Annotated in this window: 53 protein-coding genes, 1 other RNA gene and 1 pseudogene; 24 read left to right on the top strand and 31 right to left on the bottom strand. The window is 65.7% G+C overall.

Going from position 1 to position 56,585, the window contains the following annotated elements:
• Positions 1-30: 30 nt before the first annotated feature.
• The 4 genes and pseudogenes from AX724_RS08730 to AX724_RS08715 all read right to left on the bottom strand — a co-directional run bounded on the left by AX724_RS08730 (position 31) and on the right by AX724_RS08715 (position 7,963).
• Positions 31-426 (bottom strand): hypothetical protein, encoded by a 396-nt coding sequence (locus AX724_RS08730; protein WP_066765447.1) that lies wholly within the window; start codon positions 424-426, stop codon positions 31-33.
• Between the two features lie 125 nt (positions 427-551).
• Positions 552-4,853: a strawberry notch family protein gene (locus tag AX724_RS08725; RefSeq protein WP_066765444.1), complete on the bottom strand. Its 4,302-nt coding sequence runs from the start codon at positions 4,851-4,853 to the stop codon at positions 552-554.
• A gap of 139 nt (positions 4,854-4,992) precedes the next feature.
• Positions 4,993-7,004, bottom strand: a pseudogene (locus AX724_RS24920) (ParB/RepB/Spo0J family partition protein).
• A gap of 32 nt (positions 7,005-7,036) precedes the next feature.
• Positions 7,037-7,963, bottom strand: a complete 927-nt coding sequence (locus tag AX724_RS08715; protein ID WP_066765442.1) for a DUF7146 domain-containing protein — start codon at positions 7,961-7,963, stop codon at positions 7,037-7,039.
• Positions 7,964-8,190: 227 nt separating this feature from the next.
• Between AX724_RS08715 and chrA the strand changes: the two genes are divergently transcribed.
• Genes chrA through AX724_RS08700 form a run of 3 tightly spaced genes read left to right on the top strand, consistent with a single transcriptional unit; the run spans position 8,191 to position 10,726 of the window.
• Positions 8,191-9,522, top strand: coding sequence for a chromate efflux transporter (gene chrA, locus AX724_RS08710; protein WP_156448030.1), 1,332 nt, complete (start codon positions 8,191-8,193; stop codon positions 9,520-9,522).
• Between the two features lie 13 nt (positions 9,523-9,535).
• Positions 9,536-10,270: a superoxide dismutase gene (locus AX724_RS08705; RefSeq protein ID WP_082733459.1), complete on the top strand. Its 735-nt coding sequence runs from the start codon at positions 9,536-9,538 to the stop codon at positions 10,268-10,270.
• A gap of 6 nt (positions 10,271-10,276) precedes the next feature.
• Positions 10,277-10,726 (top strand): chromate resistance protein ChrB domain-containing protein, encoded by a 450-nt coding sequence (locus tag AX724_RS08700; protein WP_066765438.1) that lies wholly within the window; start codon positions 10,277-10,279, stop codon positions 10,724-10,726.
• Between the two features lie 2 nt (positions 10,727-10,728).
• On the opposite strand, the gene AX724_RS08695 is transcribed toward AX724_RS08700, so the two are convergent.
• On the bottom strand, positions 10,729-11,634 hold the full coding sequence (locus AX724_RS08695) for a DUF4238 domain-containing protein (protein ID WP_066765436.1): 906 nt from the start codon (positions 11,632-11,634) through the stop codon (positions 10,729-10,731).
• Complete coding sequence (locus AX724_RS08690; protein WP_066765435.1) at positions 11,631-12,170, bottom strand: hypothetical protein; 540 nt, start codon at positions 12,168-12,170, stop codon at positions 11,631-11,633. The genes AX724_RS08695 and AX724_RS08690 overlap by 4 nt, the downstream gene beginning before the upstream one ends.
• Before the next feature lie 94 nt (positions 12,171-12,264).
• Here AX724_RS08690 and AX724_RS08685 point away from each other — a divergent pair, with 94 nt between their 5' ends.
• Both AX724_RS08685 and AX724_RS08680 read left to right on the top strand, forming a co-directional pair.
• Positions 12,265-12,900, top strand: coding sequence for a hypothetical protein (locus AX724_RS08685; RefSeq protein WP_066765433.1), 636 nt, complete (start codon positions 12,265-12,267; stop codon positions 12,898-12,900).
• Positions 12,901-12,903: 3 nt separating this feature from the next.
• Positions 12,904-13,683, top strand: a complete 780-nt coding sequence (locus AX724_RS08680) for a hypothetical protein (RefSeq protein ID WP_066765431.1) — start codon at positions 12,904-12,906, stop codon at positions 13,681-13,683.
• Between the two features lie 30 nt (positions 13,684-13,713).
• Here AX724_RS08680 and AX724_RS08675 read toward each other — a convergent pair whose 3' ends face one another.
• The 14 genes from AX724_RS08675 to AX724_RS08610 form a co-directional block, all read right to left on the bottom strand.
• Complete coding sequence (locus tag AX724_RS08675) at positions 13,714-14,643, bottom strand: AbiJ-NTD4 domain-containing protein (RefSeq protein ID WP_066765429.1); 930 nt, start codon at positions 14,641-14,643, stop codon at positions 13,714-13,716.
• 131 nt (positions 14,644-14,774) lie between these two features.
• Positions 14,775-15,518, bottom strand: coding sequence for a prepilin peptidase (locus AX724_RS08670; protein ID WP_066765428.1), 744 nt, complete (start codon positions 15,516-15,518; stop codon positions 14,775-14,777).
• A complete protein-coding gene (gene gspN, locus AX724_RS08665) occupies positions 15,515-16,237 on the bottom strand; it encodes a type II secretion system protein N (protein WP_066765426.1) in 723 nt (240 codons plus the stop codon). Before gspN ends, AX724_RS08670 begins: the two co-directional genes overlap by 4 nt.
• Complete coding sequence (gene gspM / locus AX724_RS08660; RefSeq protein WP_066765424.1) at positions 16,234-16,722, bottom strand: type II secretion system protein GspM; 489 nt, start codon at positions 16,720-16,722, stop codon at positions 16,234-16,236. The genes gspN and gspM overlap by 4 nt, the downstream gene beginning before the upstream one ends.
• Entirely contained in the window at positions 16,719-17,837 is a 1,119-nt protein-coding gene (gene gspL / locus AX724_RS08655) for a type II secretion system protein GspL (RefSeq protein WP_066765419.1), read from the bottom strand. Before gspL ends, gspM begins: the two co-directional genes overlap by 4 nt.
• Positions 17,834-18,823, bottom strand: coding sequence for a type II secretion system minor pseudopilin GspK (gspK, locus tag AX724_RS08650; RefSeq protein WP_066765417.1), 990 nt, complete (start codon positions 18,821-18,823; stop codon positions 17,834-17,836). The genes gspL and gspK overlap by 4 nt, the downstream gene beginning before the upstream one ends.
• Positions 18,816-19,469, bottom strand: coding sequence for a type II secretion system minor pseudopilin GspJ (gene gspJ / locus AX724_RS08645; RefSeq protein ID WP_156448029.1), 654 nt, complete (start codon positions 19,467-19,469; stop codon positions 18,816-18,818). The genes gspK and gspJ overlap by 8 nt, the downstream gene beginning before the upstream one ends.
• Entirely contained in the window at positions 19,466-19,837 is a 372-nt protein-coding gene (gene gspI / locus AX724_RS08640; protein WP_269454137.1) for a type II secretion system minor pseudopilin GspI, read from the bottom strand. Before gspI ends, gspJ begins: the two co-directional genes overlap by 4 nt.
• Positions 19,830-20,279, bottom strand: a complete 450-nt coding sequence (locus AX724_RS08635; protein ID WP_269454136.1) for a GspH/FimT family pseudopilin — start codon at positions 20,277-20,279, stop codon at positions 19,830-19,832. Before AX724_RS08635 ends, gspI begins: the two co-directional genes overlap by 8 nt.
• A gap of 25 nt (positions 20,280-20,304) precedes the next feature.
• Positions 20,305-20,760 (bottom strand): type II secretion system major pseudopilin GspG, encoded by a 456-nt coding sequence (gspG, locus tag AX724_RS08630; RefSeq protein ID WP_066765415.1) that lies wholly within the window; start codon positions 20,758-20,760, stop codon positions 20,305-20,307.
• Positions 20,761-20,770: 10 nt separating this feature from the next.
• Positions 20,771-21,988, bottom strand: coding sequence for a type II secretion system inner membrane protein GspF (gspF, locus tag AX724_RS08625; RefSeq protein WP_066765414.1), 1,218 nt, complete (start codon positions 21,986-21,988; stop codon positions 20,771-20,773).
• The gene (gspE, locus tag AX724_RS08620) at positions 21,981-23,522 is read right to left on the bottom strand and encodes a type II secretion system ATPase GspE (protein ID WP_066765413.1); all 1,542 of its coding nucleotides are present in this window, start codon (positions 23,520-23,522) and stop codon (positions 21,981-21,983) included. Before gspE ends, gspF begins: the two co-directional genes overlap by 8 nt.
• A gap of 118 nt (positions 23,523-23,640) precedes the next feature.
• Positions 23,641-25,848, bottom strand: coding sequence for a type II secretion system secretin GspD (gene gspD / locus AX724_RS08615; protein WP_066765412.1), 2,208 nt, complete (start codon positions 25,846-25,848; stop codon positions 23,641-23,643).
• Positions 25,845-26,696 (bottom strand): type II secretion system protein N, encoded by an 852-nt coding sequence (locus AX724_RS08610; RefSeq protein ID WP_066765409.1) that lies wholly within the window; start codon positions 26,694-26,696, stop codon positions 25,845-25,847. Before AX724_RS08610 ends, gspD begins: the two co-directional genes overlap by 4 nt.
• Before the next feature lie 155 nt (positions 26,697-26,851).
• Between AX724_RS08610 and AX724_RS08605 the strand changes: the two genes are divergently transcribed.
• From AX724_RS08605 to AX724_RS08595, 3 genes are all read left to right on the top strand, one after another.
• Positions 26,852-27,502 carry a prolyl hydroxylase family protein gene (locus tag AX724_RS08605; RefSeq protein WP_231736589.1) on the top strand — a complete coding sequence of 217 codons (651 nt, stop codon included), beginning with the start codon at positions 26,852-26,854 and terminating at the stop codon, positions 27,500-27,502.
• A 204-nt stretch (positions 27,503-27,706) separates the two neighbouring features.
• Entirely contained in the window at positions 27,707-29,299 is a 1,593-nt protein-coding gene (locus tag AX724_RS08600; protein ID WP_066765405.1) for a hypothetical protein, read from the top strand.
• An 89-nt stretch (positions 29,300-29,388) separates the two neighbouring features.
• Positions 29,389-32,115: a TonB-dependent receptor domain-containing protein gene (locus AX724_RS08595; protein WP_066765401.1), complete on the top strand. Its 2,727-nt coding sequence runs from the start codon at positions 29,389-29,391 to the stop codon at positions 32,113-32,115.
• Positions 32,116-32,248: 133 nt separating this feature from the next.
• On the opposite strand, the gene AX724_RS08590 is transcribed toward AX724_RS08595, so the two are convergent.
• The 3 genes from AX724_RS08590 to AX724_RS08580 form a co-directional block, all read right to left on the bottom strand.
• On the bottom strand, positions 32,249-32,635 hold the full coding sequence (locus AX724_RS08590; RefSeq protein ID WP_066765399.1) for a hypothetical protein: 387 nt from the start codon (positions 32,633-32,635) through the stop codon (positions 32,249-32,251).
• Between the two features lie 290 nt (positions 32,636-32,925).
• Positions 32,926-33,270: a transfer-messenger RNA gene (gene ssrA, locus AX724_RS08585) on the bottom strand.
• Positions 33,271-33,287: 17 nt separating this feature from the next.
• On the bottom strand, positions 33,288-33,800 hold the full coding sequence (locus AX724_RS08580; RefSeq protein WP_066765553.1) for a hemerythrin domain-containing protein: 513 nt from the start codon (positions 33,798-33,800) through the stop codon (positions 33,288-33,290).
• Positions 33,801-33,939: 139 nt separating this feature from the next.
• Here AX724_RS08580 and AX724_RS08575 point away from each other — a divergent pair, with 139 nt between their 5' ends.
• The 7 genes from AX724_RS08575 (at position 33,940) to lexA (ending at position 39,494) form a co-directional block, all read left to right on the top strand.
• Positions 33,940-34,467: a hypothetical protein gene (locus tag AX724_RS08575; protein WP_066765397.1), complete on the top strand. Its 528-nt coding sequence runs from the start codon at positions 33,940-33,942 to the stop codon at positions 34,465-34,467.
• Positions 34,468-34,560: 93 nt separating this feature from the next.
• The gene (locus AX724_RS08570) at positions 34,561-35,151 is read left to right on the top strand and encodes an anthranilate synthase component II (protein ID WP_066765393.1); all 591 of its coding nucleotides are present in this window, start codon (positions 34,561-34,563) and stop codon (positions 35,149-35,151) included.
• Positions 35,152-35,309: 158 nt separating this feature from the next.
• Positions 35,310-36,302 (top strand): anthranilate phosphoribosyltransferase, encoded by a 993-nt coding sequence (gene trpD / locus AX724_RS08565; RefSeq protein WP_066765392.1) that lies wholly within the window; start codon positions 35,310-35,312, stop codon positions 36,300-36,302.
• Positions 36,299-37,090 (top strand): indole-3-glycerol phosphate synthase TrpC, encoded by a 792-nt coding sequence (trpC, locus tag AX724_RS08560; protein ID WP_066765391.1) that lies wholly within the window; start codon positions 36,299-36,301, stop codon positions 37,088-37,090. Before trpD ends, trpC begins: the two co-directional genes overlap by 4 nt.
• Positions 37,087-37,560, top strand: a complete 474-nt coding sequence (gene moaC / locus AX724_RS08555; RefSeq protein WP_066765387.1) for a cyclic pyranopterin monophosphate synthase MoaC — start codon at positions 37,087-37,089, stop codon at positions 37,558-37,560. The genes trpC and moaC overlap by 4 nt, the downstream gene beginning before the upstream one ends.
• The gene (locus AX724_RS08550; protein WP_066765384.1) at positions 37,557-38,738 is read left to right on the top strand and encodes a molybdopterin molybdotransferase MoeA; all 1,182 of its coding nucleotides are present in this window, start codon (positions 37,557-37,559) and stop codon (positions 38,736-38,738) included. The genes moaC and AX724_RS08550 overlap by 4 nt, the downstream gene beginning before the upstream one ends.
• Positions 38,739-38,822: 84 nt before the next feature.
• Positions 38,823-39,494, top strand: a complete 672-nt coding sequence (gene lexA / locus AX724_RS08545; protein WP_066765382.1) for a transcriptional repressor LexA — start codon at positions 38,823-38,825, stop codon at positions 39,492-39,494.
• On the opposite strand, the gene AX724_RS08540 is transcribed toward lexA, so the two are convergent.
• On the bottom strand, positions 39,455-41,614 hold the full coding sequence (locus tag AX724_RS08540; RefSeq protein ID WP_082733457.1) for a ComEC/Rec2 family competence protein: 2,160 nt from the start codon (positions 41,612-41,614) through the stop codon (positions 39,455-39,457). The genes lexA and AX724_RS08540 overlap by 40 nt on opposite strands.
• Before the next feature lie 69 nt (positions 41,615-41,683).
• Between AX724_RS08540 and gltX the strand changes: the two genes are divergently transcribed.
• Together gltX and AX724_RS08530 are read left to right on the top strand one after the other, a co-directional pair.
• Positions 41,684-43,105: a glutamate--tRNA ligase gene (gene gltX / locus AX724_RS08535; RefSeq protein ID WP_066765380.1), complete on the top strand. Its 1,422-nt coding sequence runs from the start codon at positions 41,684-41,686 to the stop codon at positions 43,103-43,105.
• Between the two features lie 20 nt (positions 43,106-43,125).
• Positions 43,126-44,412 (top strand): citrate synthase, encoded by a 1,287-nt coding sequence (locus tag AX724_RS08530; protein ID WP_066765549.1) that lies wholly within the window; start codon positions 43,126-43,128, stop codon positions 44,410-44,412.
• A 61-nt stretch (positions 44,413-44,473) separates the two neighbouring features.
• On the opposite strand, the gene AX724_RS08525 is transcribed toward AX724_RS08530, so the two are convergent.
• From AX724_RS08525 to AX724_RS08510, 4 genes are all read right to left on the bottom strand, one after another.
• Entirely contained in the window at positions 44,474-45,232 is a 759-nt protein-coding gene (locus AX724_RS08525; RefSeq protein ID WP_066765378.1) for an alpha/beta hydrolase family protein, read from the bottom strand.
• Positions 45,229-46,344 carry a DUF3182 family protein gene (locus tag AX724_RS08520; RefSeq protein ID WP_066765372.1) on the bottom strand — a complete coding sequence of 372 codons (1,116 nt, stop codon included), beginning with the start codon at positions 46,342-46,344 and terminating at the stop codon, positions 45,229-45,231. Before AX724_RS08520 ends, AX724_RS08525 begins: the two co-directional genes overlap by 4 nt.
• A 94-nt stretch (positions 46,345-46,438) precedes the next feature.
• Positions 46,439-47,194 (bottom strand): competence/damage-inducible protein A, encoded by a 756-nt coding sequence (locus tag AX724_RS08515; protein ID WP_066765371.1) that lies wholly within the window; start codon positions 47,192-47,194, stop codon positions 46,439-46,441.
• A complete protein-coding gene (locus AX724_RS08510; protein ID WP_066765370.1) occupies positions 47,191-47,673 on the bottom strand; it encodes a GFA family protein in 483 nt (160 codons plus the stop codon). The genes AX724_RS08515 and AX724_RS08510 overlap by 4 nt, the downstream gene beginning before the upstream one ends.
• A gap of 97 nt (positions 47,674-47,770) precedes the next feature.
• Here AX724_RS08510 and map point away from each other — a divergent pair, with 97 nt between their 5' ends.
• The 3 genes from map (at position 47,771) to glnA (ending at position 50,688) form a co-directional block, all read left to right on the top strand.
• Positions 47,771-48,601 (top strand): type I methionyl aminopeptidase, encoded by an 831-nt coding sequence (map, locus tag AX724_RS08505; RefSeq protein WP_066765548.1) that lies wholly within the window; start codon positions 47,771-47,773, stop codon positions 48,599-48,601.
• Between the two features lie 242 nt (positions 48,602-48,843).
• On the top strand, positions 48,844-49,182 hold the full coding sequence (locus AX724_RS08500; RefSeq protein ID WP_066765366.1) for a P-II family nitrogen regulator: 339 nt from the start codon (positions 48,844-48,846) through the stop codon (positions 49,180-49,182).
• A 93-nt stretch (positions 49,183-49,275) separates the two neighbouring features.
• Positions 49,276-50,688: a type I glutamate--ammonia ligase gene (glnA, locus tag AX724_RS08495; RefSeq protein WP_066765364.1), complete on the top strand. Its 1,413-nt coding sequence runs from the start codon at positions 49,276-49,278 to the stop codon at positions 50,686-50,688.
• Between the two features lie 203 nt (positions 50,689-50,891).
• Here glnA and AX724_RS08490 read toward each other — a convergent pair whose 3' ends face one another.
• Entirely contained in the window at positions 50,892-51,545 is a 654-nt protein-coding gene (locus AX724_RS08490; protein WP_066765361.1) for a histidine phosphotransferase family protein, read from the bottom strand.
• Positions 51,546-51,642: 97 nt separating this feature from the next.
• The gene (locus tag AX724_RS08485; RefSeq protein ID WP_066765358.1) at positions 51,643-52,044 is read right to left on the bottom strand and encodes a M67 family metallopeptidase; all 402 of its coding nucleotides are present in this window, start codon (positions 52,042-52,044) and stop codon (positions 51,643-51,645) included.
• Positions 52,045-52,061: 17 nt separating this feature from the next.
• On the opposite strand from AX724_RS08485, the gene AX724_RS08480 reads away from it, so the two are divergent.
• Together AX724_RS08480 and rpoH are read left to right on the top strand one after the other, a co-directional pair.
• Positions 52,062-53,015: an RluA family pseudouridine synthase gene (locus AX724_RS08480; RefSeq protein ID WP_066765354.1), complete on the top strand. Its 954-nt coding sequence runs from the start codon at positions 52,062-52,064 to the stop codon at positions 53,013-53,015.
• A gap of 74 nt (positions 53,016-53,089) precedes the next feature.
• Positions 53,090-54,001 carry an RNA polymerase sigma factor RpoH gene (gene rpoH, locus AX724_RS08475; RefSeq protein ID WP_066765352.1) on the top strand — a complete coding sequence of 304 codons (912 nt, stop codon included), beginning with the start codon at positions 53,090-53,092 and terminating at the stop codon, positions 53,999-54,001.
• Between the two features lie 93 nt (positions 54,002-54,094).
• Here rpoH and AX724_RS08470 read toward each other — a convergent pair whose 3' ends face one another.
• A complete protein-coding gene (locus tag AX724_RS08470) occupies positions 54,095-54,637 on the bottom strand; it encodes a TetR/AcrR family transcriptional regulator (RefSeq protein WP_066765547.1) in 543 nt (180 codons plus the stop codon).
• Positions 54,638-54,722: 85 nt separating this feature from the next.
• Here AX724_RS08470 and AX724_RS08465 point away from each other — a divergent pair, with 85 nt between their 5' ends.
• Both AX724_RS08465 and AX724_RS08460 read left to right on the top strand, forming a co-directional pair.
• Positions 54,723-56,012, top strand: coding sequence for an MFS transporter (locus tag AX724_RS08465; RefSeq protein WP_066765350.1), 1,290 nt, complete (start codon positions 54,723-54,725; stop codon positions 56,010-56,012).
• A 45-nt stretch (positions 56,013-56,057) separates the two neighbouring features.
• Complete coding sequence (locus AX724_RS08460) at positions 56,058-56,570, top strand: transglycosylase domain-containing protein (RefSeq protein ID WP_269454133.1); 513 nt, start codon at positions 56,058-56,060, stop codon at positions 56,568-56,570.
• Positions 56,571-56,585: the final 15 nt, after the last annotated feature.

Genomic DNA, 56,585 nt, shown 5'->3' with positions numbered 1-56,585 from the left:
CTGAGCTTGATTGCCATGCCGCCACACCGCTCAGTAGGCGGCCGGAATCGGAAAGGCCTTGCGCAGCATGATCCGGGTAGACAGCAGTGCCGTCTCGAACGTGCGGCCCATGGCACCGGTGTTCCCGAAGGAGTCCCGGCTCTGCTTCGTGCCTGTGAGGAGATCGAGCAGCAGATCCTCGTCCTGGGAAGCGCCCCCGCCGCGGCCCACGCGCATTGGGCGGCGCAAGACGACCTCATAGAGGTGCATCAGGCTATCGAGCACCGGCGCCATGATGTCGAAACCTTCGAACGCGAGCTCGCTGAACAAGTGAGGCTGGACTGCGAGCCCCGTATCGCGGGCCTCGCGCCAGCGCCGGGCGGAGGACAGAATGAGACCCAGAACGGAGATCGCGCCATGTTCAATGGGCGCTGATAGAGTGGTCATCGGGCGCTCTCCGGGCGACTCATCCACTATTGCGAATGGCTCGCAATTATTGCCAAGTGGCCCGGAGGAAGGCAAGCGATTTGAGCTGGACAGCGACGTATCAGCGGCAGCGGGTTCCGCAAGCCTCACGCTCGCCCCTCCACCAAAGCTGACGATATGGCCGCGAGAACAATTTCAGCCCGGTCCATCGGCACAAACGTTCGCGTCGAATAGGCGATGACCTCGGTAAAGCAGCCCCGCGCCTTCAGCCATTCGCGGTCCAGCGGGTTCTGCCCGCGCAGTTCAAGGCGGCGACTGTTGTTAACGAAGACCGACACCAGGCGCACGCCCTCCAGGCCCGGCACGGACACGCCCTCGTCGTTACGCGCCGCCACGATCAGTTCGGACGGGGTCAAGCGGACAGAAGCGGCGAGCCCGAACTCGGCTTCGAGGTTTTCGACGGCGGCGGGCATGACGATACGGCCGAGCAGAGCCTCCCCCGACGCATCGCCGATCCGCCAGACCCGCACATCGTCAGCGGGGAGTTTGTGCCACACGGGCAGCAGCAGGCCGGTCGCCACGCTGATCGTTTCGACGTCGAGCCTCGCGGAAGCTTCGGCCACTTCGGTTTCCCAAGCTTTGCGAAAATCCTCGCGCTCGATCGGCTTCCAATGGCTGGTCCAGAGCGTGCCCATCGACATGCGGTCGGTGCCGGTCGGACGGACGAGCTGGCACATCGGCACCGGCTTGCCCTCATCATCGGTGACCGACCAGGACGGCACACGCAGTGCCACCCGGCCCGAACGGCCATTGCGCAGGAAGGCGATGTCGTCGGTGCCCTCCCAGATATGCACCAACCGGTTCCACGAGGTCGTCCAGGGGCGCATATGCAGTTCGAGGCGAAGCAGCCGGGTCTCGGCGCCTGTCAGGGGATCGGTGCGCAAGACCTGGTCGGACAGCGGCACGATCCGCTCGGCCCGGATGGTCTCGACGCCGAGATCGAGCGTGCCCGCCTCGCGCGCGGCATCGACGCGGGCCTGGATCAGGCCGATATATTCCTCGAAGATCGCATTTTGCGTCGCGATCCGAAGCGCCAGGATACGATTGAGCCAGCGCTGGATTGGCGGCAGCCGCTCGAGCAGGCCGCCGCCCTGATCCTCGACCAGCTTTAGCCCTGTCATCGCCTGGAAATAATCGAGGTTCGTGCTGGATAGCTTGCCGGCGTGGAGCAGGTGATACCACTGCGTCAGCGCCTCGCGGGCATAGTCGCTTTCCAGATTGTCGGCGGGGTCAAACAGGTTTTGCCCGCCAGTCTGGCGTTGACCGCGGGTCAGGGCGCCGAGGCTGTCGAGCCGCCGCGCGATGGTGCTGATGAAGCGGCGCTCTCCCTTGCAGTCGGTGGTGACCGGGCGGAACACTGGCGGGCTCGCCTGATTGGTACGATGGGTGCGGCCCAGCCCCTGGATCGCGGTTGCCGCCTTCCAGCCCGGTTCGAGCAGGAAGTGGATGCGACGGCGGTCGGCGCTGCCGCAGTTCAGATCCGCATGGTAGGAACGCCCGGTCCCGCCCGCATCGGAGAAGGCGAGAATCGTCTTGCGCCCCGCCATGAAATCGTCGCTGTCGGCCTTGCGGGCACCCACGCTGCGGGATTCGAGCTTCTGGTTGCCGCGTGGATCGAGCACGAGGCGCTTGGTCCGCCCGGTGACTTCGGCGACCGCATCGCTGCCGAAATGCGCAATCAGCGCGTCGAGCGCGGCGGGGATCGGCGGCATGCCGCAGAGCTGTTCGACGAGGGCATCGCGCGCGGCGAGCGCCTCCTGGCAATGAACCGGCTTACCGTCATCGCCCATCATCATTTCCGAGCGCATCGTCCCGTCGCTCGCCCGAAAGGCACGCATCTGCCGCGTGGGAAAGGCGTTCTTGAGGTAATCGATGAGTCCGTCGAGAGGCGAGGTGTCCACGAGCAGTTGCGCCCGCTCCTGAGGGGAAAGAGCGGCAAGCCTGCGACCGAGGACCGCTTCGCCAGTACTGACCAGTTGCACGACTGCCGCGTGGCCCGCCGCCAGTTCCGCTTCGATCGCGCGGATCAGGCTCGGCATCTTCATCGATAGAAGGACGCCTGAATAGAAGCGCTGTTTCGAGCTCTCGAACCGAGACAGCGCCGATCCTTTCGCCTGCGCGTTGAGCGTCTCGCCCGACATGCGATCGACGATGTTCGCCGCTTTCAGCGCCTCCTCGAGCCGCCCGTGTATAATGCTCCACGCATCGCTATAGGTGTCATAGATGGTGATCTGGTCCGGGGTCAGCCGATGTTCGAGCGCCTCATATTCAACGCCGGCGAAGCTCAGGGCCCGGGCGGTGTAAAGTCCCATGGCCTTGAGATCGCGGGCGACGATTTCCATCGCGGCGATACCGCCATTGTCCATCGCCGCCATGAACGCCGCGCGGTCGCGGAACGCCGTGCCCGGTCCCCATAGCCCCAGGCGCGCGGCATAACAGAGGTTGGCAGGATCGGTGGCGCCCGTCGCCGAGACATAGAGCACCCGCGCTCGTGGCAGGGCATGTTGCAGACGCACGCCTGCCAGGCCCTGTTCGGAACCCCTGGCTGCGCCGAATTCGGTCTCGGTGCCGGCGGCGTTGGCGAGCGCATGGGCCTCGTCGAACACCAGCATGCCATCGAAATCCTCACCCAGCCAGGCGCGGATCTGCTGGAGCCGCGAGGCCTCGTCGTGCCGAGACGAGCGCAGCGTCGCATAGGTCAGGAACAGGATGCCGCTGTCCATGCTGATGGGGCTGCCCAGCGGGAAAGCGTCGAGCGGTTGGATGTCGATGGGAAGGCCGCCGAGTGCCGCCCAGTCGCGCCGCGCGTCCTCGACGAGGCCAGAGGCGACCGAGATCCACACCGCCTTGCGGCGGCCCCGGTTCCACTGGTCGAGGATGCAGGCGGCGACCTCGCGCCCCTTGCCGACGCCGGTGCCGTCGCCGATGAAATAGCCGGTGCGGTAGACATGACCGCCCGGCGTCTCACCCAGTTGGTCGCCAGCATCGTTGGGGAGGAAGGTTCCGGGAAGATCGCGCTCGAAGGCCTCGCCAGCATGGATCACTGTTTCGAGCTGGGCATCGGATAGGGCCGCAATTGCGCGCTGCTGCAACAAGGGGTGATAGCTCGGCGCCGGCGGCAAGACCGAGGCCATCGCGACCGATTCAACCAGTTGGTCGGGATGGGGCTTGGCGCCGGAAATTTCGATACGTGAAAGCCGCCAGGGGACATAGATGCCGACGGGATCGCCTGCGGGCAGCGGCATGTCGCGGACGCTATAGTCGAGCGGACACGGCACATCGTCGACGCGCGGTTCGCGCTTGGGCGTAACCAGGCGCGAACCTGCCAGACCCGCGAACAGTGCCGATGGCGAGGGCTTGGGAGCAAGCCGCACATGCGGCTGCGCCATAGCAGGCGCGGGCGGCGGCGATTGTGAGGGATCGAGGCGATCCGGCAGGCCGAGCACAATCGGCAATGCCGCCTCGATGCTGTCGACCGTATGGCGCGCCGTCTGGCCCGCCCAGCCCTTGTCGTAGACGATCAGCCGCACCGCAATGCTGGTGCCGTGCTTGGCGTAGGGATTGCCGAGGATGGTGATTTCGGCGCGCGGCGGCACCACCTCGGCAACCGCCGTGTATCCGGTCGCCGCACTGCCGTCGGAGGCGAAGCCCGGCGACATGATCGCGACGCAGCGGCCGCCATGGGCGAGCCGGAGCAGCGCCGAGCGCAGATGGCGCGCACCGGCATGACGATCCCGGCCCCGCCCCTCGCTGCGGCTGAAGGGCGGGTTGATCAGGACCACGCTCGGGGCGACGCCAGTTGCCAGCTTGTCGTGGATGAACTCGGCGTCATGAGTGGTGACGTCATGACGCAGTGCGAGTGCGAGCAGCGCGGCACGCTGATTGTCGCGTTCGTTGAGCAGCAGGCGCGCTCCCGCCCTCGCGGCATGGGCTGCCAGCATCCCGGTCCCGGCCGAGGGTTCAAGGATGCTATCAGATGCTGCGATCATGGCGGCCCGCGCAGCAAGCCAGGCGAGCGCCAGCGGCGTGCTGAACTGCTGGAGATCGACCTGCCGTTCGGAGCGGTAGGTCTGGGTCGGTAGGCTATTCTGGAAGGCGACCAGCCCCGCGAAGGTGGTCTGTGGATGCTCGCCCTGCCAGTCGGCGCGGCCGAGCAGCAACACCTGCGCCGTCTCCAGCGCGTCATAGGCGTCGCGCAACGACCAGGCCCCATTGGCATCGGACGCGCCGAATGTCTCCGTCATCAGCCGAGTGAGAAACTGGCGGGTAATGGTGTTGGAACGGACGAGCGCCTCCGCGACGATCGTGGCCACCGAAAACAGCTTTTCGGCCTTGGTGGCGCCAGCGTCGAAGAGCGGCTCGGCGAGTTTGAGAAGCGGCATGTTCATAGCAGGTGATCCTCGCGAAATCGGGCGGCCTTCCGCCCCGTCGCCAATCGCCCTCCCCCTTGCTCCCCGTTGGGCGAGCACAAGGAAACGGGGCCACGGCAGGCGCGCCGCGGCCCCGTCGGGAGGATTGGCTTGTCGGTCAGGCTGCGGCGGCGAGCGATCCTGTGCCGTTATCATCCAAAGGTTCGGCCACCGGATCGGCATCAAGATCGACGACGATGTCGGACTCGTCCGCCGCCTCGCCGTCCGGCTCGATCATCGGGCTCGCGGCGTCATCGAGCGGTACGAACCGCATGGCATCGGGCAGCCAGCTCAGCGCCCGTTCCTTGGTCTCGGCCTCGACGAGGATGTCGCCCGCGAAGAGCTTCTCCGCCGACGCGGCGAGATCGTGCTTCTTCGACGCGCCGTAGCGGTGCCGCAGTTCGACGCCGCCGACCGTCTCGAACAGGTCGAGAATCGCGGGCTTGGTGATCCGGTCGAAGTAGTTCTTCGCGCTCGGCCGCCACCAGACCGCAACATCGATCGCAAGCTTGTCGCCCAGATGATCGATGAAGGCGCTGCCCGTCTTGCCGGCAGGCACGGCATCGAAGGTTCTTGCGACCGCCCAGCCCAGCCAGGCGGCGCGCGCTTCGTCGGACAGCGCACAGAACGCATCGTAACGGTCTCGCACATCGTCGTGGTCGATCCAGCTGCGGTCGAGCCCGCCGTCGAGCTTGGCCCATTCCTCCGCCGCCAGCGTGCCGCTCTCGAAATTGGCGACACGCGGACTGGGCGAACGGGCGCGGAGGTCACTGGCGAGATCCATGCTGCCATAATGCCGGGTCGCCGCGTCCGCCATGATGAAGGTCCCGACATCGAGCGCAAAACGCGGATCGCTGGCGACATGGACCGCGAGGAGCTCGGTCTTCATCATCGCCAGTTCGTCGGCCAGACGCTGACTGACGACGGGCTTGGCCGGACCATCGGTCTCGTCGGTCTGGTCGAACCCATTGTCGCCATCCTCACCATCGCCGTCTTCATCATTGTCGTCAGGCGTCTCGACCGGTGCGACATAGAGCTGCTCGTGGATGCGGGGCTGGCCGTCACGGCCGATCACGAGATAGGCAAGCGCGGAGGCCTTCTGTTCGTCGGTAAGCACGGGCGTGCGCGACTGGATCGCATCGTATTCGGCCTCGAGCGCCTGGACCCGGGCTTCGTCGTCTTCGGTGTAGCCCTCGCCGGTCTCTTCGATCGCTTCGAGCTCGTCCTGGATGGCGGAAGATCGCCCTGCACCTGCCGCAGGCCATAGGTCTCGGTGTAGGGGATGTGGGACGCAACAACCGTGCGGATCTGGGCATAGCCCTCGCGCTCGCGGATCGCTTCGGCGGCGGCGGCGAGCTGTTCCTCGGCGAGGTGATCGAGAATGTCGCCGTCGATCCACATCTCACTGGCATCGTCGGAGAACAGATCGGCATCGATCCGGCCGCCGGCGGCGACATAGGCGTCACGCCCGACCAACAGTGCCTTCGGGTCGCTGCCGCGATAACCTCCGGAAGCGAGCTGGCGACGGATCTCGCCGACGTTCGCGCGATAGTAGCCCTGACCGAGCTGCTCGAACACCGAAGCCTGGCGCGCGGTGTCGGATGTGCTGGCATAGGCCATGGCTATGTCGAGCGTGATCGCGCCTTCGCGCAGCGCCTCGAACACCGGTTCGGCGAGATTGGCGAGCCGCAGGCGACCGAGCACGAAGCGCTCGGTGAGCCCGAACCGCTTGGCGATGTCGGCGGGCGTCTTGTTCTCGGTGTCGATGATGTCCTGGAATGCCCGGCAGGCATCAGCCGGATTCATCGCCAATTTGAAAAAATTCTCCGACAGGCTGATCTCAACCGCATCGTTGGCGTCGGCGAGGACCTTGACCGGCAGCTCGTAGTCGGCGGGCAGTTCGCCCTTCTCGATCGCGCGATGGACGGCATCGAGGCGGCGACCGCCGGCGGTGATGCGATACTGCCCCTTCTTGCGCGCGACCGGCAGCCCGATGAGATTCTGGAGCACGCCGTGCGCGACGATGCTTGCTTCGAGCTGGGCATCGGCCTCGGCGTCGCTGGTCTTGCGTACATTGCTCGGCGACTTGGCGAGCTTGCCGGCCGGTACAAGGATGATAGGCTGGGACATGGATATTCTCCGCGCGGACGAGGCCCGACCATTCAGGCCGCTTGCCGCATCCAGTCCCCCACCCCCTTTCCTTCCCCACGCAGGACGTCGTTCCAGTCGTTGAAGCCCCGGGGCGGCCAGAGCACATCGATCGTCCGGCCCGGCATCGCATAGGCGTCCATGGCCTTGGCGGCGCCGATCCGCCCGCCGCGGTCGTCGTCGGGAAGCAGGATCAGGCGGGAGACGGTGTCGGGAATGGCAATATGGGCGAGGCGTTCGTTGCCGAGCGTCGCCCAGACCGGGATGTCGAGCAGGAGGATCGCCGAGAGGGCGGTTTCGATGCCTTCGGCAAGGCCCAACGTCTCGGTTGCCGGCGCGAGCATGACCGCGCCTTGACCGGGACGCCCCAGCATTCGCCGGGGGTTGGCGAGGTCGCGCGCGCGGCGCGGTTGATGCGGATCCAGGAATGTCCGCTGGAGCGCGACAAGGTGCTGTCGTTCATGCAGCGCCGCGATCATTGCTGGCCGGAACACAGCTAGTTTGCCTCGGCCCAGAGGTGCGCGCGAATGATAGCGCAAGGTCGGAGGCAATAGAGCAATGGCGCGTCGCTGCAAGTAGTGTTCGGCAGGTGTTCCAACCAGCGAGCGCGCGTCGTCCCAAAGATCTACTGCCCGTTGCCGCAACCATGCGGGGCTGAGCGTAGCGTTGAGCGAACGTGCTTCTGACGGACCGCTCAGAGCGGTGTTGTGATCAAGCCGATGGATCGCGCGGATCACGTCGATCGTCTCGCAGCCCGCAAAACATTTGAAGAGCAATGCCTTCTCGCCCACGCGAACTGAGAGGCTGGGCGTATGATCGTCATGCGCGGGACAGTGGCACATCGCGCCGTTTGGCGACCACAAGCCGCCGAGGCGTTTGACCAGATCGGATGCCTGGGCTTCGAGATCGATATTGCGATGTAAGCAGGGGGGTGCAGGCATGATGCCTCCTTGGAAACACCACCCAGTGCCACCTCCCCTTCGCGCCGTGGCGATCTGCGTTCCCATTTTCGAGAATGTGCACCGAACTGCTTCGGCAGGCGTTGCGATTTCAGGGACGGCCGTCTAATCTGGCAGCGCCGGGGCAATGCAACCTCCCGGTCAGGCGTCACCGCCCAAGCGTTGCCTTGTTTGTCCGCGCTCGCGCGGATGGAAAGGCATGGGGACGAGTGACTGAATTTTCCGGATCGACTGTTTCGACCAACCGGCCTGATTTCGGCGAGTTGCTCCGCGTGTTCACGCGCATCGGGTTCCTGAGCTTCGGGGGGCCTGCCGGCCAGATCGCGCTCATGCACCGCGAACTGGTGGATGAGCGCCAATGGGTCAGCGAGGACCAATATCTCCATGCCCTGAACTTCTGCCACCTGCTTCCCGGCCCTGAGGCACAGCAGCTTGCCACCTGGATCGGCTGGAAACTGCACGGACTACGCGGTGGGCTCGCCGCCGGGCTGCTATTCGTCGTTCCCGGCGCGCTGGTGATGCTGGCCCTGTCGATGCTCTATGCATTCGCTGCGAACCTTGACTGGTTTGCGGCTCTGTTCCTCGGAATCAAGGCCGCTGTCCTGGCGATCGTCGTGCAGGCGCTTCTGCGCATAGCAGGACGATCGCTCAATACCGGCTTCAAGAAGGCGCTGGCAGTAGTCGCCTTCGCCGCCCTCTTCTTCCTCGACCTGCCTTTTCCGTTGGTCGTCCTTGGAGCGGGAGGGATCGGTATGCTGGTCGCCGCGTCTAGACCCGATTGGCTGGGAATCAAGCTTGGCGGCGCAACACCGGTTTCCGGGCCTCGCCCGTGGGGCCTGACCATGCGGACGATCGCGATCTGGGGCGCCATCTGGGCGGCGCCGATGGCTGTGGTCCTTGTAACGCTTGGGCGCGGCCATGTGCTGTGGGAGATCGGCAGCTTTTTCTCCCAACTCGCTGTCGTCACCTTCGGCGGAGCCTATGCGGTCCTTGCCTACATGGCGCAGCAAGCCGTGCAGAGTTACGGCTGGCTCTCGCCGGGTGAAATGGCCGACGGCCTCGGGCTTGCCGAGACCACCCCAGGACCGCTCATCATGGTGACGCAGTTCGTCGGCTACCTTGCCGCTTTCCGCGCCCCGGAACCGTTCACTCCGCTGGTCGCGGGCCTGCTCGGCGCGGCACTGACCACCTGGGTGACGTTCGCTCCCTGCTTTCTGTGGATTTTCACCTTCGCCCCCTGGATCGAGCGGATGGAGAACGCAAAGCGCCTAAAGGGCGGTCTCGCGGCACTAACCGCCGCCGTCGTCGGGGTTATCGCCAACCTCACGGTCTGGTTCTTCATCCATGTCCTGTTCGCCCGCGTCAGCGAAGTCGAGACCGGCCCCTTTCGGCTCTACGTTCCGGACTGGACGAGCCTCGACTGGCGGGCAGGCCTGCTTGCGGCCTTGTCCGCCGTCCTCCTCTTTCGGTTCAAATGGAATGTCATCAAAGTGCTTGGCATCACCGCCATTGGCGGACTGCTGCTTGGCCGAATCGCCTGAAAGGAAATGCCCGATGAGTGAAGTTTCACGCCGCACGGCGATGGGAAGTCTTGCCGCTGGAGCGGCCGGTCTTGCCATCGCCAATACAGCAGCAGCCAGTGAGGCCCAGACCATGACACCCCCAGCCCCTTCGCCCGCATTCGCCGGCCAGCACCAGCCCAAGGCGCTGCGTTTCGATCCAGCCAAACTCGACGGTCTGTCCGAGCGGCTGATCCGCTCCCATTGGGAGAATAACTATCAGGGCTCGATCCGCGCGCTCAACATGATCGAGGGACGGCTCGCCATCGCCATGGCCGACAATGACTTCCCGGCGGTCGCTTATGGCGGCCTCAAGCGTGAGGAGCTTCATCGCACCGGATCGGTGGTGCTTCATGAACTCTATTTCGACGCGCTGGGCGGCAACGGGCAGGCCGCGGGGAGCATCCGCCAGGCACTGGCCGCGTCGCACGGTTCGCTCGAGGCATGGGAGGCGGAGTTCCGCCGCACCGCGATGGCGCTGGCAGGTGGTTCGGGCTGGTGCATCCTGGCCTGGAACCACCACACGGCGTCGTTGCACAATTACTGGTGTTGGGATCATACCAACGGCCCTGCAACCGGCACCCCGCTGCTTGTGCTCGATATGTATGAGCACGCATTCCACATGGACTACGGTGCCGCTGTCGCGAAATATGTCGATGCAATCATGCGCAACCTCGACTGGGAAGTCATCGATAGCCGCTACCGTGCGATCGTGAGTGCGAAGGGTTAGCCCGCCATGAAATGGGTCACACGTGAACGCCCCAAGATCGACCGGATCGCATGTCCTTGGCTGATTTTGCGCTGCATCGATGCCGAGGCAGAGTTTCTCTATGTTCCTGCCAAGGAGGTTCTTTCTGTCGCGGCCAAGGAGGGAGCGACACCCTACGATATCCCGGACGTCGAGTTCAGCCACGTCGGCGAGCTATGCAGTTTCGATGCATTTCTCGCCAAATATGCGCTCGATAATCCTGCGCTACGGCAACTTGCGGTCATCGTGCGCGGGGCCGATACGTCCCGGCTTGACCTCGCCCCGCAGTCGGCCGGCCTGTTCGCCATCTCGCTCGGGCTGTCAGCCCGCTACTCCGACGATCACGAGATGCTGAGCCACAGTCTTGTCATCTACGATGCGCTCTATGCCTGGTGTCAGTCCTGTCAGGGCGAAACCCACAACTGGCCGCCTACGTGAACCTAGGAGTTTTCGTCGGTTTTCCGCCAGCGAGCTCCATGCGTGGTAAGTTGGTCGAAACTGAATCCGGCCCATTCGAGATCGCCGTCGAGATGGGCATCGTCGGCAATCATGTAGCGGACCGTCAGGCTGTTGCCGTGCTGAACCAGAAATTGCCGGTTGACCATCCGGGCTGCGTCCGCGGGCATGGCCGAGTTGGTGAACCCGGGCGGCCCACCGGCGACGATGAAAGCGCCGCAATGGCGATCGAGCGTCAGCCACCAGGTCCTCAGATTGTTGAAGAAGGCGCCGAAAGCGGCCTGCTGTTCGGGCACCAAAATCAGCAGCGTCGGGCTGGTCGAGGTGCGCAGGGGGATCGGTGACTGGCAGACCATCACGTTGATGGCGGCCGCATCCTCCGGGATGGTCGTGTCCATCGCGCCATCGCGAAAGAGGGCATGTGCGTTGTCGGCGGCTGCGGCGATCCATTCGTGCATCTCGCGCTCCTCTTCGCTCAGATCAGCGTCGAGCGCGCCGGCCTTGAAGCGCGAGGATTCCGCCTCGATGAAGCGCAGTGTCTCGAGATTGCGCCGCTGGAGGTGGCGGGCAAAGCCGTAAATCGGGATCTTGTCCGTCTCGTCGAGGCGCGCGCAGGCGCCGTCGGTGATCTTCTGCCAGGTCGGGCTGTTGGAGAAGGGCGTCTCGATCACCCGATTGATCGGACCTTCGATCGAGCCGGCTACGCCCTCCGCGACGAAATCGTGCATCGACTCCTCGTAGCCGATACGGTCGATGGACTTGCGATCGGTGGCGAGAATATCCCCGTGCCGTTCGAGGATGCGGACCTTGTTCGGATCGTCCGGGCACGCAAAGCGCCGCAGGTAGAATTGCGGGACATAGTGATGCCTCTTGGGGTGGCCTTCGCTCATTCCGCCGCCGCCTCGCGGGACGCCGGCGCCTCGGCCGAACGCGTCTTGTCATCAATGTCGAAGCCGTCGATCGACAGGCCGACGATCATGTTGATGAACGCCTTGGCCTCCGCGATGATCGCCTCGGCCTCCTTAGTGTTGCTGAACGAGCCCTGGTGGACGACGGCGTTGCGGACCGCGTTGATCGTCGCGGCCGATTTGATGAGGGCCTTGGCGGTCGGGCTCGTCTTGGGCGTTGCGAAATAGACCGGCACGAACAGGCGCTCGACCTTCAACGGCAGGCCGTTGGCCCAACGGAGGAACTGGTCGACGGTCGCGGCGTCGAACTGTGTCTTTTGCGACCATTCGGTCCGCACCGCGTAATTCGCGGCGATTTCGGCCGCGGTGGCGCAGCGCACGATCGCGGCCGAAGGTTCGTCGCGGGTGTGAAGTCCGGAAAGCTTGGTCCATTGGGATTGGAGCTTTTCGAGATCAGTGCGCTCGTTATACGGCTTCTTCGACGTCTTGCGATGCGCATCGCTTTTCGACTTGCTCATGCGCCCCCCGTTCAACTTGTTCCGCTCTTGAACGCCCTACAGTATTTCAGCGGCAGCGGCGAGGCGATGGCATGGCGCTTGAGGAGAAGGACGATTGAGCTCGAATACAGATCAGTTGCCGCGCGTCTTTCAGGCCAATCTCGCCCGTCTGTTCGACCGCATCATTCTACCCGGGCTTGACGCGCTGGCCGTCCATCCCCGGCTCGAGCGCGGCGAGGCGGCGACGCTGGACGCGTTTCTCGACCGTGCCGCGGCCCAGGTCGACAACTACACCGCGAACGAGGCGGCGAAGGCCTATGTCTTGACGCTGGCGGCCATGTTCGAGCGCCAGTTGAGCGTGTGGGCGCGCGCCCGCCAGACCGAAGGCCGGGGCCACTTCTCGCGGATTCGCGGCTTTGAAGCGCTCCTGACCGCCTGCGCGGATCAGGCGGGGATTGACCTGCAGCGGGATCGGTTGGGGTCGGACCTCAGCCAGATGTTCCTGGTCGCCAATGTCGTGCGGCATGGTGACGGCCGCTCCTGCGAGGCCCTCCGGGCCGCGGCGCCGGAGCTTTGGGAGACGGACGCGCCGGATTATCTCGATCTCCTGCCAGGCGAGGCGGTGGTCAGCGAGCATCTCAGGATGCGAAGACGCGACCTGATTCGCTACATCCGCGCGGCCACATGCTTCTGGGGCCTCGCCGACCGGTTGCCGATGGCGGTAGCCGATCCACCCTATCGAGAGGACTGAGGTATGTCGGACGAAGATAGCGATGGATACGCCGATCCCGACGCGCCGCGCTACCGCGACGTCGCCGAAATAGGCCGGGCGGACCTTTACCTATCGCTGATGACGTTGGCCGGGTCTTCCGAGAACCCGATGCTGGTCATGCAAGCCAGCCAGCTCTGCCTAGTCGACAATATGCTGAACGGCATCGAGCAGGAGGTGATGGCCCACCAGCTCGATGATGATCCGCCGCGCGGGAAGATCGCGCTGATCCAGTCGCTCTCGCCGATGTGGATCTTCACCGCCTATGAGTTGCTGCGGACCTGGCGCCAGCGCTGCGAGGAAGTGATCAAGCTGGCCGAGAACGCCGGCTTCAATCTCAAGGCCACCAACCTCGAACGCGATCTCGGCTACCGGCACTATGATCGCGAGCTACGCGCCAAACAGCTCCGCGATGCGGAAGAGCGACCGGAATTGGTCGAGCAGATGCGCATCGACCTGCGTCGGACCGAAATGGGCTTCACCCAACTGGAATTCATCAGGGTGGCGATCGCGAAGCATGAGGTGAGCAAGAAGGGCAACAAGAAGCCCATCGCCTTTGCGCCGGGCCTGGCGTTGATAAACCGGCATTGCGGCTCAATGGAGTATGAGATGAGCAATGGCGGCGCGATCATCGGCTTTGTCACGCGTCGCGACCTCGCCGAGACGATCCGCTTCATCCCCGAGGCACCCAACCCCAGCGACGAGGATTTGGAGAGTTTTCGGCAATATATGAATCCACCCGATGTCGAGCCGCCGGCGAAGTGAACCTGGGCACGGAGAGCCAAGCCGGCGAAATCAGCCCTGTTGCGACCGCGCCCGATGCCGGAGCAAATACACGCTGATGGCCGACGCCACCGTTACGACCAGCTCGGCCTCGGCGAACTGCGGATCGCGGCCTTCCTGGAGGTGCCGGCCCTCCTGCGAGGTGAAGCCCCAGAGCTTATGTAGCGCGGCGTCGAGTGGCGGCGGCAAGGGCAGCCGATTGATGATGGGACCAAGCGTGTCCGAGCTGCCGGAAACCTCGCGCGCGACGCACTCCAGGGCCGCCATCGCGTGCTGGATCGCGCCAGTGGTGTCGGCGTGGGGCCGCCGCGAGATGTCGCGCAGCGCCTCATGGACTTCGTTGGCGGCGGTCGGCGTCCCTGCGGCGCGCATCGTCTCGACGGCATCGCGCGTTGAGAGGGCGAAGGCTTCTGACCCGCGCGCCATGATCTTGCCGTCCTCGATCTGCCAGCCAATACCGTTTTCGCGGAAGAGCTGGTTGAGCCGGCGCGTAAAGTCGTCTTGCCGGGTTCCCGTATAATCGTGCTTGCCGATCTCCGTGTGGAGCCGCTCGGCGATGTCATAGACCTTGAACCAAGGCGCCTCGCTCATGAGGTCGTCGACCTCGCGCGCGACATTCTCCGGGCCCCAGTTATGCGCGTAGTCCGGCCGCTTCAGTAGCACGGCGCAGACGAGTTCGCGCAATGCCTTGCCGCCAAAGTCCGCGGCATAGGCGAGCTGCGTGAGGCCGACGCGGAGAACGTCAGGCGCATCCTCGCGGATTGTGATCTCCGCGTCTGGCGCGTTGTAGTTGAAGCGTTCTGAAAAGGAGTTCCCTGCGTCCGTCATCGACATCGCATAGCATGGGCATACCGGACTGACATTCGAGAAACGAGCGGCTCGGCGGCCGCCGCTCGTTTCAGCGGAATGCACCGAAATCAGCCGCTTCTTGGAGGCGGTCATCTGGCCATCACAGCGTCTATGCTGCCCGCAACCATCCCCACTCATCCCGCCGGATTTCCTCAAATCTGACAGCGAGTTCAGCACTAGGAGCTTCGCACAAAGTTCTATAGGATCGCACGAAGGCCGACCATTCACCGCATCAGCGCCGACAGGATCGCCCATGCCGGCAGCGCCGCGAGCGCCAGGAAGGTGCCGAGCGGCACGCGCGCGGTGGCGTTCTTGGCGCGCCCCGTCAGCAGCATGACGGCCAGGCCCGTCACCGAGGCCATCAGCAGGATGAAGGGCAGCGCCTGCCAGCCGAACCACGCGCCCAGCGCGCCCAGCAGCTTGGCGTCGCCAAGGCCCAGGCCCTCTCGCCCGCGCGTCATACGGTAGGTCACGGAAATGGCGAGCAGCACGGCATATCCCGCCACCGTGCCGATAATCCGGTCCGTCATCGTCGCGTTCGTCGTCCACGGACCGATGGTGAGGCCAAGGAAGGCGAGCGGGAGCGTCAAAGCGTCCGGCAGCCAGTAGTGTCGCCAGTCGAGCAGCGCCAGCGTCAGCAATATCCAGCCCAGCAACGCCCAGCCTGCACCCGAGATATCCGGCGCGAAGCCCAGCGCCAGCCCGCCGATGATCGCGCAACCTGCCTCCACCCGGCCGTGCAGCGGATCGATCGCCGCGCCGCAGGTACGACAATGCCCGCCGCTGGCCACCGCGCTCAGCATCGGGATCAGGTCGCGGGCGGTGAGCGGTCGCCCGCATCCGTCGCAGCTTGATCGCCCCTTCGCGACGCTGCGGCCAGAGGGCCAGCGCAGGATCAGCGTGGCGAGGAAACTGCCGGCGATCGCGCCCGCCACCGCACCGGCCGCTGCCGCCAGCGGATCGATCACAGATTTCCTTCGATCTTCAACAACTGCGCGTTGCCCGCCCTGGCGAAGCCGGCCTGCCCCAATGCCGCCGCAAGCGCGGGGTCGGCGGTTTCGATCCGCATTTCCGCAACATAGCGCCCGGTGCGCCAGATGCGCAGATTGATCTTCTCCAGACCCGACTGGCTGACCAGCGGCAACAGCAGCGCATCGCCGTCGCAGGCGGCAATGCCCGACAATCCCTGGCTGAGGTTCAGACCGGGAAACTGGCCAGCCATGCGGGCGCGCACCCGCCCCTCCGCATGTCCGCATCGTTCGCCGCTGAAATAGCCACTCACATCCTCGAACATCAGGCTGGCGACAGGCAGCGGCGCGAAGGTGCGGCCAAGCGGGACCGCCCCCGTCACATCGTCCACGCCGATCCGTCCGAACCCGACGGTCAGCGCGCCGCGGATATCGTCGGGCAGCCCCTTGTTCCGGGCGATGTCGAAGCGCGCGCGGCCGACCAACAGGGGAAATGGCGACAGGCCGGCGCGCACCGTGCCGATCGGCATCTCGCCCAGCATCAACTGGCCTATCCGCCCGCTCCACACCGTGCCCCGCACTTCCTGCGCGGAAATGCCCAGCCGCTCCAGCCCTGCAAGTCCCAAAGCGACGCGCATCGGCAGGAACAGCAGCAGGCCGACCAGCAGCGCCGCGATCAGAACGGCCCGCATCCGCCGGGACAGGCGAAGCCCCATCATCGCCCCTCTCCCCGCTCCAGAACCGCCTGCACCGATATGCTGCCCGCCGTGGATGACGGCCGTGCGCTCAGGGTCTCGACGCGGACGCCCTGCGCCTCCAGCCGCGCCAGCCAGCCGAACAGGGCGGACGGCCGGACGGTGGCGATAGCGATCTCCATCCTGTCTTGTCCTTGCGCCTGCGCACGTTCCAGCGTCAGTCCCGCTTCGCCCGCGCTTTGTCCCACAAACTGATCGATGGCCATCGCGGGGCCGCTGACGACAGGGGTTCGCGGCAGCGCCTTCAACTGCTTCACCGCCGCGCGAATGGCCGCGTTGCGATCCGTCGCCGCCAGCAGCGCCTCGCGCGCGCTGCGCTGCGCCCGGTCAAGCGGCATGGCCACCCCGAACCACAGCACCACCACAGCGAGCAGGGCGAACATGACCGCCAGCATCCACTGTTCCCGGCGCGATCGTTCCGCCCAAAGGGTCGCCAGTTTTTCCATCATGACCGCACCGTAATGTCTGCCAGCGTGCGGCCGCCCGGATCCTGCGACGGCGTCGCCGTCACGACGAAACCGGCCGCCTGAAGGGCGAGCAGCACGATATTGATGTCGTCCGCCTTCGCCGCCGCCAGAGTCGCGCGGATCATGCCGTCGGGGTCGCGCGACAGGCTGGTCAGCGCCACGCCCGGCGCGTCCTGCATCGCCGCGAAGAGCCCGGCCACAGGCGCAGTGAAGGCGCGCGCGCCCGCACCCCGCGCGGCGAGCCGGGCGTCCAGTTCCCCTTGCGCCTGCGCGGCATCGCTGGCCTCCGGCAGGATTTGCCGCGCCAGCGCCACGCTCTGGTCGTCCAGCCGGCTCGCCTCCCCATGGTTCTTGACGATGCCAACGACAGCCGTCGCGAGCGCGAGCAGCAGGATGATCCCGCTCAACAGGGCAATCCTCCGCAGCATTGCCATGTCGGGCGCACGTCGCACCCGCTTGGCAAAGTCGCCCTGCCGCATGTCGAGAGGAGCCAGGTCCAGCGCGGCGATGGCGCGCTTCTCGATCGCTTCGGGCGCGACGTCCCTGATCGCTGCATCGCCGGTCAACGCCGGGATCGCCAGTTCCTGCGTCAGCGCCAGGTCCGCGCCCCGCCATATCGTCTCGTCGCCCACGACCCCGCGCACGAAACCGCCGTCCGGCTCGGGCAGCAGCAGCGGTGCGGGCACAATGATGTCGGGGTCCAGGCCATGATGCTGCGCCCTCAGCAGCCAGTGCTGCATGTCGGCGCGCGCCGCCACCGCCACGATATGCGGTCGCGCCGGATCATCGTTCGCATCCGGGGCGGCAAATAGCTGATCGGCTGGCAGGATGGATTGCGCGATCGCGGCCAGACGCGCGGCCGCGCGCCCCTGCCGCGCCGGCAGATCCGGGTGCGATACCCAGTGCAGCCTCACCAATGGGGCAGGCGGCACCAGCATGACCCGCGTCTGTTCGGGCAGGGCCGCAAGTCCGCATGCCGCCAGCCAGTCCGCGCCCTCGCCCGCCTTCACCGCGACGCCGTCCACCACGCGCATCCAGCGCGGCGCATCCTCGTCGCGCTCGGTCAGGAAGAGGATCAGGGCATCCTTGCTGCTCATGCGCCCGCGCCCCAGCTTCGCCGCACGATCCTGGCGGGGCTTTCGCGCGCGTCGATCAGCGCGCGTTCCACCACCTGCGTCCCCCCGACATCCACCGACACAGTCACTCCAAAAAATCCGGTCGTCAATTTGACCTGCTGGTCCACGCCCTCTTCGGGATTGATGCCCCCGCGCGCCGTCATGGCCCAGAATTGCGACACGCCGCCGTAGCCTTCCGCGGGCCGTTGCGCCAGATATTGCCGCGCTTGCCCGACGCTCAATTTGCCCGGCAGCAGCATGGCGAACAGCGGGGCCTGATCAGGCAGCAGCGTATTGATGTTGATCGGTGACAGATCCGCGACGGGCAGCGCACATACCCACGGCCGTGCAAGGTCGTAGATGGCCGGCGTGATCCCCGCGACGGCGCGCAGTTCGCTGGCGTCGGCCATCAGCCGGTTGGCCGCGCGATAGGGACGCTCGGCCTGGGCATAGGTTTCGTCCTCCGCACCACCGGGCTGTGGCACGCTGTCGCTGTCGATCCAGTCGGCGAGGCCGTTCGCCGCCCGCTGCGCCTGCCGCGCGTCCACGCCCAGCGCCTCCAGCAGCGCCTGGAACTGCGCGACGCCCACCGGCCGCACCTTCAGCGCCGCCTCGCTCTCGCCAGTCACCACGCTGTTCAGGTTGAAGCAGTTGCCGCCGTCCGTCACCTGCACGCTCGCGACGCCGCCGGGCACGGGCACCACCTGCGGCGTGCCCATCCATCCGCCCTGCAGCGTCATCTTCGCCGGGTTCGACGCCACCAGATCGCCGATGCGCAGTCGCGCGAGTTCCGCGCCCGCATCGGCAAAGGCGCGCGCCTGATCGACCGCGCCGCCATTGCCGGTCATGCGGGTCGCCAGCGCCACCCGCTCCAGAGCGGTCGACGCGACCACAGCCATCACCGCCACCAGCAACAGCACGGTCAGCAGGGCAGCGCCCTCCTCATGACGGCCATGGGGATCAGGCACCCGCCGCCCCTTCCGCCACGACGGGCTTCTCCATCGGGCCGGGAGCGACGAGGAACCGCAGCACGACCGGCGGCTCACCCGTGCGGGTCACCTGCATCTCCACGGCGCGGGGCATCAGGTCGGGCTGGGTCGGCATCCACGCATCGCGCCATTTCCCCTGCCCGTCCCTGAACCGCAGCACCACCGCTTCGACATTGTCCAGCAACGTCGCGGGATCGTCCCCGGCCGCGCCGTCGAGCTGCGCATAGCTGCGCCGCTCGAGCCGCCCCTGCCGCACCCAATATTCGACCTTCTGCAAGGACGGGCGGGGAAGGTTGCCCAGATTGTCCCAGCCGCCGCGCACGAACTGCATCACCGGCTGGGCTTCGCCCTCGCCATGCGCCCAGAAGGCGGGCGCGAGCGTCCCCGCCTCCGTGCGCGTGATGCGCGGCACGGCCTGCCCCAGGTCGGCGGCGAGCGCGCCGCTCGCGCGCTGCACCGCCGCCATGTCGTCCAGCCGCGCCTTCACCTGCGCCTGCGCCGACACGCTGTTGCCCAGCAACAGCACGCCTGCGCTGGCGAGCAGCGCGAAGATCATCAACGCGACCAGCAGCTCGATCAGCGTGAAGCCACCCGCCGCCTTGGGAGTTTCGCCGTCCCGCATCATTCGACCACCCGCACGAAGCTCAGCACGGCGGGCGAAGCGCCGGGCTGTCCATCCACGGTCATGTCGACCTGCAACAGCCGCTTGTCGTCCATGGCCTTGACCAGCCTGCGCCAGTGCCAGCGCCTGCCGCCATTTTCGACATCGCCCTCCTCCTCGCCGACGGCGGGCGGGGTGGGGTCGGTCTGCACCTCGACCATCAGATTGCGCGCGACGATCTGGCCCAGCGCCTTGCTGTCGAGGTCAGCCGCCGTACGCAACGTCACCCCCTGCAACCGGACCAGCGCGAGCGCCGCGAGGCTGAACACCGCCAGCGCCACCAGCATCTCCAGCAAGGTGAAGCCGCGCTCCGCGGCGCGCCCCCTATCCACCGACCATGACCTTCCCCGCCATGTCGACGGTCACGGCCACCCGCTCGCCCTCGCGCGCCAGCGTCACGGTCAGCGGATCGGTCGGCAGGCCGGTGCCGTCGAAGGCGATCTGCTGCCCGCCATCCTTGCCCACCAGAGCGCGCGTGCCCGCTTTCCAATTGGCGTTCCCGAACGGCTTCTGGTCGATGGATGCCCAGCCGCCGCCCTCGCGGCGCTGGAAGCCATAGCCCGAGGCCGATACCCATACGCCCATGGGTCGCGCGGTGACGACCGCTTCGTCGCGCGCGGCGGCGACGCGCGCGGCGAAGCGGTCGGCATCCTCCACCACCCGACCGCGCGGGTCGGGGATGGCCAGGACGACGGCGGCCGAAATGAAACCGATGATCGTCAGCACGACCATCAGCTCCAGCAAAGTGAAGCCATGTTCGGCGGAACGCTTCAAAGACGTAAAGCCTGCCTCGGAGGGATCAAAGCTCGCTGGAGACGATGTCCGCATTCTCATTCTCCCCGCCCGGCTGCCCGTCCGCGCCCAGCGAACTGATGTCGAACGCGCCTTTCCGCCCCGGCACGGTGTAGAGATAGGCGCGGCCCCACGGATCTTCGGGCAGCTTCTTGATATAGCCGCCCCGGCGATAGCGCTGCGGCTGGGCGAGCGAGGCGGGCGGGCTGATGAGCGCCTGCAACCCGTCCGACGCGGCGGGATAGGTCAGGTTGTCGAGCCGATATTGCTCGAGCGCCTGCTCGATGGTCGAAATGTCGGCCTTGGCTTTTTCGACGCGCGCGGTCTCCGTCGCCGGAATGACGTTGATCGCCACGATCGTCGCCAGCAGGCCGATGATGACGATGACGACCATCAATTCTACCAGGGTAAAGCCCTCTTCGCCTTCGACAGCGGCGGCTCGAATGGTCTTCCAATTGGGCATGTTCACTCCTTCAAGCCCCGGTGAGGCTTTGCAGCTGCAGGATCGGCAGCAGGATGGACAGGATGATGACGGCGACGATGCCCCCCATCAGGATGATGATGACCGGCTCCAGCATGGCGAGCGCGGCGGAGGTGAAGCTGTCGAACTCCCGCTCCAGATAGTCTGCCGCGCGTTCCAGCATCGTGTCGAGCCGCCCCGCGCTCTCGCCGCTTGCCGCCAGATAGACCAGCAGCGGCGGGAAAACCCCGGCGCGCCGCAGCGCCGCCGACAGGCTGCCGCCGCCCCGGATCGCTTCCACGATGTCGTCCGATGCCTTGCGCAGCACCCGGTTATGCACGGTGTTCGCGGTCAGCGACAAACCTTCCATCAGCGGCAGCCGGCTCGCCACCATGGTCGAAAGCGTCCGCGCCATCCGTGCGGCATGCAGGTCGCGGATCAGGCGGCCAAGCAGGGGCAGCGCCAGAAGGGTCGCGTCGAAGCGATATCGAAACGCCTCGTTCCTCAGCGCGCGCCAGAATAATAGCCCCGAAAGCGCGATCAGGATCAGCAGCACCCACCAATAGGCGGCAAGGAAGGCGGACAGGCCCATCACCATGCGGGTCAACAGCGGCAATTGCTGCCCCACTGTGTCGAACTGCTCCACCACCTTGGGCACCACGAAGATCATGAGTGCTGCGACGACGCAGACAGCGAAGGCGGCGAGCACGCTGGGATAGGCGATGGCGGTCAGCACCTTGGACCGGATCACCGCCTGCCGCTCCATCAGGTCGGCCAATCGCTCCATGATCGTCGGCAGGCTGCCGGAACTTTCACCGGCGGAAATCATCGCGCGATAAAGCGGCGGGAAGCTCCTGGGCTCCGCCCCCAAGGCGTCCGCCAGCCGCCGGCCTTCCAGCACGCCGCCATGCACGCGACCCACGATGGCGCGCACATGGTCCTTCTCGCTCTGCCGGCCGATGGTGCGCAGCGATTCCTCCAGCGGGCTCACCTGGATCAGGGTCGACAGCTGGCGGGTGAAGAGCGTCAGCTCCTTTGGCGAGAGGCGCGGCGCGCGCAGCGACAGGCCGGTCCGTTTGCGCGCCGTCTCGGTCGCGCCCTGCTCCAGCCGCACGATGAACAGCTTGCGTGCGTCCAGCTTGGCGCGCGCATCCTCGATCGTGCCGGCCTTGACCGATCCGCCACGCTCCCGGCCAGCCGGGTCGATCGCCACATAGTCATATTCAGCCATCGGCGATGGTTTCCACCTCGGTCGCGTCGCGGCGCGACACGCGGATGGCCTCTTCCGCCGTGGTCTGCCCGTCGCGCACCAGTGCCCGCGCCGCCGAACCCAGATTGGGCGCGTTCAGGAAGGCATGACGCGCAATCAGCGATTCATCGCCCCCGTCATTGATGAGGCGGCGGATCGTGTCGTCGACGCGAATCGCCTCGAACACGCCGATCCGGCCCTTGTAGCCGGTCCCGTTGCAGTGCTCGCAGCCATGGGCGCGATAGATGATCGTGCCGGGATCGAAGCCGAGGAGCGCGCTCGCCGATTTGTCGGCTTGCACGGGTTCGCGGCAATGCTGGCAAAGCCGCCGCACCAGCCGCTGCGCGATCACGGCGCGCAGCGTGGACGCGAGCAGGAAAGGCTCCACCCGCATGTCCCGCATCCGGGTGATCGCACCGACCGCATCGTTGGTGTGGACGGTCGAGAGCACCAGATGCCCGGTCAGCGAAGCCTGCACGGCGATCTCGGCTGTCTCGCGATCGCGGATTTCGCCGACCATCACCACATCGGGGTCTTGCCGCAGGATCGCGCGCAGCCCAGCCGCGAAGGTCAGCCCGACCTTCGCATTCACCTGCGTCTGGCCAACCCCCTCGATTGCATATTCCACCGGATCTTCGACGGTCAGGATGTTGCGGCTGCCGTCATTGAGCTGGCGCAAGCCGGCGTAGAGTGTCGTCGTCTTGCCCGAACCGGTCGGCCCGGTGACGAGGATGATGCCATTGGGTTCGCTCAGGCCCTCGCGGAAGATTCGGTCCGGCGCGCCGGTCATGCCCAGCAGGTCCAGGTTCATGCCCGCATTCTCCTTGTCGAGGATGCGCAGCACCACGCGTTCGCCCGCCCGGCTCGGCAGGGTGGAGACACGCACGTCGAGCAATTTACCGCCGAGCGTCAGGCCGATGCGCCCGTCCTGCGGCACGCGCCGTTCGGCGATGTCGAGCCGCGCCATCACCTTGATGCGGCTGACGACGACGGGCGCGACATGGGGCGGCATCCGCAGCGTCTCGCGCAGCACGCCATCGATCCGCATCCTGACGATCAGGCCCGTCTCATAGGGTTCGATATGAATGTCGGACACGCCCTGCCGGGCCGCCTCCGCAATGATGCCGTTGATCAGGCGGATGGCCGGCGCGTCGTCGGCGCTGTCGAGCAGGTCGTCGGCTGTCGGAATGTCGGCGGCCAGGATGTCCAGCTCGTCCGCGCCCACCTCCAGCGATCCCGCCATGGCCGCGGCGCTGCCCTCCATCGCATAATGGTCGGACAGGTGCCGGTCGAACTGCGCCGGCTCCACGAACCGAACGTCGAAGCTGCGCGCCAGATGCCGCCGCACCTCCAGCAGCACGCGCGGGTCGCTCCCTTCCCGAACGGCGATGGTCAGCCGGTCGCCTTCGGGCGGCAGCATCACCACGCCATGCTTGCGCGCAAAGACATAGGGTATGTCGATGGGCCGCGACGTGGCGGCAGGGATCACGGGATGATCAGAACCAGGCTCGCTCATATGAACCTCCGTTCGGGCCGAGCGGAGTCGAAGCCCACCCCCGAGCGGATCGAAATGGCTTCGCTCTGCTCAGTCGAGCCGTTCGGCAGGCTCGGAGTCAACGGGGGAATGGGAAACCTCACTGCTTTCCCCCGCTCGCCGGGATATCGACCGGGCGCACGACCCCGCTCGACTGCCGCACCGTGGGTTCGATCACTTGCGCAGGGACGGTCGCGCCCGCCGGCGGCTGCACCGTCACGTCGCCCGGCTGCGGCGCGACCGGGGGAACCGCGCCCATATAGTCGCGGACCAGTTCGTCGATCGTCGGCTCGACGTCCGGGTTGCGCTGCAACTGCATGCCCCGCACATAGCCGTATCGCTGCTGCGTCAGCTTTTGCGCATCCTCCTTCGATCGCAGGATCGTGGGGCGGATGAAGACCATCAGGTTGGTCTTGGTCCGGCTTTTGGACCGCGACTTGAACAGCTCGCCGATCCCCGGAATGTCGGACAGCAGGGGGATGCGCTCGATCGTGCGCCGTTCATTGTCATCCAGCAACCCACCCAGCGCCAATATCTCGCCATCGTCGACCGTGACCGTCGTCTCGATCTCGCGCTTGTTGATGATAAGGTCGCTGTTGCTGTTGCTCACCGGCCCGGCAACGCTCGACACTTCCTGCTTCAGGAACAGCTTGATGGCGCCGCCGGTGTTGATCTGCGGCTTCACCTCCAGCTTGATGCCGACATCCTGCCGCTGGACGGTGCGGAACTGGTTGTCGAAATTCTGGCTCAGCGCCTCGCCGGTCGTGATCGGAACTTGCTGTCCCACCAGGATCGATGCCTTCTGGTTGTCCATCGTCATTACAGAAGGCGTGGAAAGCAGGTTGCTTTCCGTGTCGGACTTCACGGCATTGATGATCGCGCCGAAAATGCCGTTCCTGCCGATCTGCGTGCCAAGGCCGCCGATAATGCCGGTCGCGCTTTGCAGGCTGTTGACCGCCGCCTGCTGCAGCGTGTTGGCGAGGTCGCCATTCTCCCGCACTTCGGTCGTCGTCCGCGTCCCGTCCGGCGCGACCACCGTGGTCGTCGTCGTTCCCAGCTGGTTCGCGGCATAGGCACCTGCGATGGTCAGCAGGTTGGGCTGCGCGTTGGAGTAGTTGGTGGCCGCAAAGCCGGTGGAGGTGCTGCCGATCAGGAACTGCACTCCCAGCTTCTTGGCGGCGGCGTCGCTGATCTCGACGATGATCGCCTCCACCAGCACCTGTTCGCGCCGCGTATCGATTTGCCGGATGGTCTCGCCCAGCATCCGCTGAACGTCGCTGTTGGCGGCAACGATAATCGCATTCGCGCCCTCGTAGCGCGTGACGATGGCAGGACCGCGCGTCGATATGCCGCTGCCGCTCGCACTCGGCGCGGACGCGGCGACGGGCGCTGCGACCTGCGCAGCCGGCACGGCGCTGCCCTTGGCCGGAGCCGGCGCATCGGAGGTCACGGGCTGCGCGGTCGATTGGCCGACCAGTTGCTGCAGCACAGGCAACAGTTTCTCGGCATCGGCATGTTCCAGCCAGTAAACGCGGATCTCGGTGCCGCTCGCCGCCTGCTGGTCCAGCTGCCTCGCCATCGCCGCCAGCCGGGCGACGGTGCCCGCGTCACCTCTTATCGCGACCGAATTGCTGCTGTCGATCGGCACCACCGTCGCCGAAGCCGGCGCGGCATTCTCGCCCGAGCCCCCACTCGCGACCAGCGCCTGGAGCGATGTGGCGATCTCCCGTGCACCGGCGTTCTTCAGCGCCACCATCTGCGTCGCCGCATTGTCGCGGTCGATGCGCGCGATCACCTGACGGATACGCGCAACATTGTCGGCATAGTCCGCGACGACCACGCTGTTCCCTGCCCGGTTGGCGGTGACGGAGCCTTCCCGGCTTACCAGTGGCCGCAAGGTCTCCAGCGCGCTTGCCGCGTCGATGGAGCGAAGGCGGAAGACTTCGGTGACGAAGCTGTTGCGGTTGGACGCCTGCCCCACGCCGCTGGGCTGGCCGGCCGCGCCGTCGACCGGCTGGATGCGATAGGCGCCACCGGGCGCAGGCACGGCGACAAGGCCGTTGGCGCGCAGCGTCGACAGGAAGATCTCGAAATATTCGGATCGCGACAGCGGCCGGTCGGTCACGACCGACACCTTCCCCTGCACCTTGTTGTCGATGATGAAGGTGCGGCCGGTTACCCGCGCGGCATCCTGGATGAAGGCGCGGATGTCGGCGTCGCGGACGTTGAGCGTCTGCTGCGCGGAGGAAGGCAGCGGCGCCGCGAGCGCGAGGGCCATGGCGGCGGTCAGGAGCAGTTTGCGGGTCATTGGCCTTGCACTATGAGGTTGACCGAGGCGGTGGTCGCGCCGCGCTCCACGGTCAGGGACAGGCGCGCGCCGGGCGCGATCTGGTTCTGCAACGATTGCAGGTCGCCGACCGGCTGGCCGTTGACTTGGGCGATGATGTCGCCGGGCTTGAAGCCGACGCCGGCAAAGGCAGGCCCGCGCGATTGGACGACAAGGCCGGTCACGCGACCATTCTCGATCCTGGGGGCAAAGCCGATGTCACGCTTCAGGCTCTCGGCTGTCGGCCCGGCGCCTGTTGCCGTCGCCGGCGGGGGCGGCGGTGCCGCGCTTTGCCATCCGCTGGCGGCAGGCGGTGGGGCCGGCGCGTCCGGCGCAGGCGTGGACTGGTCCAGAAACACCTGTTCCTCCGCCCCGCCCCGGTCGATGGTGACATGGTCGAAAGCGACGGATTTCAGCACCACGCCGGGCAATATCTCGTCGCCCACGGCAAAGCTGTTCTGCACCCCGTCCGGCCCGGCGATGATCGCCGACCCAAGGCCGGATCCTTCGTTGAGACGAATGCCATAGACGGTCAGCGCCAGGGACGTGACGACTCCGCCCGAAGGCTGCTGCGGACCGTCGCGGAAGAAGGGGTCGAAGCTGGCGAAGAGCGCCTGCCGGGCCGATGCCGACATCAACTGTGCCCGCCGTCCTTCCCACGGGCCGAAGCTGCCGACCGGCGTCACGATCGCCCATGCGAGCCGCACGATCATCAGCGCAAGCAGGATGAGCAGCGCGCGCTCCAGCAGCGCCAGCCAGTCGAACGCGGGCGACGCAGAAGTGCGCCTGCGACGCAATCCGCGCACTCTGTCGCCGAACGGCACCTGCATGATGCTGCCATACCCCCTTTGAGACTAGGCAGCCTGCTAGGCACCTCGTCTTACCGGACGATGACGGTTGCGTGACGGATTTATGACGCCAATCCTGGTGCTTGCTTTTCGCGCGGCGCGGGATAGCAAATGCGTCATCCACCCATGGGACGATGATGATCCAACAGCAGACCGCGCCCGCCGCTGCCGATGGCGACCCCGCATGGATCGGCGCGCATCCCCGCGTGCAGCGGGTGCCCAGCCGCGACATCACCTTGTTCATCCGCCGCGCCTTCCTCAGCGTGGAGGAGTGTGCCGAACTGGTCCGCCGCATCGACGCGCAACGACGGCCCTCCACCATCGCCGATGCCAATGGCGATCATTATTTTCGGACCAGCGAAACCTGCGACCTCGATTCCGCCGACCCGTTCGTCGCCGCCATCGACGCGCGGCTCGATGCATTTGCCGGCATTGCCAGCCACCATGGCGAACCGATACAGGGGCAACGCTATGGCGTGGGTCAGGAATTCAAGGCGCACACCGACTATTTCGACCCCAGGGGCGCGGACTTCGCACAATTCTGCTCGGTCGCCGGCAATCGCACCTGGACGCTGATGGTCTATCTGAACGAACCCGCCGCCGGCGGGGCCACCCGCTTCACCAAAATCGGCAAGACGGTGCAGCCGGAAACCGGCAAACTGCTGGTCTGGAACAACCGCCTTCCATCCGGCCAGCCCAATCCCGCCAGCATCCATCATGGCATGAAGGTGCGCAGCGGCGTGAAGCATGTCATCACCAAATGGTATCGGGAACGCCCCTGGGGCTGATCCGGCAGGTCCGTTGCAACGGACCTGAAATGATTGTCACGATACCGTCATTTTTAAGACGCCGAACTGTCACACAAACAAAATGTTGCTGTCACGTACCGGGCCTAGTTGCCGCTCCCGAGGGCGACAGGGGGCGTTGTCCGAATCATTTCCCCTGCGCTCCGCGGTTCAACAATCCCGGCTACGGGCCGGAGCGGAGACGACATGGCCAAGATTAACCGTATTCACACGATCCTGATGGCGAGCTGCGCCTGCGTGGGCCTCAGCGCCTGCGGCGCGGACGACATCGCCTCGCCCGGTGAAGGCACCATCGTCATCCCTGCGCCGACTCCGACGCCCACCCCGACTCCGACGCCCACGCCGACCCCCACGCCGACCGCGGTGACCCCGGCCGCAGGTTGCCCCAGCATCGCCGGATCGGCCCAGCTCTCCGACGCGGGCACCATAACCGACGGCACCAACACCTGGCGCAACTGCGCCTTCCCGGCGCGCTTCACCAGCTCGACCGTCATCTCCAAGCAGGCCGGCGTCATCTACTCCATGCCTGGCCGCGTCGATGTCGGCACTGATCAGGGTCCGGGCAGCACAGGCAACAATGTCACGCTGACGATCGATCCGGGCGTGGTGATCTTCGCCGGCACCGGCAACACCTTCCTGGCGGTCAATCGCGGCAACCGCATCAACGCCGTGGGCACCGCGACCCAGCCGATCATCTTCACTAGCCGTGAAAATGTGCTCGGCACCAACACCGACCAGTCGTCGGGCCAGTGGGGCGGCGTCGTGCTGCTCGGCCGCGCGCGCATCACCGACTGCGCCGCCCCGGCGGCCGCGCCCGGCACCACCGCGTGCGAACGCGACACCGAAGGCGCGAGCGGCGCGCTTTATGGCGGCGCGGACGACGCGGACAATTCGGGCCGCATGTCCTATGTCCAGATCCGCTATTCGGGCTTCGTCCTGTCGGGCTCTAGCGAGCTTCAGGGCCTGACCCCCTCGGGCGTCGGCAGCGGCACACAGCTTGACCATATCCAGGTCCACAACAGCTCGGACGACGGCATCGAAATCTTCGGCGGTTCGCTCAACCCGCGCTACCTGGTCCTGACCGGCAACGAAGACGACAATCTCGACACCGATGTCGGCTATCGCGGCACGGTCCAATATCTGATCTCGGTCCAGCGTGCCAACAACGACATCGGCGACAGCTTCCTCGAAACCGACTCGAATGCCGGCACCAACGCCAACAACGGCGTCGATGCCCTGCCGCGTCAGTTCATCAAGGTCGCGAACTTCACCTATATCGGCCGGTCGACCACCGGCGCCAACGGCGCGGCGATGCTCCTGCGTGGAGGCGCTGACCTCAACCTCATCAACGGCCTGATCGTCAGCCCCAACCAGAGCTGCCTGCGCATCGACGCCGCCGCCACGGTGCGTGACGCCGACACCGCCCTGCAGGACGCCGGCAAGCCGCGCTACATCTCGGTGGCGATGCAGTGCAACGGCACCCCTTACAAGGGCAACAACGGCGTAACCGCCGATGTCGTGAAGACGATCTTCGAAGCCGGCCCGAACAGCACGATCACCTACACGCCGTCGCTGACCAACCTGTTCGTCAACGGCGCAACCGAAACAGCGCTGGTGGCGACCGATCCCAAGACGATCGACAGCAACTTCACCACGACCAACTATGTCGGCGCGGTCAAGGACAGCAGCGACACCTGGTACGCCGGCTGGACCTGCAATTCGGTCACGGCCAGCTTCGGCAGCACGTCGAAGAACTGCACCGCCATCCCGACGACCTGATCGGACCCACGACCTCAACAGGGGCGGGGGAGCGTGCGAGCCGCTTCCCCGCCTTCTTTGCACTGATTTTCCCAAGGGGGATATTTCGCATGTCGAAGCCGCTGAGCCTGGCGCGCCTGCTCCTGATTTCCACCGCGCTTTCGGCCCCGGCCGTCATGGCGCAGACCGACTCCGCCGCCGGCGTGGGTGGCGGGTCCACCATCACAGGCACTGCGGGCAGCGCGGGCGACGCCGGCATGTCGACGACGCCGAGCGCGGCTGACGAAGCCGCAGCGCAGACCGGCAATGTCGACGTGTCCATTCCCGGCGCCGACATCGTCGTCACCGGCCGCCGCACCACCAACGTGTCGCAGGCCGCGCCGCAGGTGGTGAACGTCCTCTCCGCCGCCGACATCAAGCGGACGGGCGAAGGCGACATCGCCGGATCGCTCCAGCGCGTCACCGGCCTGTCGGTCGCCTCGGGCGGCTATGTCTATGTCCGCGGCCTTGGCGATCGCTATTCGCTCGCGCTGCTGAACGGCTCTCCGCTCCCCAGCCCCGAGCCGTTGAAGCGCGTCGTGCCGCTCGACATCTTCCCCACCAGCGTCATCGCCTCGACCCTGGTGCAGAAAAGCTATTCGGCCAACTTCCCCGGCGAATTCGGCGGCGGCGTCATCAACCTGACGACCAAGGCCATTCCGACCGAATCCTATCTGGAAATCGGCGTCGGCAGTTCGGCCAACACCGAAACATCGGGCCAGATGGGCTATACCTATTACGGCGCCAAGTCCGACTGGACCGGCTTCGACGATGGCACGCGCGACCTGCCCTCGGGCCTTCGGAACCTCATCAACAGCGGCACCCCCTTCTCCAACATTCCCCGCGCCGACCTCAAGGCGGCGGCGATGCAGCTCCAGAACAGCAACACTTCCGTCCTTCAGCGGACCAACAGCCTGCCCTTCAACTTCTCCGGCTCGGTCAACGCCGGCACGGCGATGGACGTGGGTAGCGACGGGCGCCTGGGCGTGATCGCTACGGCGTCCTACAGCAACAAGTGGCGCACCCGCTCGACGCTCCAGCAGGCATCGCTCGACGTCGCGGCCGGCGCGGGCAAGAACTACACGCAGGTCAGCACCGACAATCAGGTGACGGTGAACGGCCTGCTCGGCCTGGGCCTGGAACTGGGCGACCAGAAGATTCGCTGGACCAACCTCTACATCCGCGACACGCTGAAGCGCGGCGCGCTCGCGGTCGGCCAGAATGACGGCCAGATCCAGGGCGCGGATTATATGACGCAGAGCACCGCCTGGTATGAGCGCCAGCTGATCGACACGCAGCTTGTCGGCGAGTTCAAGCTGGGCGATCTCAGCCTCGACCTGCGCGGCGGCTACGCCAATTCGCAGCGCGAAGCCCCTTATGAGCGCGATTTCGAATATGTCCGCACCAACCGGCCGCTGGATGCCGATCCCGTCGGCGACCGCTTCGTCAACGCGCTGAACCGCCAACGCGGCGATGCGTCCGTCACCTTCAGCGACCTCAATGAAGACCTGTGGTCGGCCGGCGCGGACCTCAGCTACAAATTCTCGCCGGACGTGACGCTGACGGCGGGCTATGCCTTCACCGATACGAAGCGTACCTCGTCGCGCTATGAATTTCACTATGACGCGGTCAACCTGCCGATCCCGGTGCAGCAGTTGCGCCCCGACTATCTGATCTCCGATTCGACCATCCAATATTTCGACCTGACGCTGCTGGAATTTTCGGGCAACTATCCCGTCTATGACGCGGCGCTGCGCGTCCATGCCGGCTATGCGCAGGTGCAGATCGAACCGTTCGACGGCATCTCGCTGAACGCGGGCGTCCGCTACGAAAAGGGCCGCCAGTCGGTGACGGGCGTCGACGTCTACAACACCGGGGTCACGCCGACCAACCGCATCAACAAAGAATATTGGCTGCCTGCCGTCACCCTGACGGTCGAAGCCGCCAAGGGCCTTCAATTCCGCGCCAGCGGGTCGAAGACGATCGCCCGGCCGCAGTTCCGCGAATTGATCGCCCAGCCCTTCCTCGATACCGAATCCAACCGCTTCTATCGCGGCAACCCCTTCCTGCAAGACAGCGAGCTGTGGAACGCCGACATCCGCGCGGAATGGTATATGGGTCGCGAGGAACGGATCACGGCGGCTGCCTTCTACAAGAAGATCGACAATCCGATCGAAACCTACACCACCATCACCGACACCTATAATGTCACCACCAGCTTCGCCAACGCACCCGAAGCCACGCTGTACGGCGCGGAATTCGAACTGCAGAAATATGTGCCGCTCGACGGCTGGAACTCGCCTTTCTTCCAGAGCCGCCGCATCGCGCTGATCGGCAACTATACCTACACCCAGTCGAAGCTGAAGGTGAAGGATGGCGACACGACGACGCCCTACAGCTACACGACCGGCCCGCTGCCTGCCGCGTCGGACTATTTCCTGAACGGCGTGCCCCTGACCGGCCAGTCGGACCATCTGGTCAACCTCCAGCTTGGCCTGGAGGATACGGACCGGCTGTCACAGCAGACCCTGCTGCTGACCTATGCCAGTCCGCGCGTCACCAGCCGCGGTCCGAACCTTCAGCCCGACATTCGGGAAAAGCCGGGCTTCACCCTGGACTTCGTCGCGCGTCAGGCGGTCAAGCTGCCGGGTGGCGTGAACAGCGAGTTCAAGCTGGAGGCGCGCAACATCACCGGCCGCAAGTTCCAGGAATATCAGCAGGCTGGCGACAGCAAGGTCTTCTACAACCGCTACAAGATCGGCACGACCATCGCTGCGTCGATGACCGTCGCCTTCTGATCCTGGCTCGCCCAGCCCGGGCGGGTGCCAACGGCCGGGGCGACCCGGTCGTCCCCCCTCCTGCAAGCGGGCAATGAAAAGGGCGCCGTCCGATCAGGACGGCGCCCTTCTCCCTTCCCCTCGGGGCAAGGCATTACCGCATGGCGTAGGCTGGGTTCAGCCGGCCAAGCGCGCGGTTGGCGACCTCGCGCGATGATTCTTCCGTGCCGTTCGCCAGTACCAGTGTCAGTTCCGGCGCCGACCGGGCAGCGCGATAGGCTTCGCGCGCCTGCGCCATGCGGCCGAGGCCGGCATAGGCGTTGCCAAGGTTGATGAGGCGGGCGGGGTCATTTTCGCCAAAAACGCGCATCGGCTCCAGCTTGCGACGGGCCGTCTCGAAATCGCCTGCGGTGATGGCCTTGGCGGCCAGCCGGCCATCGGGCACACCCACCACCACCAGGTCCTGCGCGTCGGACGCCAATGCGACGCCCGGAACCGCAGCGGCCAGCATCAATCCGATGGTTGCAGCGGCCTTGATCATTTCCTCAAATCCTTCCGAAAAAACTCTCCACTATAGCCAGGATTATTTCATTACGATGACATCGGGGCAAGTGGCGCGAAGGGCATAGAAAAGGATTTAGTTTTCTTTCTTTTCAATACATTATCACTTTTACGCACGATTGTCATAAAAGCGTAATCGAAAAGACAAGTCAAATAGCCGCCGATTCGAATCGACGCAAAGCGCGCCGCCCTGCCGGACGACAAGGATATGGACCGAATAGAGGGAGAAAGGTCCGGAGGCTTCTGTTGCCCGGCGCCTCCGGGGGCCGCTGAATTCCCTTCTGTTGCCCGGTGGGTTCAACCGCGTTCTTTTTGGGTAATGTCAGGCCGTGAGGCCATCAATTACGCAGCAAGAGCAAGAGCCTCGTTATCGTTGGCACTTGTGAGTTTTGCACAGTTTAACGGCTTACACGGGCCGGGTGAAAGCATCGTTTTTCAACACACGTCGATCCTAGTTCGGCCCCGTCAGAAAGCCCCCGAAAAGGGGCCTTTGTGGTGGAGCCGCCGGGTACTGCCCCCGGGTCCGCTGCGCCTATTGCACGACACGATTTATCACCATAGCCGGGCGAACCCGGCAGCACCCATATGGCGGGGCGCGCCTGCTTTTTCAAGCCGCGCGTGGGTACGCCCCGTCAGGCCGGGATCAGGCGGACGGCGGACGGCTTTGCAAGGGGCAGCCCGCCTGACTTGGCCTGAGCCATCAGTTCCTGCTTCCGCGCCAGCATCTGGTCGCGCAACGCCACCAGATCGACGTCGGTCTTGCGGCATTGGGCGAACATGCCCTCTTTCTGCGCCTCTTCCTCATGGACATGATGCTTGATCTCCTCGGACAGCACCTTGACCTTGGCGTCGTAGAAATCTTCCTCCGCTGAACCCGCTTCGATGTCGTTCACCAGCACCTTCGCGCCGTCATGCTCGACATAGGCCTCGTCCAGCGTGTCATCCTCTATCTTGCCGCGAAACGCAGGATAGAAGATCTCTTCCTCGATCATCGTGTGGATTTTGAGTTCAGTGCAGATCTTTTGCGCAATCTCCTGCTTGCGCGAAGCGGCCTTCGCGCTCTCGAACTTGTCGAACAGTTCCTCCACGGTTCGATGGTCCGCCTTCAGCAGGGCAATCGCGTCGGTATAGTCCTTTTCTGCCATGTCATCCTCCTCAACCACATCGGTCAGGCGCAAGCGCTGGAGAAGGACAGCGGTTCCCTCATTCCAGCCGACGACGCAGCCGCCATAACCTAGGTTATCGCCGGAGCAGGCGGACGGTCGGCGCGTTGACGACAGCGCCATGCCAAAGCTGAAAATATTCCGTACCCCCATCGGCTTCCACGACGCCTATGTCGCCGCCCCCAGCCGGAAGGCGGCGCTGAAGGCGTGGGGCGCGGAGGCGGACCTGTTCGCGCGCGGCGCGGCCGAACAGGTAACCGACGAAAGGCTGATGGCGGAGCCGCTCGCCCATCCAGGCGAGGTGATAAAGCGGCCGCGCGGAACCGCCGCCGATCATCTCGCCGCCTCGACCCCGCCCCGCCGCGCGAAGAAGGCCACGCCCCGCGCAAAGACAAAGGCGCCACCGCGCGCCAAACCTCCTCCCCGCCCCAGCAGCGCCGCCCTGACCGCGGCCGAGGAAGCGCTGGAGGACCATCGCCGCGATAGGGACGCCGATATCGCGCGACTGGAAGCCGAACGCGCCGAGCTCGCCCGCCAGATCGCAGCGACCCGCAAGTCGGCGGACCGCGATGCCCGAAGGCTGGAGGAACAGCGGGACAAAGCCCGCGCAGCCTATGAAAAGGCGCTGGCGAAGTGGCGCGAGGGATGAGGGCAAGCCCCTCAGCCTTATCCGGGTGGCGAAGTGCGAACGAACAGCGTGCGCCCTTCCCCCCAGCCCGATCGCGCGCTACAGCGCTTTCTCATGATCCTCGTCATCGACAATTATGACAGCTTCACCTGGAACCTGGTCCATTATCTCATGGAGCTGGGCGCGCAGGTGGAAGTCGTTCGCAACGACGCCATTTCCGCCGGTCAGGCGCTTTCCACCGGCGCCAAGGCCTTCCTGCTCTCGCCCGGTCCCTGCACGCCTAATGAGGCAGGCGTGAGCCTGGACCTCGTCGCCGCCTGCGCCGATGCGGGCGCGCCGCTGCTGGGCGTGTGCCTGGGACATCAGGCGATCGGCCAGCATTTCGGCGGAAAGGTCGTGCGCGGCGGCCTCATGCACGGCAAGACGTCGCCGGTCAGTCATGACGGCACCGGCCTCTTCGCCGGCCTGCCCTCGCCCTTCACCGCGACCCGCTATCATTCGCTGATCGTGGAGGAGATTCCAGATAGCCTGATCGTGAATGCGACGAGCCAGGACGGTTCGGTCATGGCCTTCCGCCATGCCACCCTGCCCATCCATTCCGTGCAGTTCCACCCGGAAAGCATCGCCACCGAATATGGGCATGAAATGCTGGCCAATTTCCTGACCATCGCGGGCTTGCCGGTGCGGACGCGGGAAGCGGCCTGATCCTGTCCTACCCGCCGGCGCATCCTTAGGATGAACGTTGCTTCTTTGCGGAAATTACTCGGATGGGACATGAAATGACAATTTCTGCGGGAAATGTGCGAAGTTAAGCGGGAACGCCCCCTCGACAGCGCGCCCTTCTGCCGATTAAGGCCGGCGCGATGACCCGCCTGCCCGACCCTTCGATCCCGCTGGACGCCAACGCCGCTGCGCAGGCGTTCGACATGTTGTTCGACGCCGATATCGCGGATGCCGACATCGCCGCCTTCCTCGTCGCCATGGCCCGGCGCGGCGAAACGGCGACGGAAATCGCCGCCGCCGCCCGCGCCATGCGCGCGCGCATGATCCCGGTCGAAGCACCGCCGGGCGCGATCGACGTCTGCGGCACCGGGGGCGATGGGCACCACACGCTCAACGTCTCGACGGCGGTCAGCCTTGTCGTCGCGGCGGCCGGCGTGCCCGTCGCCAAACATGGCAACCGCGCCGCGTCGTCCAAGGCCGGGGCGGCCGACACGCTGGAGGCGCTCGGCCTCGATCTCGATCGCGCCGCCGCCACGGCGCAGGCAACGCTGGGCGACCTCGGCATCTGCTTCCTCTTCGCGCAAAATTATCACCCGGCGCTGAAGCGGCTTGGCCCCATACGCCGGGCGATCGGCGAACGCACCATCTTCAACCTCATGGGACCGCTCGCCAATCCCGCCGGCGTCCGCCGCCAGCTGGTCGGCATCGCCCGCCCTGCCTATGTCCCCATCTATGCGCAAGCGCTGAGCGCTCTGGGCGTGGAGCGCGCCATGATCGTGTCCGGGGACGAAGGACTGGACGAACTGTCGCTCGCAGGCGGCAATGACGTGGCCGAAGTCACGGCTGACGGCGTCGTCGCCATGCGCCGGCTCACCGCTGCGGACCTCGGCCTTGCGACACATCCGATCGAGGCGATCCGGGGCGGGGACGCCGCCCACAATGCCAAGGCCCTGCGCGCCCTGCTCCAGGGAGAACATGGCGCTTATCGGGACGCCGTGCTGCTGAACGCCGCCGCCGCCTTGCTGGTCGCGGATGTCGTGCCGGACCTGCGCGAAGGCGTCGAGGAAGCCGCCGAGACGATCGACCGGGGCCTTGCCAATGCGCTCCTCAACTGCTGGATTGCCTATTCATGACGAACAAGCTGCTCGAGATTTGCGATTTCAAGCGGGAGGATGTCGCCCGCCGCAAGGCCGCGACCAGCATGTCCTCGCTTCAGGCGCGCGCCGGCGAGCAGACCCCGCCACGGGGATTCCGTCGCGCGCTGGACACTGCCGCCACCACCGGATTCGGCCTGATCGCGGAGGTCAAGAAGGCCAGCCCGTCCAAGGGCCTCATCCGCCCCGATTTCGATCCGCCCGCCCATGCGGCGGCCTATGCCGCCGGCGGAGCGGCCTGCCTGTCGGTGCTGACCGACGAACCTTATTTTCAGGGCCGTGACGATTATCTCGTCGCTGCTCGCGCGGCCTGCGCCCTGCCCGTGCTGCGCAAGGATTTCATCGTCGACCCCTGGCAGGTGCTCGAAAGCCGCGCATTGGGTGCGGACGCCATCCTCATCATCGTCGCCGCGCTGGACGACACGCAGATGCGCGAGATTGAGGATGCCGCCCTTGGCCTTGGCATGGACGCGCTTGTCGAAGTGCATGACGAGCCGGAGTTGGAACGCGCCCTTGCCCTCCGGTCCCGTCTCATCGGCGTCAACAATCGCGACCTGCGCGACTTCACGGTGGACTTCGCCCGTACCTACGAACTGGTCGGGAAAGCGCCGGAAGGCTGCACCTTCGTTGCCGAAAGCGGCCTGACCGGCCACGCCGACCTTATCGCCATGGCGACACATGGCGTTCGCTGCTTCCTCGTCGGTGAAACGCTGATGCGCCAGCCCGATGTAGAGGCAGCGACCCGCGCGCTGCTGACAGGGGCATGAACGGCCTCACCCATCTCGACGAGGACGGCGCGGCCCGCATGGTGGACGTGTCCGCCAAGGCGACCACCGCCCGCGAAGCAGTCGCATCGGGTCGCATCGCCATGAGCGCCGAAGCCGCCGCCGCCATCGCGCAGGGGCTGGTCAAGAAGGGCGATGTGCTGGCCGTCGCTCGTGTCGCCGGCATCATGGCGGCCAAGCGTACCGCCGACCTCATCCCGCTCTGCCACCCCATCGCGCTCAGTGCCGTGACCGTCGATTTCGACCTGGACGATGGCGGCGTCACCGTCACCGCGACCGCCCGCACCGCGGGACAGACGGGCGTCGAGATGGAGGCTCTGACTGCGGCATCCGTCGCCCTGCTCACCATTTACGACATGGCCAAGGCGCTGGACAAGGCCATGGTCATCGACGGCGTGCGCCTCGAATCCAAGATCGGCGGCAAGTCGGGGGACTGGCGGCGGACGCCATGAGCCTGCTCCCGGTCGCGCAAGCGCAGGCGCGCCTGTTCGCCCTCGCCTCGCCGCTGGCCGTGGAAACCATTCCGGTGACGCAGGCGGCGGGCCGCTGGCTGGCGCAGGATGTCGCGGCGCTTCGCGACCAGCCCTGGGCCGACCTTTCCGCGATGGACGGCTATGCCGTGCGCGCCGCCGACTGGCCCGGCCCATGGCGCGTCGTGGGTGAAAGTGCGGCCGGCGCAATCCAGCCCCCGTCGATCGGCGCGGAGGAGGCCGTCCGCATCTTCACCGGCGCGCCGCTTCCCCCCGGTGCCGACGCCATCCTGATTCAGGAAAACGTCACGCGCGATGGCGACCGCCTTGCCGCCAGCGGAAATCCGCTGCGGCCCGCCCAGCATGTCCGCGCGGCCGCGTCCGACTTCGCGGCCGGCACGACATTGCTGGAGGCCGGGCGTCATCTCGGCCCGGCCCAGGTCGCCGCCGCCGTCCTGGGCGGGCATGGCGCGCTGCCTGTCCGCCGCCGGCCACGCGTCGCGCTGCTTTCGACCGGGAACGAACTGGTGCCCCCCGGCGCGCCGGTGCCGCCCGGTTTTCTGCCTTCCTCCAACGCGCCGATGCTTGCCGCAATGCTGGCGGCGCTGCCATGCGAGATGATCGACCTTGGCATCGTGCCCGATGATCTGGAGCAGATGACCGCTGCCTTCGCCAGCGCCGCTCAGGCGGACGTCATCGTCACTACCGGCGGCGCGTCGGTGGGCGATCATGACCTCGTCCGCCCCGCCTTCCAGCAGGCCGGCGGCACGCTCGATTTCTGGAAAATCCGCATGCGCCCCGGCAAGCCGCTGATGGCCGGCAAGCGGGGGGAGACGCTGTTCCTCGGCCTGCCCGGCAATCCGGTCTCCGCCTTCGTCACCGCAACGCTCTTCCTCCTGCCTCTCCTGCGGCACATCAGCGGGGCCGCTCAGCCGCTGCCGCGCCGCATCGACGCACCGCTCGCCTCCGCGCTTCCCGCCACGGGCGACCGGGACGACTATATGCGCGCCTTCCGCGCGGAGGGCGGCGTGGTATCGGTGACGTCGCAGGACAGCGCCGCCACGGCGGCCATGGCGCGGGCCGACTGCCTGATCCTTCGCCCCGCCGGCTCACCCCCAGCCTCGTCGGGCGACCGGGTGACCATCTTCCCGTTCGACTGAGCTGGATCAAATAGCCGGGTTCTTTGCTTGACGAACCCCTTTGTGTTTCCTATGCGTTCCTCATACGTTCCACGGAGGACCGCGATGTTGACGCCCAAGCAGCAGGAATTGCTGAGCTTCATTCAGACCCGGCTTGACGAAGGCGGCGTGTCGCCTTCGTTCGAGGAGATGAAGGACGCGCTCGACCTGCGATCCAAATCGGGCATCCACCGGCTGATCAACGCGCTGGAAGAACGCGGCTTCATCCGCCGCCTGCCTAATCGCGCGCGCGCGCTCGAAGTGCTGAAGCTGCCCGACGCCATGCATCGCGCGCCTGCACCGGTCGTTCCGCTCAAGCCGAAGTCGGCGCCTGCCCTGCTGATCGCCGCCAACGACGTGATCGAAATCCCGCTGCACGGCCGTATCGCCGCCGGTGTCCCCATTGAGGCGATGGAGGGGCAGACCATGTTGTCCGTTCCCGCCGCATTGCTTGGCGCTGGCGATCATTACGCGCTGGAAGTGTCAGGCGATTCGATGGTGGAAGCCGGCATCCTGGACGGCGACTTCGCCCTTATCCAGCGAACGGAAGTCGCGCGCGAAGGCCAGATCGTCGTTGCCCTGATCGACGAGGCGGAAGCGACGCTCAAATATTTCCGCCGGGAAGGGGCGAAGGTGCGTCTGGACCCCGCCAATGCGGCCTATGAACCGCAAATCTACGACCCGCGCCAGGTGCGTATTCAGGGCAAGCTCGCCGGCCTGCTCCGCCGATATAATTGAGCCCCGCCGCGGCTCGGGGAACGCGCGATCCATGGATGCGCGTCGCCCGGCTGCCGCACCGTGCGGATATCGCCGGTTGCCAATGCGATCGAAAGACCGCCCGTACGCGCCAGCAGCCTGCGGTCGATCTTCAGCCAGCGCGGCATGCACCATCGCGGCAGAGCGCGGTCGCTGATGACGATATCCGTCGCCGCGCAATCACGCGCAAAGGTCCGCCGCTCGACCAGCATGTCGCTGCGCGTGAACAGCAGCCGCCATCGCCGTCCCCCGCTTTCCATCCGCAGCGCGCACAGATCCTGCGAGCAGCGCGCACCGGGCAGGCTCGCCAGCGCCGCCAGTTCACCGTCATAGCCCGCGCTTTCCGACAGCGCGTCGCGCACATAATCGCCCGCACGCTCGCGCAGCAGCGCCATTCCCCTGTCGGTCCGCACCGCCACATGCCGCCCGTCGCCAGTGACAAGGATGTCGGGCGACCGCGCGGTCAGCGTCAGGACCATGCCCGCCAGCATCAGCGGCAATCCCATCCATCGCCAGCGGCTGCGCCACAACAGGCACCATAGCAGGCCAGCGATCGTAAGGCCGAACACCGCCTCGCTCATCGCCGGCGCCAGCATCGTCGCCATGGGGCTGGCCGCGACGCCATGCGCGATTCCCAGCAACAGCGCCAAAGCCTGCCCCGTCAGCCACCAGAAGGGCGCGCCCAGCCCCAGGACATCGAACGCCAGCGCCAGCGCCTCCAGCGGCATGACGACGAAAGTCGTCAGCGGGATAGCCACCAGATTGGCGAAAGCGCCCAACATGCCTGCCTTGTGGAAGTGGAACAGCGCGATGGGCATCAGCGCCAGTTCCACAACAATGCCTGTCGCCAGGGTTACCGCCAGCATGCGCAGCCCCTTGCGCAGCATGGCTTCATCGCGTGCCGCCGCAAAGGCTCGAAACGCGCGATGCTCCGACAGGGCCACCAGCGCGGTGACCGCCGCGAAACTCATCTGGAAACTCGGCCCGACCAGCGCCTCGGGCCAGAAGGCCAGCACCACAAGCGCGCCCGTCGCGACCAGCCGCAGCGTCATCGCGTCGCGCCCCATCGCCAACCCGCCCAGCACCAGCAACGCCGCGACGCACGAGCGCACCGTCGGCACCTCCGCACCCGTCAGCCAGGTGTAGAAGATCCCGGCCAGCGCCCCGCCGCCTGCCGCGATCAGCATCAGCGGCATCGTCAAGGCCGCCCGCCGGCTCAGCGCCAGCATCCGCATCAACAGGAAGATCACCGCGCCGATCAGCGCCGTCACATGGAGCCCGCTGATCGACAGCAGATGCGCCAGGCCGCTGCGGCGCATTGCTTCGGCATCCTCCTCGGCTATCGCGCCCTGGTCACCGGTCGCCAGCGCCGCCGCTATGCCACCGCCCGCGCCCGGCGCTTGCGTCACGATATGGTCGAACAGCCGGGCGCGCAGCGGCGGCGCGGCTTGGGACGGTCGCACAATCTCGATGGGCTTCAACGCCTTGCCGGTCGCGCCGATACCCTGGAAATAGGCGCGCGCGGCGAAGTCATATCCGCCGGGCACGCTCGGCGGCGCCGGCGGCATCAGGCGCGCCCGGAACCGGATCGTCGCCCCCTCGCCCAGTCCCGCCGGCACGTCCGGCTTTGCGATGTTGACCCGCACCCTGCTTGGCAGGTCCGGCGCGCCGACGGGCCGCACCCGCACCCGGACGATGCCCTGCGCGGGCACGTCCTGCACCGACTCCACCGTGCCTGCGACGCGCGCGAAAACCGGGCGGGCAAGGGGCTTTTCACCCATCACCGCCGCCTTCCCCCACACCAGCAGGCATCCGACGCAGGCCAGCATTGCGCCAACGATGACGATCCATCGGACCCGGCCACCGGGCGGCAGCATCGCGCCGATGCACGCCAGCCCCAGCATCCCGCAGCACAGGCCAAGCCACGTCGCCGCGTTAGGAAGGATGAACCAGCCCGCCACGCCGGCACCCAGCGCGACCGGCACCCACAGGCCGACCTGTTCCCGCTCCTCTTCCAGCCAGCCTTCCGCTGCCGTGCGGGCCGCCGTCAGCCATTGCGCCGCCCGCGTCCGAACGGACGTTTGTCGCGGCGCAAAAGCCATGCTAGGGGGCGTCGCATCCATGGGTCGGCAAGGCGAATGTCGAAGAATATGACGGGAAGTGCAACGGGAATGAACAAGGCTGTGGTGACCCGTTTCGCGCCCTCGCCCACGGGCTATCTGCACATTGGGGGGGCGCGCACCGCGCTCTTCAACTGGCTCTTCGCCCGCCATCATGGCGGCAAGTTCCTGCTTCGCATCGAAGACACCGACCGCGCCCGCTCGACGGAGGACGCCGTCGCCGCCATCTTCGACGGTCTCGAATGGCTCGGCCTCGGCGGCGACGAACCCGCCGTTTTCCAGTTCGCGCGCACGCCCCGCCATGCCGAGGTTGCGAACCAGCTGCTTGACGCGGGTCACGCCTATAAATGCTACGCCACGCCCGAAGAGCTTGCAGAGCTGCGCGAACAGCAACGCGCCGCGAAGCAGCCGCTGCGCTATGACGGCCGCTGGCGCGACCGCGATCCGGGCGAAGCGCCCGCAGGCGCGCCCTTCGTCATCCGCATCAAGGCGCCGCGTGAGGGCGAAACGGTGATCGAGGATGCGGTGCAGGGCCGCGTCGTCGTCCAGAACAGCGAACTGGACGACATGATCCTGCTCCGCTCGGACGGCACGCCCACTTACATGCTGGCCGTCGTCGTGGACGATCATGACATGGGCGTGACCCATGTGATCCGCGGCGACGACCATCTCAACAACGCTTTCCGCCAGCTCAGCATCATCCGTGCCATGGGCTGGGAAGAGCCGACCTACGCCCATATCCCCCTCATCCACGGCGCGGACGGCGCGAAACTGTCGAAACGGCATGGGGCGCTTGGCGTCGATGCCTATCGCGACGAGATGGGGATGCTGCCCGAAGCGGTGCTCAATTATCTGCTGCGCCTGGGCTGGGGCCATGGCGACGAGGAAATCATCCCGATAGAGCGCGCCATCGCATTGTTCGACATCGACGGCGTCGGTCGCTCGCCCTCGCGCTTCGACATCAAGAAGCTGGAAAATCTGAACGGCCATTATCTGCGGGAAGCAGACGACGCGCGCCTGGCCGACCTGGTCGCGCCCCGCGTGGAAAGCCGGCTTGGCATCGTCCTGACCGCCGCGAACCGCGCTGTGCTGACCGCGGCGATGCCATCGCTCAAGCCCCGCGCGAAAACCTTGAACGAGGTAGCGGAAGGCGCGGAATTCCTGTTCAAGGCCGCGCCGCTGGATTTTGACGAAAAGGCGTCCGCTCTGCTAGACGACTCCGCGCGCGCGCTGCTGGCCAAGACAGCCGACGCTCTACAAGCCGTCCAGTCCTGGGCGGTCGAGGCGATCGAAGACGCAATACGCCGCGTGGCGGAGGATGCTGGCCTGGGGCTGGGCAAGGTGGCGCAGCCGCTCAGGGCGGCGCTCACCGGGCGCACGGTCTCGCCGGGTATTTTCGATGTCCTCTTCCTTTTGGGGAAAGAGGAAAGCTTGGAACGACTGACCGCGGCAGGGCACGCCACGGTCGGTTGATGGCACGCAAGGAGAACAATATGTCCGATAACAATGCCACTCTGACCATCGGCGGGGAGAGCGCCGATTACGCCATCATGAATGGCTCAGTGGGCCCGCAGGTCATCGACGTGCGAAAGCTCTACGCCAATACGGGCATGTTCACCTACGATCCGGGCTTCACCTCGACCGCCAGCTGCGATTCGGGGCTGACCTATATCGATGGCGACGCGGGCATATTGCTCCATCGCGGCTATCCGATCGACCAGCTCGCGGAACAGTCGAGCTTCATGGAAGTCAGCTATCTGCTCCTCAATGGCGAACTGCCGTCGAAGAAGGAGCTGGAGGACTTCACCCGCACGATCACGCGCCACACGATGGTGCATGAACAGCTAACCACTTTCTATCGCGGTTTCCGGCGCGATGCGCACCCGATGGCCATCATGTGCGGCGTCGTCGGCGCGCTGTCGGCCTTCTACCACGATTCGACCGACATCAACGATCCGGAACAGCGCAAGATCGCCAGCCACCGCCTGATCGCCAAGATGCCTACGATCGCGGCCATGGCTTATAAATATTCGGTGGGTCAGCCCTTCGTCTATCCGCGCAACGACCTCAGCTACACCGCCAACTTCCTGCGCATGACCTTCTCGGTCCCGGCGGAGGAATATGTGGTCGATCCGGTGATCGCGGACGCGATGGACAAGATCTTCATCCTCCACGCCGACCATGAGCAGAACGCCTCGACCTCGACCGTGCGTCTTGCCGGTTCGTCGGGCGCCAACCCCTTTGCCTGCATCGCGGCCGGCATCGCCTGCCTCTGGGGCCCGGCGCATGGCGGCGCGAACGAAGCCGCGCTCAACATGCTGCGCGAGATCGGCACGGTCGATCGCATCCCCGAATATATCGCCCGCGCCAAGAACAAGGACGATCCGTTCCGCCTGATGGGCTTTGGCCATCGCGTCTATAAAAATTACGATCCGCGCGCGACCGTGATGCAGAAGACCGCGAAGGACGTGCTGGAAAAGCTGGGCGTCGACGACCCGGTCTTCGACGTCGCCAAGGAACTGGAACAGATCGCGCTCAACGATCCCTATTTCATCGAAAAGAAGCTCTACCCCAATGTGGACTTCTATTCCGGCGTGATCCTGTCTGCGATCGGCTTCCCGACCGAAATGTTCACCGTGCTCTTCGCCCTTGCCCGCACCGTGGGCTGGGTGGCGCAGTGGAACGAGATGATCTCCGACCCAGCGCAGAAGATCGGCCGTCCGCGCCAGCTCTACACCGGCCCGACGGAACGCGATTACGTCCCGGTCGACAAGCGCTGAGACGCGCCGCGACGGCGATGAAGGACGGCGCCCCTCACCGGGCGCCGTTTTTCATGCGCGTTCAGCCGCTGCGCCGCCCGCCACGCACCATTTCCTCCATCCAGTTTACCAGCAGCCGGTTATAAGCCTTGCGACAGCTTTCGTTGCGCAACGAATGGTCCGCGCCCTTCAATATGCGGTGACTGAGCGATGATGCGCGATGGAAGGCGGCGATATAGGAGGTAATCGCCATGTGGGGCACATAGCTGTCATTCTCCGATTCGACGATCAGCACATCTCCGGTAAAATTCTCCCCCGCTGCCAGCGCCTTGTCTTCGCGCGGCGTGCGGAACGCGCCGCGGTAGCGGTTGATCTCGCCCCGGTCGATCAGCGCCTTGGGCACGTCCCAATGGCTGTCGGGATAGAGCGCGGGCACCCGCAGCGCCAACCAGGTAACCGGCCGCTCCGCCGTCAGCAACGTCGCCAGATAGCCGCCATAGCTCGTCCCGACCACGCCGATCGCCGATGGGTCCACGCCGTCCTGCGACGCCAGGAAATCATAGGCAGCGGTTACATCGGCAAGCCCGTCCGCCCGCGTGACGATGTTCCGCTCATCTGCGTGGCGCGCATGCCCGCGCAGGTCGAAGGTGAAGCAGATACAGCCAAGCTGCGCGATCTCCTCGGCCCGGACCATGTCCTGTTCCTGGCTGCCGCCCCAACCGTGGACGAACAGCACGCCGGGAATCAGCTTCGCCGGCGAAAGCAGCGTGCCGTCCAGATGCTCGCCATCCACCTTGATCGAAACGCGCCCGTTGGTCGTGTTCTCCTGATGTGCCGTCATAATTCCACTGCATATTTCGTCATTGGGCCGGCGACGGGATCGACGCCGCCATAATAGAGCGTCGCCTGCGGCGGTGCTGCATCGACCTCGCCATAGACCTCCATCGTCGCGCAAGTGACGCTGCTGCGGCCGGGATCGCGCGCCAGCGCCTCGAACGCCGCGATCTCCGCCCCGCTCGCCCCGCCCGGCCGCCAGCTTTGCTCCAGCACGCCGATCCGCCGTTCGCCCCGGCCATTATGGCCGAACGCGACGTCATAGTTGCGACGCGACGCGATCAGCCCGGGATAGGCTTCGAACACCGCGCGGTCGTAGGCGGTCGCCTTGGCCACCGCTTCGGCCAGTTCCGCCGCCAGCGTCTCCTGCGCCAGCGCGTCCAACCCGCCGCGCACCACATGCAGCTGCGATCCGCCATAGACGGTCTCGCCATGATTGTTCATCGTCAGCCTTTGGGTGCCCCAATAGGCGATCGACTGCCCGAACAAGGTCACCGTGCCGACGCTGAATGTCGTGACGTCTTCCAGATTCTCCTCGATCACCAGCCCCTTGACCGCGATCTCGTCGGGCGCGCGCTCCGCGATGGCCGCGTCCAGCGCCTCGACGCTGGCGACCTCCGTCTGACCCCTGCCAGACGTGCCGTCGACATCCTTGACCCGTGCGGACCCGCTCGCCAGCAGCAGGCGGCCCGCCGCCCTGGCGTCAGCCACCGAAAAGACGGAAAAACCGTCGAGCACGCATGGCGCTATCGCCTTTCCCAGCGCGTGGGACCATCCGGCAGGCGCCGGCGCGTCCTCCAGCAGCAGGCCGTGCGTGATGATCTTCGTCGAAATGAAGCCATGGGGCGCGACGCCGCCATAAATCTGCGATTCCGACGTAACACCGATGGCATCCGCCTCCGTTCGGTTCAGAACGGCATCCGGTACCAGCAGCAGGTTCAATTGGTCCCGGTCCGCGGGGCGCAGGACGCGCCATGCGCCTTCGTCCACCACGCTGCCCTGCCCCAGCAGCGCTATCCGTCGGATCATCTCCGCGCGGGACGCCCTGTCATGCTCATTGGTCATCGTCGCAGAAGCACTGAAATAGGGCGCGATGTGCGGTCGCAAAGCCAGTCCCATATCTGCCTCCTTGCGCCGGCAGCCTTAAGGGCGGCGCATCGGGGAAACGCGGCAGTTCGGGGAAATGTCCATCGCGGCGGCCGGACGCGCGGCCTTATACTCCGCCGTCCGTCACGGGCCAGCCACCCTTTTCCAGCGCGCGCGCCAGCTCATCCGTGCAGGCGTCCAGCGCCGCCGCGTCGGTCGACCGGATCACGAAATTCGCGCCCGTCCGCCCGTCTCGGAAAAAGGGATAGCTGCCGATCTGGCAGCCGACATGCGCCTTTTCGGTCCGGCCCAGCAGGTCGGCGATCTCGCTTTCCGCGACCCAGCAACCGATGGTGCGCGACAGCAGAGGCAGCCCGCCTTCCAGCGTGCCGGTCAGGCTTTCCAGCATCCCGGCGGTGATATGCGGCACACCGGCCATGATGAAGATGTTGCCGTGCCGGATGCCGGGCGCGCCCGACATGCGGTTCTCGATCAAATCCGCGCCCTGCGGCACCCGCGCCATGCGCAGTCGCGCCTCCGTCAGCCCCCCGCGCGTTTCATAATAGGCTCCCAGCACCGCGCGCGCTTTTGGATGCACGACCACCTCGACCCCCAGTGCCAGCGCGATCGCATCGACGGTGATGTCGTCATGGGTCGGCCCGATGCCGCCCGTGGTGAACAGATAGTCGTTGCGCGCGCGCAGCGTGTTGACCGCCTCGACGATGGCGTCTGCGACATCGGGAACGACGCGCACCTCCCGCAGCCGGATACCCTGGACGTTCAGCCAGGACGCGATCTGCGCGATGTTCTTGTCCTGGGTGCGGCCGGACAGGATTTCGTCGCCGATCACGATCAGCGCTGCAGTCCAGATTCGTTCGTTCAACCCTGTTGCTCCACACGGGCGGCCAGCGCCATCAGCCTGCTCAATCGATCGGGCGGCAGGATATCCGCCGGCTTGTAGCTCGTTTCGAACACGGGAACGCCGTCGGGCAGCGCGGTCCAGTCCATGCGATCGGCAACAAAGATCGCCGCGTCAGGGCGGATCGCCGCCCCGTCGTCGAGCGTGCCCACCCGGATCGCGGCGCCCAGCCGGCCAAGGCGGGGATAGTGGCTCCAGACCGCCGTGCCGCAAGCGGCGCACCGTATGATCGTCTGTACCTTCCCGCTGCCTGTCGGAACATCATGCTCACGCAGCTTGCCGGACAGGAGATGCAGATGCTCGACTTCGACGAACGCATTGACCGCCGAAGCCGCCCCGCTCTGCCGCTGGCACAGGCTGCAATGGCAGTTATTCACGAAAATGGGATCGGCATCAACCCGATAGCGCACCTCACCACAGGCGCATCCGCCTTCCATCGCCATATCCGTTCCTCTTTAGCGGCCGTTGCCAAGGCTCTCGCGCAAGAGCACTCGCCCAAGACCACTCGCAATGCCGGGTCGCTGGGTCTATATCAACTCCATGACTGAATATATGACGATGACGGCGGAAGCGCCGGTTTCCCGCTCGACGGCGATCAAGCTCTATGACGAATCCGGTTTTGCCGGCATGCGCAAGGCGGGCCGGCTGGCGGCCGAGATACTCGACGCGCTTGTCCCGCATGTCGTTCCGGGCGTCACGACCGGGGAACTGGACGACATCGTGCGCCGGATGACGCTGGACGGCGGCGGCGTGCCCGCCACGCTCGGCTATCGCGGCTACACGCACAGTTGCTGCACCAGCCTCAACAACGTCATCTGCCACGGCATTCCCGGGGACTATCGCCTGAAAGAAGGCGACATTGTCAACATCGACGTCACCCCGCTGGTCGATGGGTGGCATGGCGACAGCAGCCGCATGTACATTGCGGGCGAAACGTCGATCAAGGCGCGCCGCCTGATAGAAGTTACCTATGAATGCCTCATGCTGGGCATCGAGCAGGCAAAGCCGGGGAACCATCTGGGCGACATCGGATATGTGATCCAGCGGCACGCGGAAAAGCACCGCTACGGCGTGGTGCGCGATTTCTGCGGACACGGGCTTGGCCGGGTGTTCCACGACAGTCCCGAAGTCGTGCATGTCGGTCGTCCGGGCACCGGGCCTGAGCTGCGGCCGGGGATGTTCTTCACCATCGAACCCATGATCAACATCGGCAAGCCCGGTGTGAAGATGCTGGACGATGGATGGACGGCTGTCACCCGTGATCGGACCTTGTCGGCGCAGTTCGAACACAGCATCGGCATCACCGAAACGGGTTGCGAGATTTTCACGAGGAGCCCGGCGGGACTGGACTGCCCGCCTTATCTTGCCTGACGATATAGCCCTGCTCAAAAAACAGGCATAACGTTACCATATTGCCCGGAATCAGGGCAATATGGACAAAGATTGCGGCTTGGCCGAAAGCATGTCCTAGCGATTCGCCGCTTGGCACGGTAATTGATTGGTAACGGCAGACGAGGCCGCCTCGGGGGGCATGATGATCGTCTGTTGGCAAGACAAGGGGCGCGGGTTCCTCCCGTTGTCCCGGCGTGCATCATGGGTTGGGATGGGAAGTGATGAAAAAGATCGAGGCGATCATCAAGCCGTTCAAGCTGGATGAGGTGAAGGAAGCACTGCACGAAGTGGGCGTGTCCGGGATCACCGTGACCGAAGCCAAGGGTTTCGGCCGGCAGAAGGGCCACACGGAGCTTTACCGCGGTGCCGAATATGTGGTCGATTTCCTTCCCAAGGTGAAGCTGGAAGTCGTGGTGGACGACAATCTGGCCGACCGCGTGGTCGAAGCGATCAGCGCCGCGGCCCAGACCGGCCGCATCGGCGACGGCAAGATCTTCATCTCCAACATCGAGGGCGCGGTGCGCATCCGCACCGGCGAACGCGACAGCGACGCCATCTGACGTTCGTATCCACCGCCGGTTTGCAGGGGATCGGCGGACGACAACTTCAACGACCCCTTCGGGGGGGTTCTTTACAGAGAAGGGCAAGTGCACATGGCCAACACGCCAAAAGACATCCTGAAGATGATCGAGGAAAAGGAAATCGAGTGGGTCGATGTCCGTTTCACCGATCCCAAGGGCAAGTGGCAGCACCTGACCATGGTATCGAGCGTGCTGGGCGAGGATGAACTGACCCAGGGCCTGATGTTCGACGGCTCCTCGATCGAAGGCTGGAAGGCGATCAACGAGTCGGACATGATCCTGAAGCCCGATCTGGACGCCGTCTATGTCGATCCGTTCAGCGCGACGCCGATGCTCATCATCTTCTGCGACATCGTCGAACCCGACACCGGCGAGCTGTATGCCCGCGATCCCCGCTCCTGCGCCAAGCGCGCCGAGGCGTTCGTCAAGTCGGCCGGTTTCGGCGACACCATCTATGTCGGTCCCGAAGCCGAATTCTTCATGTTCGACGATGTGCGCTTCGAGAATGATTACTCGCAGAGCTATTTCAAGATCGACGACATCGAACTGCCGACCAACACCGGCAAGGAATATGAAGGCGGCAACCTCGGCCACCGTCCGCGCGCCAAGGGCGGCTACTTCCCCGTCGCGCCGGTCGATCCCTGCACCGACATCCGCGCCGAAATGGTCTCCACGATGCTCGAAATGGGCCTGCCCTGCGACAAGCATCACCATGAAGTCGCCGCCGCGCAGCACGAACTGGGCCTGACCTTCGGTACGCTGGTCCAGACCGCCGATCGCATGCAGATCTATAAATATGTCGTGCAGATGGTCGCCCAGGCCTATGGCAAGACCGCGACCTTCATGCCCAAGCCGATCGCGCAGGATAACGGCAGCGGCATGCACACCCACATGTCGATCTGGGAAGGCGGCAAGCCGCTCTTCGCGGGTGACGGCTATGCGGGCCTGTCCGACACCTGCCTCTACTTCATCGGCGGCGTCATCAAGCATGCGAAGGCCCTGAACGCCTTCACCAACCCGACCACCAACAGCTATAAGCGCCTGGTGCCGGGCTTCGAAGCCCCCGTGCTGCTCGCTTACTCGGCGCGCAACCGCTCGGCCTCCTGCCGCATCCCCTATGGCGCGGGCGCCAAGGCGAAGCGCGTGGAGTTCCGCTTCCCCGACGCGATGGCGAACCCCTATCTCTGCTACGCCGCGCTGTTGATGGCCGGCCTCGACGGCATCGAGAACAAGATCCATCCGGGCGCCGCGATGGACAAGAATCTTTACGATCTGCCGCCTGAAGAACTGAGCCAGGTGCCGACCGTCTGCGGTTCGCTCCGCGAGGCACTCAACAGCCTGGAAGCCGACCACGACTTCCTGCTGAAGGGCGACGTCTTCACCAAGGACCAGATCGAAGCCTATATCGAGCTGAAGTGGCCCGAAGTGTATCGCTGGGAAATGGCCCCCTCGCCGGTCGAATTCGACATGTATTACAGCGCCTGAACCCTTTCTCAGGCCAATGGGAAGGCCCGGTCGCAACGATGCGGCCGGGCCTTTTCCTTGGGCGACGATGACGCTGTTTCAGCTTGCTGCCCGGCAACGGCCGGGCTCGGTCCGACGTTCTCGGCCGAACTGCGGCCTCCGCCGGACAATCTATTGCGATTTAGGTCGAGCGCCCCCGGGCGTCAGCCGCAACGACGCGCGCTTTATCCGCGATCGGGAATGGACGCGCCGAACAGCAGCACCGGCTCGCCCGGCGGCGAAAGCGCGATCTCGCCCTTTGCGTCCATCACCAGCTGGCGGATCATCCACGCGGCAGCCGTGCGGGACGCCAGCCCGTCTATCGGCAACGTGCCCGCCAGCGCGGCGCGCAGGTCCGGGTCCAGAACGACCTTCGGCCCCTCGGCGCGTACGACGATCTCGGTCATGCCCGGCCGCGTCTCGGCCCCGATGTCCAGTTGCCCCCCGCGCACCAGCGCATCGCCGGCGATCAGCGCCAGGTTGAGCAATATCTTCGCCGCCAGTTTGTCCAGCAGCTGCTCCTCGACCATCCAGCCGATCTTGACCCGCCCGGCGGTGGCGAACATGCCCTCAATGGCGACGCGCGCCTCGTGCGGTGGGACGGCATCGCCAAACCCACCCGCCGATCCGAACGCCAGGCGGAAGAATTTGAGCTTGTTGGCCGACGTCCTCGCGCTTTCCGACAGCAGTTCCAGGCAGCGTTCGCGCATTTGCGGGTCGGTTTCGTCCGCCATAAGTTCCAGCCCATTGTTCAGCGCGCCGACCGGGCTGAGCAGGTCGTGGCACAGGCGGGAGCAAAGCAGGCTGGCAAATTCGATGCTGTCGGTCGGATGAGTCATGCGGTTCCGGGTCGCCATGTCAGGAAGAAATATGCGGGTGGTAAAGGCTAATGCGCTGCCCCGTCCCGCGATGCAAGCCCGCCCTGCCGCCTTTCGCTCACTGATGGTCGAGCGCGATTTGCGTGAATCGTCCGTAAACTGCGCCATCCGGCCCGGCGAGCCAGAGACGCGCCTCGCCGCCCGCCACGATCAACCACAGGCTCCCGTCCGGCGCGGCGCAATCAGCGTCGGTCGCCGACGGGACGGCCTTGCCCGAAGGATGCGAATGATAATGGCCGATCACCGCCGGACCACCGGATCGGGCCGCCCGATGGGCGCGGATCAGCAGGGCCGGGTCCAGCTCGAAATGGCGCCTGGGGTCTGCCGCCACATTGGCGGCCGGCAACACCGCATCGATCCGCCCCTCAGTTCCCAGCAGCAGGCCGCATATCTCGTCCCGGCTCGCGGCCGCCAGGGCCACGATTTGTTCCACCAGCCCTCTTGATATCCCGACCTTCATTCCTACATCCGTACCGCATGGGTTCGGGGGTTTCCATCATTGAAGCGGCCATCGCGGAGGCTCAGCACGGCCTGCGGCTGGACCGCGCCCTGGCCGATTTGCTTCCCGATCTTTCGCGAGAACGGCTCAAGTCCCTGATCGGCGAAGGTCATGTCCGCAGCGAGCAACCTGGCCGCATCAGCGCTTCGATGAAAGTGGCGGCCGGTCAGTGCTTCACCATCGCCCTGCCCGATCCCGCACCGCTGGACACGGTGGCGCAGGATATTCCGCTGGCGATCGTGCATGAGGATGCGGACCTGATCGTGGTGGACAAGCCCGCCGGCCTGGTCGTCCACCCGGCGGCCGGCAATCTCGATGGGACACTGGTCAACGCCCTGCTGCACCATTGCGCGGGCCAGCTTTCGGGCATCGGGGGCGTTGCCCGCCCCGGCATCGTGCACCGGATCGACAAGGACACATCGGGCCTTCTGGTCGTCGCCAAGTCCGACCGCGCGCATGAAGGACTCGCGCGCCAGTTCAAGGACCACAGCATCGACCGCCTCTATGCCGCCATCGTCTATGGCCACCCTCTGCCGGCCAGTGGCACCATCGACTCATGGATCGGCCGTTCCGACGCCGATCGAAAGAAGATGGCCGTTCATCGGGAAGGGCGCGGCAAGCACGCCCGCACCCACTATCGCATGATCGAGCGGCTTAAAGGCGCGGCTATGGTGGAATGCAGGCTGGAAACGGGCCGCACGCATCAGGTCCGCGTCCATATGGCGCATATCGGACACCCCTTGATCGGGGACCCGCTTTACGGTAGAGAAAGAAAAGGTTTCAAATCGATACTGGAAACGCTGGGTTTCAAAAGGCAGGCATTGCACGCGAAAACACTGGGGTTCATACATCCTGTAACGGATAAGCCCCTCCTGTTCCAAAGTGCATTGCCCGTCGATATGCAGGAACTGTTAAGCGAGCTTCACGTATAGGTTTTGACAAGTTTGCGACGGCGCAGCGACGCCTCTTCTGGGTCACGCCGCGCATGAAAGGGAAAGGTGACGACATGGCCAAGAGCAATGTCCCCGCGGTTCCGGCGCTGGGCGGTGAAGCCAGCCTCAACCGCTATCTGTCGGAAATCCGCAAATTTCCGCTGCTCACCCCTGAGCAGGAATATATGTTGGCGAAGCGCTATCAGGAACATCAGGATCCTGAGGCGGCGGCCCAGCTCGTAACATCGCACCTGCGCCTCGTGGCGAAGATCGCGATGGGCTATCGCGGCTACGGCCTGCCCGTCAGCGAACTCATCAGCGAAGGCAATATCGGCCTGATGCAGGGCGTGAAGAAATTCGAGGCGGATCGCGGCTTCCGCCTGGCGACCTATGCCATGTGGTGGATTCGCGCTTCCATCCAGGAATTCATCCTCCGCTCCTGGTCGCTCGTTAAGATGGGCACCACTGCGGCGCAGAAGAAGCTGTTCTTCAACCTCCGCCGGATGAAGAACAATATCGAAGCGTTCGAGGATGGCGACCTGCGTCCCGAGGACGTTGCCAAGATCGCCAAGGATCTGGGCGTCAGCGAGGATGACGTGGTCTCCATGAATCGCCGCATGGCGATGGGCGGCGACACGTCGCTCAACGTCCCCATGCGCGAGGATGGCGAGGGCCAGTGGCAGGACTGGCTGGCCGACACCGACCCGCTTCAGGACGAACGCGTCGCCGACGAGCAGGAGAAGGTTCTGCGGCACGACATGCTGGTCGAGGCGATGGACGACCTCAACGAACGCGAGAAGCATATCCTTGCCGAGCGCCGTCTGGCCGAGGAGCCCAAGACGCTGGAGGAACTGAGCCAGGTCTATGGCGTGTCGCGTGAACGCGTCCGCCAGATCGAGGTTCGGGCCTTTGAAAAGCTTCAGAAGGCGATGATGCGCATCGCCGGCGACCGGATCGGCCGCATGGCGAAGCTCGCCGCTATCTGATCTCACCACCCATGGCGAGAGAGGCCCCGGAGCGATCCGGGGCCTTTTTTGTGCCCGAACGGCGGACATGTGATCGGGAGGCTTTGGGCTGCGCTACATTTCGGCCCGGACTGCCTGCAATATCTCGTCCGAAAGGGCCGCGTCATCGACGGCGCGGGCCAGCACCATGGTCCCCACCATTTGCGCCAGGCGGGCAAGCGCGGCCTGACGGTCCATCCCGCCGTGCTCCGCCAATATTCCCGCCAGCTCCTCCAATCCCTGTCGGAATGCCCGGGCCAGGCCGCCGCCTTTCCGCGCTGCGTCCGGTCCCAGCGCGATCAGCGCGCAGCCTGTCTCGGGCGCGTCGCGGTTTCGGGGGCTGAGATAGTCGTCCGCGATGGCAGCGGCGGCATCCTCCGCATCGGCGGCAATCGCGCGCCACCAGGCCGCGCTTTTTGTCAGCGCAGCCGTGCAGGCCTCCGCCGCCAGCGCATCCTTCGACTCGAACTGGTTGTAAAATCCGCCATGGGTAAGGTCGCACGCCCGCATCACCTCGCCAATGCCGACACCGTCCACGCCATGCGCGCGGAACAGCCGCGATGCGGTCGCCACCACCTTTTCCCGATTGCGGGATGCCTGCTCCCGGCTCACCTTCATGTCCTGCATCCCTTAACTGGTCCCTTGACTTATATATGATAATCGTCATTTAAAACCAGTCCTTTCGCCACGCCGGGATAAACAGATGCTCTCCAACCTCCTCGCCGCCCGCCTGTCCGCACGCGACGTCCATTATGGCTGGGCGGTGGTGGGCGCGACCTTCCTCACCATGCTCGTGGTGGCGGGGGCGGTCGGCGCGCCGGGCGTGTTCATCGTCCCGCTGCAGAAGGAATTCGGCTGGAGCGCCGCCGACATCAGCGGCGCGCTGGCGGTCCGCTTCCTGCTGTTCGGCGGCATCGGGCCGTTCGCCGCCGCCTTCATGAACCGGTTCGGCGTGCGGCGGATGATGCTGATCTCGCTGTCGATCGTCATTGGCGGGCTGCTGCTGTCGCTGGGCATGACCAGCCTGTGGCAGTTGATGCTGCTATGGGGCGTGGTGATCGGTCTTGGCACCGGCCTTACCGCCATGGTGCTGGGCGCGACCGTGGCGACTCGCTGGTTCAGCGACCGCCGTGGGCTGGTCATGGGGCTGTTGTCCGCCAGCACGGCGACCGGCCAGCTCGCCTTCCTGCCGCTGCTGGCCAGCCTCACGGAAAATAATGGATGGCGCGCGGCCTTGCTGCTGGTGTGCGGCGCGATCCTGCTGGCGGCGGCGGTCGTTCTGCTCCTCATGCGGGATCGGCCGGCCGACCTTGGCCTGCCGCCCTATGGCGATACCCAGGTTCACCCCGCCCCTGTCCAGCCGCACAGCCTTGGCGCGCTGCTCCTGACGCCCTTGACGATCCTGCGGGAAGCGGCGGCCGTTCCCACCTTCTGGATCCTGTTCTTCTCCTTCTACATCTGCGGGGCCAGCACCAACGGCCTTGTCCAGACGCATTTCATATCGCTCTGCGGCGACTATGGGCTGGCGGCGGTCGGCGCTGCGTCGATGCTGGCGATGATGGGCCTGTTCGACTTCGTCGGCACGCTGGCGTCGGGATGGCTCAGCGACCGGTTCGACAACCGCTGGCTGCTCTTCTGGTATTATGGGCTGCGCGGCCTTTCGCTCCTCTACCTGCCCTTCAGCGACTTTTCGCTCTACAGCCTGTCGATCTTCGCGGTCTTCTATGGCCTCGATTGGGTGGCGACGGTGCCGCCGACGGTCAAGCTGACCGCGCAGCGGTTCGGCGCTGAAAAGGCGAACATCGTTTTCGGATGGATCTTCGCCGGGCATCAGCTGGGCGCGGCCAGCGCAGCGCTGGGCGGCGGATTGTCGCGCACCGTCTGGCAAAGCTATATGCCCGCCTTCATCGGCGCTGGCCTGCTCTGCCTGGTAGGCGCGGGCCTTGTCCTGCTCATCAATCGCGGACGGACCCAGGCGCTCGCCGCGGCCTGAACGACCGCCGCTTGAACCCTGTGGCGCGCGCGCTACGCTGGCGCCATGACCGCACCTTCCGCCTTCGCCGCCCGGCGGCGCTCCCGCTGGATCGCCATTCCGCTCAAGATCCTGCTCGGCTTCGTCGCCCTGTCTGTCGTGATGACCGCTATCTACCGCTTCGTGCCCCCGCCCGTCACATGGACGATGCTGCTCGATCCCAATGGCATCACCAAGGACTGGACCAGCCTGGACGAGATCGATCCCAATATGGCGCGGGCAGCGATCGCGGCGGAGGACGGCAAATTCTGCAGCCACCACGGTTTCGACGTCGACGCCATCGCGAAGGCGGCGATCCATAATGCCAGCGGCGGCCGCATCCGCGGCGGCTCCACCATCAGCCAGCAAACCGCGAAGAACGTGTTTCTCTGGCAAGGCGGCGGCTTCGTGCGCAAGGGTCTGGAGGCCTGGTTCACCGTCCTGATCGAAGCGATCTGGGGCAAGCGGCGGATCATGGAAGTCTATCTGAACGTCGCGGATGAGGATCAGCGTGCAATAGGCACCCCCTTCGTGGGGTGATCGGCGTGCAAAAAG

It is taken from the genome of Sphingobium sp. CCH11-B1 (assembly GCF_001556865.1).
Taxonomy (GTDB): Bacteria; Pseudomonadota; Alphaproteobacteria; order Sphingomonadales; family Sphingomonadaceae; genus Sphingobium.
Note: the sequence above shows the minus strand (reverse complement) of the source record. Positions and strands in the feature narration are given on the sequence as shown.

Coding starts and splice junctions, on each gene's coding strand:
- AX724_RS08510 (WP_066765370.1), bottom strand. CDS start 47,673: ATGGCGATGGAAGGCGGATGCGCCTGTGGTGAGGTGCGCTATCGGGTT.
- trpD (WP_066765392.1), top strand. CDS start 35,310: ATGACCCGCCTGCCCGACCCTTCGATCCCGCTGGACGCCAACGCCGCT.
- trpC (WP_066765391.1), top strand. CDS start 36,299: ATGACGAACAAGCTGCTCGAGATTTGCGATTTCAAGCGGGAGGATGTC.
- gspN (WP_066765426.1), bottom strand. CDS start 16,237: ATGATGGGGCTTCGCCTGTCCCGGCGGATGCGGGCCGTTCTGATCGCG.
- gspJ (WP_156448029.1), bottom strand. CDS start 19,469: ATGATGCGGGACGGCGAAACTCCCAAGGCGGCGGGTGGCTTCACGCTG.
- AX724_RS08600 (WP_066765405.1), top strand. CDS start 27,707: ATGGCCAAGATTAACCGTATTCACACGATCCTGATGGCGAGCTGCGCC.
- gspE (WP_066765413.1), bottom strand. CDS start 23,522: ATGAGCGAGCCTGGTTCTGATCATCCCGTGATCCCTGCCGCCACGTCG.
- gltX (WP_066765380.1), top strand. CDS start 41,684: ATGAACAAGGCTGTGGTGACCCGTTTCGCGCCCTCGCCCACGGGCTAT.
- AX724_RS08530 (WP_066765549.1), top strand. CDS start 43,126: ATGTCCGATAACAATGCCACTCTGACCATCGGCGGGGAGAGCGCCGAT.
- gspD (WP_066765412.1), bottom strand. CDS start 25,848: ATGACCCGCAAACTGCTCCTGACCGCCGCCATGGCCCTCGCGCTCGCG.
- AX724_RS08520 (WP_066765372.1), bottom strand. CDS start 46,344: ATGGGACTGGCTTTGCGACCGCACATCGCGCCCTATTTCAGTGCTTCT.
- AX724_RS08575 (WP_066765397.1), top strand. CDS start 33,940: ATGCCAAAGCTGAAAATATTCCGTACCCCCATCGGCTTCCACGACGCC.
- AX724_RS08605 (WP_231736589.1), top strand. CDS start 26,852: ATGATCCAACAGCAGACCGCGCCCGCCGCTGCCGATGGCGACCCCGCA.
- AX724_RS08480 (WP_066765354.1), top strand. CDS start 52,062: ATGGGTTCGGGGGTTTCCATCATTGAAGCGGCCATCGCGGAGGCTCAG.
- gspG (WP_066765415.1), bottom strand. CDS start 20,760: ATGCCCAATTGGAAGACCATTCGAGCCGCCGCTGTCGAAGGCGAAGAG.
- AX724_RS08725 (WP_066765444.1), bottom strand. CDS start 4,853: ATGAACATGCCGCTTCTCAAACTCGCCGAGCCGCTCTTCGACGCTGGC.
- lexA (WP_066765382.1), top strand. CDS start 38,823: ATGTTGACGCCCAAGCAGCAGGAATTGCTGAGCTTCATTCAGACCCGG.
- gspM (WP_066765424.1), bottom strand. CDS start 16,722: ATGATGGAAAAACTGGCGACCCTTTGGGCGGAACGATCGCGCCGGGAA.
- AX724_RS08470 (WP_066765547.1), bottom strand. CDS start 54,637: ATGAAGGTGAGCCGGGAGCAGGCATCCCGCAATCGGGAAAAGGTGGTG.
- gspL (WP_066765419.1), bottom strand. CDS start 17,837: ATGAGCAGCAAGGATGCCCTGATCCTCTTCCTGACCGAGCGCGACGAG.
- AX724_RS08550 (WP_066765384.1), top strand. CDS start 37,557: ATGAGCCTGCTCCCGGTCGCGCAAGCGCAGGCGCGCCTGTTCGCCCTC.
- AX724_RS08595 (WP_066765401.1), top strand. CDS start 29,389: ATGTCGAAGCCGCTGAGCCTGGCGCGCCTGCTCCTGATTTCCACCGCG.
- AX724_RS08700 (WP_066765438.1), top strand. CDS start 10,277: ATGAAATGGGTCACACGTGAACGCCCCAAGATCGACCGGATCGCATGT.
- AX724_RS08525 (WP_066765378.1), bottom strand. CDS start 45,232: ATGACGGCACATCAGGAGAACACGACCAACGGGCGCGTTTCGATCAAG.
- AX724_RS08730 (WP_066765447.1), bottom strand. CDS start 426: ATGACCACTCTATCAGCGCCCATTGAACATGGCGCGATCTCCGTTCTG.
- AX724_RS08715 (WP_066765442.1), bottom strand. CDS start 7,963: ATGCCTGCACCCCCCTGCTTACATCGCAATATCGATCTCGAAGCCCAG.
- AX724_RS08705 (WP_082733459.1), top strand. CDS start 9,536: ATGAGTGAAGTTTCACGCCGCACGGCGATGGGAAGTCTTGCCGCTGGA.
- AX724_RS08570 (WP_066765393.1), top strand. CDS start 34,561: ATGATCCTCGTCATCGACAATTATGACAGCTTCACCTGGAACCTGGTC.
- AX724_RS08610 (WP_066765409.1), bottom strand. CDS start 26,696: ATGCAGGTGCCGTTCGGCGACAGAGTGCGCGGATTGCGTCGCAGGCGC.
- AX724_RS08675 (WP_066765429.1), bottom strand. CDS start 14,643: ATGACCGCCTCCAAGAAGCGGCTGATTTCGGTGCATTCCGCTGAAACG.
- AX724_RS08485 (WP_066765358.1), bottom strand. CDS start 52,044: ATGAAGGTCGGGATATCAAGAGGGCTGGTGGAACAAATCGTGGCCCTG.
- moaC (WP_066765387.1), top strand. CDS start 37,087: ATGAACGGCCTCACCCATCTCGACGAGGACGGCGCGGCCCGCATGGTG.
- map (WP_066765548.1), top strand. CDS start 47,771: ATGACTGAATATATGACGATGACGGCGGAAGCGCCGGTTTCCCGCTCG.
- AX724_RS08680 (WP_066765431.1), top strand. CDS start 12,904: ATGTCGGACGAAGATAGCGATGGATACGCCGATCCCGACGCGCCGCGC.
- AX724_RS08460 (WP_269454133.1), top strand. CDS start 56,058: ATGACCGCACCTTCCGCCTTCGCCGCCCGGCGGCGCTCCCGCTGGATC.
- AX724_RS08490 (WP_066765361.1), bottom strand. CDS start 51,545: ATGACTCATCCGACCGACAGCATCGAATTTGCCAGCCTGCTTTGCTCC.
- glnA (WP_066765364.1), top strand. CDS start 49,276: ATGGCCAACACGCCAAAAGACATCCTGAAGATGATCGAGGAAAAGGAA.
- rpoH (WP_066765352.1), top strand. CDS start 53,090: ATGGCCAAGAGCAATGTCCCCGCGGTTCCGGCGCTGGGCGGTGAAGCC.
- gspF (WP_066765414.1), bottom strand. CDS start 21,988: ATGGCTGAATATGACTATGTGGCGATCGACCCGGCTGGCCGGGAGCGT.
- AX724_RS08690 (WP_066765435.1), bottom strand. CDS start 12,170: ATGAGCAAGTCGAAAAGCGATGCGCATCGCAAGACGTCGAAGAAGCCG.
- AX724_RS08590 (WP_066765399.1), bottom strand. CDS start 32,635: ATGATCAAGGCCGCTGCAACCATCGGATTGATGCTGGCCGCTGCGGTT.
- AX724_RS08465 (WP_066765350.1), top strand. CDS start 54,723: ATGCTCTCCAACCTCCTCGCCGCCCGCCTGTCCGCACGCGACGTCCAT.
- AX724_RS08695 (WP_066765436.1), bottom strand. CDS start 11,634: ATGAGCGAAGGCCACCCCAAGAGGCATCACTATGTCCCGCAATTCTAC.
- AX724_RS08500 (WP_066765366.1), top strand. CDS start 48,844: ATGAAAAAGATCGAGGCGATCATCAAGCCGTTCAAGCTGGATGAGGTG.
- AX724_RS08540 (WP_082733457.1), bottom strand. CDS start 41,614: ATGGCTTTTGCGCCGCGACAAACGTCCGTTCGGACGCGGGCGGCGCAA.
- AX724_RS08580 (WP_066765553.1), bottom strand. CDS start 33,800: ATGGCAGAAAAGGACTATACCGACGCGATTGCCCTGCTGAAGGCGGAC.